This window comes from Candidatus Roizmanbacteria bacterium CG_4_9_14_0_2_um_filter_38_17 (genome assembly GCA_002788855.1).
Taxonomy (GTDB): Bacteria; Patescibacteriota; Microgenomatia.
The window spans coordinates 1-55,195 of record PFSB01000016.1; the positions used below are offsets into that span (position 1 = coordinate 1).

Genomic DNA, 55,195 nt, shown 5'->3' on the forward strand with positions numbered 1-55,195 from the left:
TATCTCAATAAACTTTATGGTGGTTTATGTTCACTTTTGTTTACAGTTAAAGATTTTCACTAAATTGCCTGCTTTCACTGTTTAGTGAAAATGCTTGTTTGAGTGAAACTGGCTAAAGATTTGACAACTAGCGCCAAACGAAGTTAACATCGGCAAACCTTGTAGAACTAGTGGTGGTCAGTTGATCAACTTCTCCAATGAGTTGAATGGACCAGTGAGTAGGGCAACGGTACAATAATCGCTTGCAAATTCTCCAGATTTTGTCTTCAGGCTACAACTAGCCTAACCAGGCAGCAAACGCCTCGTAAACTTGGCCACGCGGGGTCAGGGCTCGTTTGTTTGAGGTGATATCCTTTTTCCGTTGTGCCATTAGAGGCTTTGTAGGATAATACCTCTTATATGGCAAATCTATTTGAATACGGAAAAAGACTACAGGAAGCAGCACTTGAGATAATCTCACTCATTGGTTCCGGTGAACACATTTCAAAACAAAAAAGCAGAAAAATAATCACCCTCTTTGTCAAAATAGATGAAATAAAAAAATCCATAGTTTCAATTTTATTTCATGACAATGGGAGAGAAACCAGTGCAAGAGATAGGATTCTGGCTTATCTTAAATCCAATGTTGGTGAAAAAGTTTCTGGGAGAGAACTTTCTCAAGTAGGTGGGATTTCTGAATATGCACGTAGAATTAGAGAGCTTCGTCATGAGCACGGCGGATGGCAAATCTCTACAGGCATGAATAGATCAGACTTAAGACCCGACGAATATCTATTGGAAAGCTTGAATCAACGGCCTGTATACGAAAGAATGAATGCCCAAGTCTGGGCTGAAGTTTTAGAAAGAGATAGCTTTACTTGTCAAAATTGTGGATGGAAGAAGGGTGATCCTCAAACAAATAATCGTAAATTCTTAGAGGTTCATCACAGGAATCCTGTTAAGGCTCAGGGTGAACCCACTATTGAGAACTTAATTACTTTATGCAATGTGTGCCACGATGCTATTGCTTAAACCTAAGCTAATAGTTTGCTTCTAAGAATTCTTTTACAGTCAGTGCTATGTTGTAGGCCAGGTTGCATGGAACAGCATTTCCTATTTGTCTCCCCACAGAAGTTTGAGACCCTACAAATTCAAAGTTGTCAGGAAATGTTTGCAGTCGAGCTCCTTCTCGGAGAGTAATGGGTCGATCTTCTGTTGGGTGTAAGTACCTTCCTTTTTCGGGTTTATAGAACTCAGTTCTAACAGTTAACGATGGTTTGTCCCACCACAACCTGCCAAACACATCTGTACTGCCAGTTGGTTTGTTACGCCAACAATCTGGTAAAAGCTCATCTGGTAAATCAAATCGATTGCCCCCAGAGGGTACAGCTTTATATCTTTTTTGAGACAACTCTGTTGGCTTTCGTTCGGTGTGCCAATTTTTACCATCAGGCTTGCCAGGTAAACCTGCAAAAGCTTCTTTAACTGTGACCCAAGGTTTTTGGGTATCGGTAAAAAGAGTTTGACCTTTTGAATCAGTGTGTGTTGGGGATGGGTGTTTTAAGCCTGTTTTTTTAGCTGCTATTACAATAGCTCTTTGTCTTCTCTGTGGAACACCGTAGTTTGCCGCGTTCAAAATCTTTGTTTCTATGTGATAACCAAGTTCAGATGTGGCCTTTCTTACCTCTTCAAATTCTTGAGAAGATAATAATTCAGGTACGTTTTCCATAATCCACACTTTAGGAGAGAGGAGGCGTACTATTCGTAAGTACTCTTTCCACAATCTGTTACGAGGATCATTTTTTAGTTGTTTGCCTAATGCGCTGAATCCCTGACAAGGTGGGCCACCAATAATAATGTCAACATCTTTGCCCACAATGCTTAATATTTTTTCGTTATCTACCTTGGTAATATCCTTGCAGATAATTTCGGTGTTTGGAAAATTCTTTTTATAAGTCAAACAACTATCTTTATCGAAGTCAATTGCTAGGGTAGAGTCAAAACCAGCCATATGGAAGCCCTGCGTCATTCCGCCAGCTCCTGCAAATAAATCGATAACTTTATATTTTTTTGCCATACTATTCTGTTCTAATTAATCCTACAAATACTCCGCGAATTTCAAGTTGCTCAGGAATAATTGTGTCATATCTGTGGTTTCTTGGCTCTAGAACTTTCTTTCCATTTTTCTCACCTAAAATTTTTAGAGTAGCTCCGTTTTCAGTAATGCCTACGACAACATCTCCAACATTGGCAGTCATTTGGTGTTTGATGAGGACAATATCATTGTCTAGAACTCCCATATCAATCATACTGTCACCCTTCACTTTGAGAGCGTAGTATGAATCGTTTTTGTTTAACTTGATATTTGTGGGAACCTGAATTGGTGTGGAATCTTCTATTGGTTCTATTGGTGTTCCAGCTGCTATGTATCCCAGCATAGGCACTGTTTGTTTCTGTGCGACAGAAATAATACCACGATTTTTGTAAGGATCACGTTTGAGGTGGCCTTTTTTCATGAGTTCCTGGACAAAGTACTGAGCGGTACTGAGATTCTCAGTTTTGAGAAACTGGGCGAGTTCTTTCAGAGAGGGAGAGTAACCCTTTGTGGAGATGAAGGAGTTTATGAAATCCAGGGCTTCTTTTTGTCTGTTTGTAAGAGGCTTGACGGATAAGGGCATATTATGATAACTTTATGATAAATCTACAGTGATGTCAAGCGGGACATCCAAAGAATAAGTATGACTATGACAATTCTAGACAAAAACTACTTACGTTTTCAATTCAGAGACAGAATCTACAGAAGTAACGGCAGTGAGTTTCAGTCATTTTTTGAAGAGGTAATGCGAAAAGCATTTTCTGATTTCAAGAAAATAAAACCATCTGGTAAGGAAGGTGACGGGGGTAATGATGGTTATGTCCCATCAAAGGGGATTTATTATCAAGTTTACGCTCCGATTAAACCAGAAGAAAGTGATTCCGATGCCGCCTCAAAACTCAAGAAAGACTTCGAAAAGAAGTTGAAAGAAAAATGGGAGTCTATATTAGATATCAAAAAATACTATTTTGCATTTAATGATAAGTATTTGGGCACAACTATAAAAATAAAAAAGGCTCTGAGTGAGCTAAAAGAGAAGAATAAAAATATTAAATTCAATTCGTTTACAGCGCAGGATTTGGAGGATGTCTTTTTTACTTTGAAGGAAGAACAAATTTTATCTTTGGGGTTTGACGTAGACTCCACTAAAGCTCTAAAAGTTGTCCGTGATTATTTGGAGAAACTTGAAATAGATTTGGATCGAGATAATACAACGTTCGTGATTAGAACTTTAGAGAATATTAAAGAAATTGCCGAGGCATTGTCAAACAATGATTTGAGTTTAGAGCTTGATATATTAGAGGCTCGTACTTTGCATAAAACTGAACAAATAGCTCTGGCGAAAGAATACTACAAATCTCTTTGCAAGAGATATCCTAACGATTCCAGGCCATTCTTATATTTGGCCGAAATATATTTAAACGAACGAGATCTCAGTAAAAATAAATCTTTATTAGATCAAGCTGAAAAGATTAGTGTAAGCTATTGGCTTTTGGAACTTGAAAAATTGATCCGCATGTACGCGACTAATGAGAAAGTTGATCTTTCCTCAGTGAAGGAAAGCACCTTCCCAAGCGATCCTCGCGTCAAAGCAAACTTCTATAGGATTTATTCCGGATTTTATGCTGAATCAGGTGATTATACTAATGCTGATAGCTTTATAGAAAAAACCATTAAACTTAACCCTGACAAATTTAGTAGCTACGATGCCAAGCTTTCGATTTTGGAAAGAAGATATTTCGCCGAGGAAGACAAGGATAAGAGGCTTGAGTTGGTTGAAAGCTTTTTGTCTGAGGTTGAGTCAATAGAAACAAAAATACAATCTTGGGGGGAAATTGGGCCAAGAAATAAAGCTATTATTTGCTTCCGTAAATTCAATGCGTTTCGAATGCGAGAAGACTTGCCAGCCGTTGAACAATGTGCCAAGGATTGCTTCGAACTTATCTTAAAATGCCATTTCGATCACACGATTGACAACCTGCTTGTTGGTATCCTTACTTTTATTGAGTTACCAGAAAGCGACCTGAAAAAACTGTTTGACTATTTGGATAAGGCCCAAAAGCAGATATCCGATGATCTGGCTAAACGGCTGATTTTCCAATTTTCTCTTAAGGGAACATTATTTACTGACGGGAAGGAATATTTTGCAAAGCATAAGAATAAAAAGTTTGTAGATTTTATATCTGATTTAGCAGACAAAAAATATGACGCAATATTAAGTTTTCTGGCAGATGATTCCTTATTTGCTGTGGCAATCGCCAATATTGCTAAGCATGATTCTGAGTTGAGGTTAAAAATAATTGAGAGTTTACCTAACGATGGTAGTGTTCAAAAAGATAAGCTCTTGCTACTTCTGAGCTACGATGAGGGCGACATGGATAAAGCCTTTGACCTTCTAAAAGGCTTTGATTTATCAGAAATGGGTTACTTGGAATCTAGGCAAGTCCTGAAGATAGCTCAAAGCAAGAAGGCATGGGATTTCACAATCGTTTTACTAGAAAACCTATTGCAGCATGAAAAAGATCCAAAGTTAGTTTTGCAACTCAGACTTGATTTGTTTACTGCAAACTTCAATTTGGACAAGTTCAGAGAAGCTGCTCAGACTGGTGAGGAGATTTTGGCAGACAAGCTGCAATTAAGTTTCCTAAGTGACAGGAATAAGGAAAGTCTTTTGGGCCAAACAATCTTGTCTAAAATCAACCGTGGAGAATTTGAGCCAGCGAAGCAACTTTTGGAAAGTTATCCTACTTTGATTACTTCACACGATTTTGTCTTGGGTGTTAAGGTTGATGTCTACCTGAAGAACAATGATGCACAAAGGGCTCTAGAGGCAATTGTTGAAGGAGTCAGGCTTATAAAAACACCTAATCCAGAACAGTATGCCCGTCTTTTTCTTTACTTTACTGAAATCGGCAATAGGATGGATTTGCCTCTTACTTCTCTTGAGAGTGTTATAAAAAATAGTTTTGTAAAACTTAAAGATCAAGACCAGTGGTATTTTATTGGAGAAGATGAAGAATTGGATGCCACGAAAATTGTGCCTAAAGACGATCTTTACCAATTGTTTTTAGGTAAGAAAATTGGAGAATCAATCGAATTTGAAGAAAAATACAGGGCCACAAAGAGAAAACACGAGATAGAGCTAATTTTCCCTGTTGAGAGATATATTCTTTGGCAATGTAGGCATTTTGCGGAAAAGTTGACTGTCGAGAAGCGCTGGAAAGGAATGGAAATTATAGATGTTCCGAGTACGGCTGATGGCGGAATAGATCCCAAATATCTTATTGCAAGGTTAGAGGATGATAAAAAATCTAGAGGAGACTTTTTTGATATGTACTCACAAAAACGTCTTCCTTTAGCTTTTCTTGCTGTTAACCAAGGTGGTCTTCCTGGTGCAATCGGAGCAATTCAAATGGAGCAAAAAGGTTATATTCATTTTAGTTCTGGTGATTTGGACGAAATTAATCAGCAAAAAGAAATAGCAAAGCGAATCATTTGTGGAGAAAAGTTTTATATAGACGGGACTTCAGCTTTAGTACTAAGCGAAACAGGGTTATTGGCTGATATTTATCAGCATTTATCTGGTTTAACAGTTCCTCAATCAGTAATTACTCTTTTACTTGAGATTAATGATAAGTTTCGAGTTGTCCCTGGACAGGCAGGCAATATGGCATATTCACAAGGTAGACTAGTGTTTTCATCAGTCGATCCTGAGAAGAGAAGGAAAATTCGAAGTAATTTTTTGGAAGCCATAAAGCTTTTGGAATCCAAGCCAGAAAATGTAGAGGCAATTTCAAAAGCAAATAAAACTGGAGAGTTTTCCGAGAGGGGAATTGAGCCAGCTCTTAGTGATGCTTGCATTTTAGCACAAAGAGATCAGTTTCTTGTGTTAACAGAAGATTTTACATATCTCAAAGTGAACGAATTAGAGACAAAGAAAACTGCTCCAGTTTATTGCTCAGCCTTCTCTTTAGTAAGAGTGCTTTATGAGATGGGTGAAATCGGATTTGACAAATACCTAGCATTCTTTAGTTATTTGGCTAGCTACCGATTTAGATTTCTACCAATTACAGTCGAAGACATCGAAAAGTCAGTATTTGGGGATGGAGATATCAAAGCATTTGCTCCAGAAAATATCCGATTATTTAATTTCCCATTAACGCTGTCTGAGGATTACGGAGTTCCATTTGATAGGGCATTTCCTGTTGTAGGTAGGTTTTTGGTAAAAATCTTGATGGACGACGCTTTGGTCCCAGAGATGGTGGATAAAATTTTTGTTGAAATATTGGAGACTTTCCCAACCAAGAATAAGAAAGAGTTGGGTCAAATGTTTTTAACTGTGAGTGTGAGAGTCATTAACAATATTCAAAAACGAATGGTGGTTAGTACGAAGGTGCAAGAAAAAGTTGATTCTTTGACCAGACTGATCGAAATTTATGATGGAGAAGGAATAATTATTCCCCAATGAGCTATGAAACAAATAACATCGATAATTAAATTCAGATATGGACGAATAAAAGATGTTTCTAGTCCACATAAAGACAAAAACCGAGTTGAGGTGTGTTTGAAAAAGATGGCGGACAATGCCATTGAGGTTGTTTGTTCATTTGAAGACACTGATATATCCAAAGATCAAGCAATAGACTATGCAATTAAAGCAACAGATATGATCGCTTTAATTAATTCGTTGAAAACAGAGGTTAACTCTGAATGTAGCTACAACGTTAAAATGCACTGGCAGGAAAGTGATGGAGCTTCCATTCAAGGGAGAGTTTCTTTGCAGGCTCGTGCAGCTGCTGCATCTGAGGTCAATTGTGAAATCTCAGGGTGTTTAAATATTGATGTTGAAAATATTCAAGATTCAATGAATCATCAACAATCATTTGAGTGTTTTAATAGGGCTCTGCAACACAAGGAGTCAGGTCAGCAGGATACAAGTGCTATAGCAATATGGCTTCGATTGTCTTGGGAAGCATTGCAAATGGAACTTGGTTTGTCAGAACAGCAACTAAAGAAGGAAGTTGTAAGAGACAAAATTCTTTCAGATAAAATTTTGGGTGATTTTAAATACTCTGTCGGTGAGTACTATGTCCATAAAAAAAGAAGATCTGGAGGAAATAAAAAACCTATTTCCATAGAATCCTGTACTAATAATATGCGAAAAATCCTCCTACATTATCTATGACTGCAAGCTAGATATGGAACATAAAGCCAATAATCAATACCGCACGATGCTTAGAGCATATCAGGAGCTCGAAAGGATTAGTACCAATAACGGAAACAAAATCTCTTTTGCTGATCCAGATTACGAAGTAAGAAACTTCTTCATCCATTGCTATCATCTCAAGGATAGTTTGAAAAAAGATTCAACTATTACTCTCAAGGAAGATGTCGAGAAATTTATTACTAGAAGCAATTCACTTAGCCTTGCTGCGGATTATGCCAATTCTTTCAAGCATGGTGGTTTAGATAGAAAAACTAGATCAAACAAAACTCTGGGCAAAACAAACAAACATCTGCGTCTTGATCTGACATCAACTGGTTTTGTCGGTTCTGCCCGGATGGAATTGACAATAAGTGGAGAAAAATATGATGCCTTTACTCTTGCTACTGAATGTATCGATGAATGGAACAACTATCTTAAAAGAAATGAGATCTTATTTAAAGATGAATAGTTAAAAATCTATTTATTTCCTTCACCGTCCACTCCGGATACTCCAATTCGCTCACCCAATCAATTCGTCCGAATTCATACCATCGTTCGAGCCCGATAAGACAAAACTTCGAATTTGTGTAATGCCTCTGTTATAATTCAAGGGTGATAATTACATCGGATAAACCATATACAAAACAGCAAATTGAGAAGCTTAAGGAGCAGTTTGATGTATATATTAAGACAGTAATTGATGTAGATAGAAAAGTTTGCTCTGCTGGATGTGATCGTCATTTTGATAGTGAACAGGTGCTGCTAAAACAAGATAGCAAGCAAGAAAGCATATGGGGTGGAGGAGTAGATTTAGAGACAAAGATGATAGATTTCAATTCATTTATCAACATTAGGCCTGGACAGGATAATCGAAGTAATGAAATTCAAAATTCTAAAGTAAGAGATAAATATGAAAAATTAACTAAATTTTTCTTTCAGAAATTATATGGAGAAAAATAAAATTGCTATTTCATCATTAGCGCTTGATCTAAGACGCGTTGCTCAGGCGTATTACCGATCTTCTGATAGGGTTGCGGAGAGATTCATGAGCGAAGCAATTAGAAGAAAAGCAGAGGTAGATACTAGCTTAACGCCTAACTACATAAGAGAGCTTTTGTATAAAGTACAACAACGTTCAACAGATCCAAAAAAAGATGCCGAAAAGTATCTAATGTACAGTGTTCTTTTTCAGAACTATGCAGTTACATAGGTTCTAACCACGTCTCCTTCTTTCATTCCTTCAACAAGTTCAGGACTATTCAGAATCTAGGATTCCTCAATATTTTCGGAACTTGCAGCATACGGGGGAGCTAGGCCGAGCGATCGGCGTAGGTTATCAACAAGGGGTGCGTCTTGAGAATCGTTCCCAACGACCACTTGACAAACCCAGTTGGATTGTTTATTCTATAAGTAGATAGTGCCTATAAAAGGGTACTTAAGCTATATGAAACAAACTATATTAAATACTAATCAAAGCACACTTCTCGAGAATCTGATCGTCAAACACGGCCAGATTGTGACCTCTGAGCAGATTTATGACCAGGCTGAGGGTTCGTGGGATCAACAGAGGACAAAGAAGGTCATTGCTAAATTAACCCAAAATGGCTGGTTGATTAGAGTGAAAAGGGGTTTATATGCCATCTCTGACTTGAGTAATCGCGGGTTTTTGTCCCTGTCGCCTTCTGTGGTGGCTAGTCTCCTGGTTAAAGATTCCTATGTTTCTTTTGAGTCGGCTTTAGCATATTATAGTATGTTTGATCAGCTTACTAACAAAACTATCTCTATTTCGCGAGCGCAATACAAGTCAGTCCAGTTGCAATCAGTCGAATATAGCTTTGTGAAAGTGCTAGACAAGTGGTTCTTTGGCTGGCAAGAGGTGACTATTGATAATAAGACGGTACATATGGCGACTGCTGAAAAAGCCTTAATTGACATGATTCAGTTCCATAAAAGCAAATATACCGTTGATTTAGTGGTGGAAAAGCTCTCAATGTATAAAAGCTCACTAGATTTGCAAAAAATGATTGAATACTTGGGTAAGATGTCTTTAACTACCATTAAGACATTTGGTTTCCTGTTTGACCTTTTAAGGATTGATTCTAGTGACCTTTATAATCAAGTTAAGTTAAAAAGTACTAACTTGATGTTGTCTCACGATGCTAAATTTAATGCCAAATGGCGACTCTATTACGACGAGTATTTTGATAAATATCAGTCAGTTAAATAATCCCTATGCTTACTCGGCAACAACTTGAAATAATCAATCGGAAAAGCTTACGTTATCCGTTGCACGTCGCCGAAAAGGATTATTTCCTAGCTCTGGTAATGCAAATTATTGCAGCTTCCTCGACTGGCAAAACTCTTATTTTTAAGGGTGGTACAGCTTTACACCATTGTTATTTGGACCAGTATCGTTTTTCCGAAGACTTGGATTTTTCTTCAAATCGGATGCCATTACCCCTTGAAGAGATGCACAATATATTTGATAACATCGATTATTTGAGTATCAAGAAAGAGTATCTCTCTAATGCCACTATTAAACTAGAAAAACTCCAATACTCCGGACCACTGCTTCAACCCAACTCGCTCAAGGTAGAAATTGATTTCCTGCAAAATGTGCTACTACCTTCTCAAACCTTGGCTTACAACAATGTCTGGGGTGTGGATTTTATGGTTGCTATTATGGATATTAAAGAAATATGTGCTGAGAAAATCCGAGCTATGAGTGATAGAGCTCGTTACCGGGACTTTTATGATATCTACTTACTTTTGGAAAAGTACAAGTTGGATCTGGATGAAATTGTCTCGTATGTCAGGCAGAAGGAAATTCGCCGACCTATCACCAAGGCTAGCATTCAAACCAACTGGAAGGTGATTGCGACCGAAAAAGAGCAGGAAATGGGCCAGATCTATTACTCCAAGCAGATAGAGGATAGTCAGATTGAGACACTAATCCAAAGTCTACCTTTTGACAGTATTGTGGCTGTATAAATCTTTATGGAAGGCTGAATGAATAGCTCAGAAGCTCATGTACTTAAGGGAGCAAACGAGCTTAGCTCTTATTTACAGCCCCTTATAAAGTAGGTGGGTGGATTACTCGAACTTGGTATAATTCCTTCATGCAAGTAAAGAAAGATCAAGATTTCATGCTTCTTGCTATAGAACAGGCAAAGAAGGCTAAGGAGACCGGAGATTTACCTTTTGGGGCAGTAGTTGTATACAAAAATAACGTTATTGGGAGTGGTAAAGCAGAAGACAAATCAACAGCAGATGTAACTGCCCATGCAGAGCTTAATGCGTTGCGTGAGGCTTGTAGAAAACTTAAAACAGATAATCTTGAAGATTGCATAATCTACTGTACTAATGAGCCCTGTGTTATGTGTGCAGCTGGAATTTTTCAGGCTGGAATACTCAGAGTTGTGATTGGAGCTTCCAGAGCTGATCTGTCACATATATTAAGACCCAGAAAATTAAGCATAGATGATTTGGTTATAGATTCAGGTCACAAGATAGAGATTACAAGAGGAGTTCTTAAAGATAAGGCGCTTGAGTTATTTGCAGATATAAATAATAAGTCATGAAAATACTAATTATTGGTGCAAGTTCATATGTAGGAGCAAGGATATATTTTGACTTGAAAGATAAATATGACGTTGTGGGAACATATAATAGCAATCCACTTTCGAGTTCTTTTATTAAACTAGATATTACTAGTAAAGGAGATACAGATAGAATACTTAAAGAGCTAAGACCAGAAATTGTAATCCATGTAGCTAACTATCCAAGCCCACGAAGTGCAGTAGGCAATGAAGATAATTTTATCAAGTTAAATGACATGGGAACAGTTAATGTTGTCAATAGTGCAAATGAAATAGGAGCAAAAGTAGTCTTTATTTCCTCTCAAGCAGCGAATAATGCCAATAATATTTATGGCAAACTTAAAGCAAAGTCGGAAGAATTGGTAAAAAAGACAAAAGCAGGATATTTAATTATACGCCCATCGTTGATGATTGGGTTTAGTCCAAATACAACTAACCCAAGACCATTCAATCGCATTCTCAAATGTTTGGATGCTACAACAATAGGTGAATTTGATACTACCTGGAAATTACAACCAACTTACGTGGGACATTTATCACAAATCATTGATAAGGCGATTGGTAATTCTATATGGAATAGATCCATACCGGTATTTATAGATGAACTTGTAACTCAATATCAGATTGCACAAGATTTACTAGGAGAGTTTGGCATCAAGGTAGCTAAAGTAGATCAACACATAAATATTCCTCCTAGCAAGGATGATACAAGCTTGTTTAAGTCATTTAACTTACCTCCTTATACCTATGCAGAAATGATAAACCTTATTGTTAGAGAAATAAAAGAGCGAGGAAAGTTTAAGTTGGATATATAAATTATGAATACCAGTAAAGTAATCAGAGAATTAGAACAAAAATATCCAGGAAAGAAAATTGTTAAGAATCAAGAAGAAAATCCCACCGAGATACTTTGTGAGGTTGAGCCAACAAAAGAGCATCCAGATCATAGCCTAGCTATAGCAGTTATAGATAAAAGCATTCCCCATGTACATAAGAAAACTACTGAAGTTTACAGGATTATAAAAGGTAAATTGAAATTATATGTTGATGAAAAAGTAATAAATCTAAATGAAGAAGATAAATATGAAATTGAGGCAGGACGAGTCCATTGGGCAGAAGGAAAGGAAACTTGGTTGGAATGTTATTCAAAACCTGGCTGGACGTTTGAAGATTATATTTTGATTGATCATAATAAATTTGCAGTATCTACGTATGAAAATGGGGTCAGCCACCTTTTTCTAGTAAATAACTAACTCATTAAAAGTAGTGGGTAGGTGCTCAAATTATCTAGGTTTTCTTTTCTGTATTTCTTCTTGTGCGTTTTTGATTCTTTCTGAATATGGAACTCCTGCGTAAAAAAGCTTTATTCTTTTCTACTGTGTAAGGAGTTTTTTGTCCAAAAACTGAGAGAATATTATTTCTAATTGGTACCCACTGACTTGTAATCAAAATTGTTATGAATAAAATTAAGTATTCCACATTTTGATGGTATCATATTTATACTTCTTTTTATGAAAGTAATCTTATCTATGGCAATGTCTGTAAACGGTATCATCGCCGATGAAGATGGTAGTGAGGACTTTCTCTCTCATGACAACTGGATAGCATTTACTAAGTTAGCCAATAAGATCGGTTCATATATCTGGGGAAGAAAAACCTATGAAGCTGTCATAAAGTGGGAAGGTGATTATCTTGATGACCTTTAGGCAAAGGTGTTCCGCTGTTATCTCCAGTTAATGTCAACCTCCGATTGAAACTAATTAAGGTAGAAAATCTCGCACCTGACCACCTTGCTGTCCATTATGCGGTGGTTAAGTAAGTTCTAACCATGTCTCCTTCTTTCATTCCTTCAACAAGTTCAGGACTATGCAGGATCTGGGACATCCTGGGGAGCCACGCTCAGCGTGGCTCTATCCCGCTTAGCAGGAAGCCAACTGAGTTTAGCCTGTATCTACAACCCCTTTTAAAGTAGGCGGGTAGTGGAAAATGAAAATGGGGTCAGCCACCTTTTTTCTAAGGAATAACTAATACAGAACTCATGGGTTATATTTATAATCCCGATGCCAATTCCTGTTGTGAATAAAATTATACTGGGTTTTAGACTGTTTTTGCAGTCTTCGTAACCCCCGGGGTTGTATGCAATCTTTTTTGCAGTAAGGCTGACACAATCAAAAATACCTGGTTACTTCTTAAAAGTGGCATGGTGTCTTGAGAAAAGAAACCATATTCAGACACCTCTTCACTCGGCGTAAATTCGCCACCCATAAAGACCCCGATATAACATATATCCAATCGGGAGCCTGTTCTGTCGGTACGCGTTTTGAGAGATTCGTCGACACTGACGACAAGCCCAGATTCTTCTTTTATTTCTCGTTCAATTGCCTCTGCGGGGTGTTCGCCAGCCTTCATATATCCGCCCGGAAGACTCCAGGACTGCTGTCTGTATGTATGTTTAAAAAGTAACACTTCGTTCATTTGGTTAAAAATAACTCCCGTAACACCGACTAAAAATTGATTTTGGAAGAGACGCATGAAGAAGAGCTGATTACCCTTAGGTAGATTCAATAATTTCCAAATTTTTGCTAGCAGTGATTTCACAGTGCGTTTGTGTCTCGAGGTTCTTCCAATATTGAGTGGTCTTTGAGTTTCTCGTTTTCAATCTCCAGCTGGTGAACACGTTTCGTGAGGTCTGCTATTTCATTCTTCCCTTCCTTGATTTTCGTATCCTTCCCGCGCATAGAAAAGGTGATAAAAATAGTGTTTACCAGATGAATTAAGTAGGCAACTATAAGTCCGGTCAAGAGTGAACCGATAATCACATAAAAGAGCGGAATATTTGTGACAATGGTTGGTCCAAGATGTAGTGTTACGGGTATTAGATTATTTTGTGCTACATACACAAAGACACCGCTGATAAGTAAAATGAGAATAAGGGTAATTATATTTGTAGTATAACATATAATATAAATATATGAAACTTGACAAATAGTTGTAAGTGGTGCACACTGTAGTTATATGAAAAACGATAAAAAACAAAGACTCACGGCTTTTGTAAATCCGGAGCTTGTTAAAAGGGCAAAAGTCCGGGGAGCTATTGATGGCCTTACTCTATCAGAGGTGGTTGAGCATGCTCTGGATGCCTATGCACCTATTATTGAAGAAGGTAAGGGTAAAAAAATTAACCTTGTTGTGCCCCGATAACGGAGTTATTACAGATTTATGTGCATTGAGGATGTGAAATAACATGACAGAACAAAATACAGATGTACTGGAGGTAGCGAGAGTGATAAAGCCAGCTATTTCAACCGGGTCTTTGCAAAAGACATACAATACAAAGAAGGCTATATTCCGAAGCTATCAGATTATCTGGTATATCGTGGGAGTAGTTGAAGTTGTTCTTGCCTTCAGATTATTGTTTAAGTTATTAGGAGCAAATGCGTCTAGTGGATTTACAAGTTTTATTTATGCGATCAGCGCGCCTCTTGCAGGTCCTTTTGCAGGAATACTTGGTACAACCGCTAGTTCTAGTTCAATTATTGAATGGTCAACGCTTATTACGATGGCTGTGTATGCAGTTATTGCCTATGGAATTATTGCGCTTTTCCAATTAGTAAAGCCAACAAATCCAGCGGAGGTATCACAAGCAGTTGATAATCAATAAACATAATGAGTGTTTATTGAAGAATGTAAAATAGTGAGGAGGTGAATTATATGAATATTTCTACAGATAATTTAAGTCCGTTAACATCACTTGTGTTTGGTGTGCTTATTCTTATGTTTCCGAAATTTCTTAACTATTTCATTGCTGCATACCTGATTATTGTTGGAGTTATCGGACTGGGGTTAATTCGGTAATTAGCTTCACGTTTCTTTAACTGAAATTGATACAATCATATATATGTCTATAATTGGTAGTAATGTGATTTTTTCAAAAGCGAAAGTTAATAAACAGAAAAAGCAAAGTGATAATAGAGAGACACTTCAGGAATTTTCTGGAGTAAACAACCCAACGTTGCTTAAAATTCAGACAGTATTTCCATTCATTATTTTTCCTAATATTTTGAGAATTGATCTTCAAAAAGTAAGCATAACCCATGTATTGTTTTTTTGGACACATAAAGATCAGGTTATAGACATAAATGACATTCTTGGAGTTTCTGTTCAGTCAGGACCACTATTTGCAACACTTCTTATAACTACAAAGTTTTTTTCCCAAAATCCTTTTAAAATAGCTTATTTACTTAGGGGACAAGCAATGTTAGCAAGAAGGATTATTCAAGGATTAATGATCGTTTCGAAAAAAAAGATAAAGATTGAAGAAACAAATAAAAATAAAATTATTGCTATGCTCGAGAAAGTTGGGAAAATTCGATGATCCACTTTTTAAATCATCATTAGGATCTAGGACATCTGAGTAAAATGGGGTCAGCCACCTTTTTTCTGAGGAATAGCTATAGCAACCTTATTGTCTGGTTAGAAAAAAAAAGGAAAGTCACATCTGTATTCTTTTTTGTTTTCCTCTTGGTTTTGACACTTCGTGTCTGGCTACCCGATGGAATTATATATGTGGACGGGCGGCCTATATGTGAGAGGTATGCACAATAATCCCCTCAGGAGAACGGCGATGTTCAAGCGCGTCAATTTCTTCTTTTGATAGCAGTTTCTCTTGAGCTATATTTAAACAATGTGCGGTTTTTTGCAAGATATGCGCCCAGGAAGATCCATTTACAAAAAGCATTGAATCCGCATCAAGTGTTCCTCCGACATTTGAAAAACCCACCCAGTCAATATGCCTTAACTCATTACACTCACGAAGCGCGCCAACAATAGGTTCTGGATGAGTATGAGTAACAAACAAAAGATTTTTTACATGTTTTGGAATAATTTCTCCGATTATTTTAGCACTTACAAGATGTTTCTTTTCATCTGTGCTTCGCGGAATACGAAATCGTCCAGGTTCAATAATATAACTTATGGTATGAGGAATTTTATATTTGCAAAGCTTCTCGCTTGCTTTAAGAATTTCCTTTAATTGGTAAGTACCTATGGCTATAAATCCGATTTGAGCTTTTTCCGGCTCGTGTTCAGCCCAAGTTAACCGAATACCCCCATTATCAGCCAATTGTTCAGCTTCCTGCCCGGTAAAAAAGTCTGGAGTTTTGCGTTTTGCCACAACCATTGTCCATATCTGTCCATGGGTTTTATATACGCGTCTTATCAATGCCGCGCAAGTGTTAAAATCTGCCGGAAATAGTACCCGAGAAATATCGCAAGTTTCTGCAAACAGCGCCTCAGACATTGTTGGATCCTGATGTGATAATTCATTTTTGCCGTTTTCCCAAGTGTGCGATGTTAAAACTAATGGAACTGAAAGCCACCTCGCGGGCCGTCCGCATGCTTTCTGATTTTTAGCAAAAATTATCTCCTGTCTGGCTTCCCCTAAAATTTTTACTCCAAAAGCCTCATACGTAACAATAATATTAATGCCCCCCTTGTTACCAAATGCCGCGCCAGCAATAGCTTCTTCATTTAAAACTGTAATAACCTTTCCAAGAACAGACTCTTCAACACTTCCTTCAGGATCAGTTACACGAAATTCTAACTTTTCCAATGTCTTTTCCATTTTATTTGATCTCATCTCATCAGGATTTCCAACTCTTGGCCTTAAGGTTGGATTGGCAAAAACAGCAGAAATAAACCCTAAATCAACCGCAGACATAGGCGTTGAAACAGATAGGTCAGCTAATTTGTACCGTTTATTTGTATCTATAGGTACGGCATGAGCAATTGGAACAGGTTTTGATTTAATATCCCGATTTGCCAATGGATTATCTTTCTCCTTACATCTGTTACTTTTACTATGGTGTTTAAAGTAAGAAACACATTTTTCAAGCTCGTTAATTGGAACAAATAACTTGGCAGCATGCGCGTTAAAATGGGCGGCGGCGGAGTTATTTGTATAAGGATTTGTTGCAAGAGGAAGGCTGTGCGCATAGTTGGTCCCTTCGTTATAAAAACCCGCGCCTTTTTCTGCAACTGCTATTCCATAGGGTATTGGTAATGGATAATCATTATAACTATTCATCTGGTTGGCTGACAAAGTTAACCTCCGCTCACTTTCAAAGATAAACCAGGCAAATGCGGCAGGATCGCGTCCGTCAATAATAATAGGATCATAGCTATTTATTAAAAGGTGTTGTTTTAGCCAGTCAGCTCCACCTTCTTGAGACATGGTGGATCTTTGGTCTATGCGGCGACCGTTGTAGATCATAATTGGAGAAACTAATCCACAGTCTTCATTCCGCCACCAACGTGGAGTCCAATCGCCCCCGCGTTGTTCCTCAAAAGCCCCATCAGACAAAAAAGCAACTAGCCTCTCATCTAAAAGTGGCATATGAGCGTATTGGAGTTGGGCAAATCCCAAATATCCACCTTCCATAATTGCTCCTCCAGTATGTGGATTAACATGACTACCTAATAAAGACTGCTGTTTTCCATTTTTATCCAGCTTATATGAGTAAAAATCGTTTAAAAAATTATCCAATCCAATTTTTGAAAGGTTATACCGCTTATTTTGAGCATCACTCATGTTATCAAGTAAAAGATTAACACTCTCAATCGCGGCAACCGCGTGTCCTTGTTCCATTACCCAGCCACGTGTAAATCCGGTCAGGGCATTGGCGAGCATATATCCCAAATACCCGGGAGCCATATTTAATGAACCTCCAACATGTCCTTGCGGTTTGCGTTTAAACTCTTTCTGTTCTAATGGAGAATTGTCAAAGTGAACTGTGTTTGCATAAGCTTGATGCACAATAAGCCACATTGCGGCAGAAGTAACTCTATCTGCGCTAATTAGCAGATCTAAAGGATCGATCCTGTCGCCATGGATTTTCTTTTTTTTAATTAGCCTTAACAATTGAGCAATACGTTTTACGGTAATCGGTTGATGTTTAATTACTCCGTAACCATCTTTCCAGATTTTAAATTTTTTCTGTTCCTCAATTGTACTCATGTGTTGCTATTTTATTTCCAAAACTTGTTTTGTATATTTGTGTATTATACAGGATTCATCAACTGGAATTACATACACTTTAACATTTGATCCATGTGCGCTAATCTCTCCCTCTTTGTTTACAACATCACTATTCTTGTCAACGTCAATAGTTATATTAAGTGGCGACAAACCAGATAATATCCTGGTGCGCGTTATGGGTGAATGCTCACCAATTCCACCCCCAAACACAACTGCTTCTGTAGTATTTAATGCGGCCATATACGCTCCAATCTGTTTTTTTACCGTATAAGCGAAAAGGTTAAAAGCGATTTTTGCATTTGGGTCATTTTTCTTATAATCGGATTGGATCTGGCGCATATCGCCATTGGTACCTGTTAAGCCGGCAAGTCCTGAGTCGGTATTTAGCAGTTGAATAACTTTAGATACAGTAATATTTTCCTTTCTGGTTATATATTCTATTATCGCCGGGTCAATGCTTCCTGATCTGGTCCTCATTACAAGACCTTCAAGTGGTGTAAACCCCATTGTTGTGTCCACCGAGCGGCCCTGTTTAATCGCGCATGCCGAACAACCGCTCCCTAGTTGGAGTGTAATAATTGTTGCCAAGCTTTGCCCGGTTAATTTACAATACCGTTGGTGCATATATTCATGCGCTAGCCCATGGAAACCATATCGCTTGATTGGGTACTTTTCCAGCCACTTTTTTGGCAATGCATATTTTGTTACATAATTTGGCAATGTCTGGTGAAACATAGTATCAAATACAGCGACTACCGGAGTTTTTTTGCCAAAAAGTTTTTGCGCAGAGGCAATTGTGGTAATTGCCGGAGGATTGTGCAAAGGCGCAAGTTCGTTAAGTTTTTCAAGCTCGAGTATGGTAGTTTCATTAACTATAGCCGGTTTAGAAAAACTTCCTCCATGAACAACTCTACAACCAACTGCATCTATCTTGAAATCTGCTAATTGTTCACATATCTTTTTTACTCCGACAGAAAAATCTGATACATGATCTAATTTTTTTTGAGCGGTTTTTTTACCATTAACATATAAAGCCATTTTTAATGTGGAGCTACCGGGATTTAAAGTTACAATATGCACCTTTTAATTGTATCACTGAGGGGATAAAACTTCTTCATCGCAATCGCAATCAATCAGTACTTCCATTTATCATTATTTATCATAACTACAAAGTTTTTTTCCCAAAATCCTTTTAAAATAGCTTATTTACTTAGGGGGGAGCCACTAGAGAGTGGTCTATTTCTTTGGGGGAAGGGGTATGAGTAAACTATTTCTTTTTTTGTATGCTTGGTAATTTTGAGAGGAAGAATGAGCCGTTTATTCCTAAGTTGATTAAAAGGGCAAATAAGTATACGTTTATCACAGTGGCTTCTTACTTAAAGTTTAAGTAGGTGATAGAAAGTTGCAAATGTTCCCCATAATAAATATGGAATTTGGACATAAGCGAGAGTTCTTGAATATGGATACAACAGCATAATGCCCCAAATTAAGGTAATATTTACCATTACTACAGCTTATTTGGAGATGAAAGCCGGCTTTAAGATAAGTGAATTAATGGTTCAGACATCTGGTGTTGCTGCAACTTGATTGACATATGAATAAAAAGTATGTAAAATCTAGTTGTTTTGGCCTCTAAATAGTTTTATGAATTTTATATCGATAGTCGCTATTATTGTTTTTATATTAGGTTATATTTTCATAACACTTGAGAACGAGATTAAGGTGAGCAAATCCGCAATAGCCCTTACAATGGGAGGACTACTTTGGTTTCTTATTGGTTTTTTTGACGGATCTTTTCATGAATCTATGGCAGAGGCAGGGACTGATATTTTTTCCATAGTTATATTTCTTCTTACTGCCATGTCCTTGGTTGAAATACTTGTTCACTATCGCTTTTTTGATTTACTTCGCGCGCGCATTTTTTCTTTGGGTCTTTCTGAAAAGCAGCAGTTTCTCGTAATTGCATTAGTGACATTCTTCCTTTCCGGAATTATTGATAATTTAACAACTACTATAGTATCAGTTCAAATTTCAAGAAAATTTTTCAAGGGAGAAAATCTTCTTCGAATGGTGTCTCTTATTGTAATTGCGGCAAATGCTGGAGGTGCTTTTTCACCAATAGGTGATGTTACTACTATTATGCTTTGGCTTGCAGGGAAGATTGAGGCAATAGACATTATCTATAAAGGATTTTTGCCATCTATGTTGTTATTTATAACTTCCACTGTATTAATATTTCGATCGATTAAGGATAGCTCTTTTAATATCAAAAATGAGTTGGTAAATAAACTTTCAAGATCAGAGAAGGTTATAGTTTCTCTTGTCTTTTTTTCATTCGGGATGCCTCTTGTAGTCGGAATGGTTGGTTTGCCTCCTTATGTTGGTTTGCTAACAGGTCTGGGCATAGTCTGGATAGCTGTTGATTTACTAAAAAGATTTCGTCCATCACAGACACATCTTGATGCCTCTATTGAAAGGTTTATTCGAAAAACAGATATTCCATCTCTTAAATTTTTTATTGGTATTCTTCTTACTGTATCGGCGCTTGATCATTTGCATGTTCTTGAAAAATTATCGAACTTTATTTTTGGAAGTGACCCAACAGTTATGCGTGTTGCTATGGGAAATGTTTCCCTTGGTTTTCTTTCAGCTGTCTTGGATAATGTGCCTCTTACCGCAATTGTAATAAATATTCTTCATACATCTGTTGAAAGCTTATGGATTCTTTTGGCGATTACTGTGGGATCTGGGGGTTCTTTATTGTTGATTGGTTCAGCTTCGGGAGTTATAGCTATGGGTATGGTTCCTGAACTTACATTTAATAAGTACTTCTCAATTGCCTTTATTCCTGCAATTGCTGGTTATTTAGTTGCTGTCCTGGTGTGGACAGCTCAATATGTTCTTTTGGGATGGTAAAAAGATCTCAACAAGACCTATAGCTTGTTAAGTTATGCGTTTTGTGCTACAATATTCAGTTAATGTAGTCGTGAACACTTCTCGAGTTTTTATAAACTCCCTGGTTACAGATTTATTGCTACAACTAGTCATATGAAACAAAAACTTGATAGTAAAAAAATACGAAACGTTGCTATTATTGCCCATGTTGATCACGGCAAAACAACATTAGTTGATGGCTTGTTAAAACAAGCAAAGGTTTTTGCGGAATATGAAGCTGAAATGACCCAAGAGACAATTCTAGACAGTAATGACCTCGAGAGAGAGCGTGGACTTACAATTTTATCTAAGAATACGGCAGTTTACTGGAACAATCATAAAATAAACATATTAGATACTCCAGGGCATGCGGATTTTGCAGGAGAGGTTGAGAGAGTTCTCTCCATGGTCGACGGATGCGTTCTTTTGGTGGATGCGGCAGAAGGTGTTCTTTCGCAAACGAAATATGTATTATCTCTGGCATTCAAGCAAGGATTGAAAGTTATTGTTCTTATTAATAAGGTTGATAAAAAAGATCAAAGAGCGTTTGAAGTATTAAGTCAGATAGAAACACTCTTTTTAGAACTAGCAATACGAGATGATCAAATAGATTTTCCTGTTATCTATGCAGTTGGTAGAGAAGGTATTGCTGGGTTGGAAACAAAGGAAAACCCAGATAACTCATTAACTATTGCTGATAGTAAGAATTTAGCCCCACTATTTGAGAAAATTATTGATTTTGTTCCTCACCCCAAGGGAGAGGCGGATGGAGGGTTTCAGATGCAGATAACAACTTTAGACAGTGATTTACATAAAGGTATTTACGCAATTGGAAGGGTACAAAGAGGAGTTCTAAAACAAAATCAACCGATTGTTCTCATGAGGAATGGAAAAGTTGTTGATACAAAAAGGGCTGAATATATATTTACATTTAACGGACTTAAAAAAGAACTAATCGAAGAAACATCAGTTGGTGATATAGTTGCGATTGCGGGGTTCTCGGATGTGAAAATAGGTGATACTGTTGTATCACCAGATGCACTTGATGCTTTACCAGACTTGGACATTGCTGAGCCAACCATACAGATTGACTTTTTAGTATCAAATTCACCTTTTGTGGGACGCGATGGTAAGTTTGTAACATCACAACAGATAAAAACCCGTTTGGAAAAAGAGCTTAGGACCAATGTTGGTTTGAGATTGAATGCTTCGGGAGGAGACAGTTTTACTGTGTCTGGAAGAGGTGAACTGCATTTGACTATACTGATAGAGATTATGCGACGCGAGGGTTATGAGTTTTCAGTTTCCCGTCCACAGGTGATATATAAAACTATAGATGGAGTTTTATGTGAGCCGTGGGAGTTGGCAACAATTGAGGTGCCAGAAGAGTATTCTGGAGTTATTATTACTGAGATGGCAGCAAGAAAGGCTGAGATGGTAGACATGAAGAATTCTAGAAATGGAATAGAGTTTACTTATAAAGTTTCTACGCGTCACTGGATAGGTGCCAGATCAGAGCTATTGCAAAAGACATCTGGTATGAGCGTGGTACATACGCAGTTTATTGGATATGAAAAAAAGAGCGCTGATGCATTAAATAAGCGAAGTGGCGCTGTTATTACAACTCATGGAGGACAAGCAATTGCCTATGGACTTGAGAAGATTCAGAAACGAGCTGACACATTTGTTGGCCCAGGTGAAGAGGTTTATGTTGGAATGATTGTTGGACTAAATTCCCGCTATGAAGATCTTAATATGAATGTAACTAGAGGTAAGAAGCTTACAAATATGCGTGCGTCTTCAAGTGACGATATTACTAAACTTGCTCCACCTGTCAAAATGTCACTTGAGCAATGCTTAATATTTCTGAAACAAGATGAGCTATTGGAAGTTACGCCAAAAAATCTTCGTCTGAGAAAAAGAAGTCTAGTAGTAAAACAGTAAACTATCCCATAGTTTGACTTATGCCATGAGGCATGCTATATTTCTTTTGTTGGTTTGATATTGGTCAGTATATAATACTGATTAGAGTCGGTTAAATTAGTTAGACCCCGTGGTCCTCTTCTTTAAAATCGTCTCCCTTTAAGAGCCAGTTATATATTATGAGAAATTATAGTAGCAGCCGTTCTCGTGGTTTTCACGGGAGTAATAGAAAATCGTTCGGTCAATCCAGACCGAATAGGTTTGGTGGAAAAAATAAATACAGTAATAAGGGTAGTTATATCAATCCATTAATGTTCGTTAAGAGAGCTCTTGACGAAGCTGATGTGCCATATGTACCTGAGAATACTTTTGCAGATTTTCCATTGGATAAGGCTTTATTAAATAATATACAGTCTCATGGCTTTAATAAGCCTACAGCGATTCAAGACCAAGCACTTCTTCCAGTATTGGAAGGAAAAGATCTAGTTGGTATTGCAAATACAGGCACAGGGAAAACTGCAGTTTTCTTACTCCCCTTGCTTACAAAAGTAGCTAAAGACCGTAGCCAAAGAGTTTTAATTGTAACGCCTACTCGTGAACTAGCTGCGCAGATTCAGGATGAGTTTAACCTGTTTAGTAAAAGTATGGAAATTTACTCAACTCTTTGTATTGGAGGAGCTTCATTAAGTACGCAAGCGCGCCAACTATCCCGTCAGCCTAGTTTTGTAATAGGTACTCCTGGAAGAATTATGGATTTACAGAAACGCCGAAAGTTAAACTTAACCCAGTACACTAATGTTGTTCTTGATGAAGTTGATCGAATGCTTGATATGGGATTTATTAACGATATTAAACACATAATTTCCTTTTTACCAAAAGAACGCCAATCGTTATTTTTCTCAGCAACACTACCAGAAGCAACTAAAGTAGTGATGCAGGCTTTTTTGAGAGATCCAGTTATAGTATCGGTAAAAACTGGTTCAACTGCTAAAAATGTTGACCAAGATATTATTAAAACTCGTGGCAAGGATAAACTTGAAATTCTTCATGATCTTCTGAATAAAGAAGAATTCCGCAGAGTTCTAGTTTTTGGTAGAACTAAATGGGGAGTGAATAAGCTTGAAACCAATCTTATTAAGAGAGGTTTTAAGGCTATAGCAATTCATGGTAATAAGAGTCAGTCCCAGAGACTGCGCGCTATCAATAAGCTTAAGAATAATGAAGTGCAGGTCTTGCTAGCAACGGACGTAGCGTCTCGAGGCATAGATATAGATGATATAACTCATGTTATTAATTATGATGTACCAGGAACTTATGATGACTACGTGCATCGTATAGGTCGCACAGGCCGAGCTGGTAAAAAAGGCATAGCCTTAACCTTTATTGATTAATCACAAAGTAACTATAGAAAAGATCCATACGCTTTCCTGATTGCACAGATATAAATGGTGGCTGACCCCATTAATTCTAGTAGTTGTATATAGGAAGAGGAAAAGGTTTTTTGAGGTATTCCAGATAGAGCTGAATATTTTTATAGTGATCAAAAGCAAAATCTTTTTCAGAAAGTAGATTATCTAGAGGAAACCATTTTGCTTCTTGTACTTCTTCATCCGGTTCTCCTATTTTTTTAACAGCATCGGCTAGATAGATAAAATCTACATTTTGTCGATCTTCGGCAGGTCTATTTGGGTTGTCATTAATGCGAAATAATTTGAGATTTTTGATTGTCCAGCCACTTTCTTCCAATACCTCTCGAGTTGCAGCTTGTACGATTGTTTCGTTGCGTTCCAAAAATCCACCAGGAGGCCCCCATTTCCCATACTCATAAATGGGCTTTCCATTATATTTACCTCTTTTTCCTAATAGAATCTGATTATTTTTGATTACTATTGTAGTTAAGACTACATGGCGTAGCGACGTATCTCCTCCGTCTTCAAAAGTGCAGGTTATCACGGAGTAAATATATCATAGTTTGTATTTAGTATATAATTGCAAAATGCAAATGGTTATACAGCATTTTAAAGCCACTGACGCTGTAATCTATTCTATAATTGAGAGGAGTAGAAAATTGGAAAAACTTAAGCCAATAGATAAGAAAGACTATTTCTTGAAATTGGTACGAGAGATTGTATATCAGCAGTTATCTGGTAAGGCTGGAGATACTATTTATTCTAGATTTGAGCTACTTTTCCCAAATGAGAAAATTACTCCAAATAATGTTTTGAAAGTAAGTCCACAAGAAATTCGTAAAGCTGGGGTTTCAAATGCAAAAACACAATATATTCATAATCTAGCGGAGGCAGTAAAAAATAAAAATTTATTGTTTCAAAATTATAAAGATATGAGCAATGAGAATATAGTAAAAAATTTGATCCAAGTAAAAGGAATTGGGTTGTGGACTGCTGAAATGTTTTTGATGTTTAGTATGGGTCGTGAAGATGTGTTTTCATATGATGATGTAGGTTTGCGAAATGGCTTAATGAAGTTATATGGATTTAAAGATAAGCCTAGTAATGAAGAAATTGAGAAAATAGTTAGTAAATGGACACCATACAAAACCTACGGTTCTATGCTTCTTTGGAAGAGTCTGGAATTATAGGTAATCATTCAGGATTTAACAAACTGAGCGAAACAAGGCAAGGCCTTTCATGAAATGAATGGCCTTGCCTTAAGCGAGCGATTATATCCGATTCTAAAGCCAAGCTATCCATTTCATGTAAAGCTCGGTTTTGAATCCTTTGTAAACTCGTGAATGGTTACCATATTAATGCACTTCAAGGAGTTGCAGATATTGCAGTGGTTGGGAGCGCAACTTTGGAAATTATTAGTAAGTATGGAAAACAAGACTATTTGCCACGTGTTGTGAAATTTATCAAAGACTTGAGAGAATAAATCATTGAATGCAGATACCTGTTTTTGTGGCGGAGCCTGGAGCTTTAATTAATTGTTATAATACCTTGTAATGAAGATTAAGAATATACTAGCCGCGGAGATACTGGACTCGAGGGGAAACCCAACCGTTGAGGCTGTGGTAGAACTTGAATCTGGCGCAAAAGGGTGGGCAGCCGTTCCTTCTGGGGCATCTACAGGAACCTACGAAGCATTAGAGTTGCGTGATGGGGATATGACTAGATATGGAGGAAAAGGAGTATTGCGGGCGGTTGAAAATGTGCAAGGATCTATTGCTAAATCTCTACAAGGCAAAGATGTTACAGACCAAAGATATATTGACAAGGTTTTACTTGATCTAGACGGGACAGAGAATAAATCTAACTTAGGTGCTAATGCGATCTTAGCTGCATCTTTAGCTTGCGCAAGAGCTGGAGCAGTGTTTCAAGATAAGCCGTTGTATAGATATTTGCGAGAGACCTATTGGGGAAATAAGCAAGACTGGATATTACCAATCCCGATGCTTAATGTTTTAAATGGGGGAAAACATGCGTTTGGCTCTGTAGATATGCAAGAATTTATGATATTTCCAATAGGTGCAGAGAGTTTTTCGGAGGGTTTACGTTGGGGGGCGGAGGTGTTTCATGTATTAAAGAAAATTCTTCAAGATAAAGGTCTATCTGTAGGTGTAGGAGACGAAGGAGGCTTTATGCCTAAATTAAGATCTAACAAGACAGCTCTGGAATTTTTAATAAACGCAATAGAAGTTGCTGGATATAAGCCAGGAAAACAGGTATCTTTAGCAATAGATCCAGCTGCTTCTGAATTTTATAGAGACAACAAGTATATTTTAAGTGTCGAGGACCAGGTCCTCGATACGAAAGAAATGGTCGAGTTGTATACAAATTGGAGTAGAGAGTATCCCATAATATCGATGGAGGATATATTTGCGGAAGATGATTGGGAAGGATTTTCTGCTATAACAGCAAAGATTGGAGATAAAGTTCAGATTGTAGGAGACGATTTGTTTGTAACTAATGTTAAACGTCTTAAAGAAGGAATTGAGAAAAAAGCAGCTAATTCAATCTTAATTAAGGTTAACCAGATTGGCACATTATCAGAAACTGTTGATGCTATTAATATGGCAGTGGAAAATGGAATGTCAGCAATAATATCTCATCGTTCAGGTGAAACTGAAGACTCATTTATTGCAGATTTAGTTGTAGCAGCTAATACTGGACAGATAAAAACTGGTGCACCCAATCGTAGTGAGCGAGTTGTTAAATATAATAGACTTTTACAAATTGAAAGAGAATTAGCTGGAAAATCTAGGTTGGCCAAATTTCCGTATTAGTAGTTTTAGTTAAATAATTTGTTTTCAACCATTGTCACAATTGAATCGAGGGATGTATCCATTTTTGTTATATAGTCTCGTATTTCATAAAGCTCTGCAGCTTCAGCAAAGTTTGTCATCACGATGGTAGGCGTGTTGCTAAAGTCTGTATTGCTCAGTTTTATTAGAAATTCACCGCCATCCATAATCGGCATTATTATATCTACAATAATTAGATCAATCATTGTAGTTGGTAGTAACTCAAGAGCATCTTTTCCGTTTCCTGCAACAGAAACGAGGTAGCCACTGTGTCTTAGTTTTTCGGCTAATACAATTTGCCCTAGGTTTCCATCGTCTACAATAAGTATGTGTTTTTGCATTATGCAGATTAGTATTACATATCTTATATGTATTAGTCAATAGTGGCTGTTGACATGGATGTAAGAATTATGTATATTTTAGATGTGTATTATTGTGTTTTACAAAAACTCGTGGGAATAGGGTTTGCAGTATATTTTGCAGTAGTTCTTGTAACTTTTGGCTATGCTGCGGAGACGAAGCTTAAAGTTAGCGTAGAGTCTGGATCGCTGTCTTTAACATCACCAGATGAGGCTAGCTTGTCAGGAGTTTCTCTGGAGAGTGAGACTAAAGTTGTACAAGGATTATTGGGGGCAATTAAAATAATAGACAATAGAGGTTCGGGTGTTGGGTGGAGTGTTACAGCGTCAGTTTCAGATTTTTCATGCTGTGATGGGAAGTATACGATTCCTGTATCATATCTTACTATTAAACCAGGAAAATTTACAACGGGAGGCAATAGCGAAGGTGTTAAGTCTGGTGCTACCAAAATTGTAGGAGATTCTAGTGAAGTTATAACACTTATGTCTGCAAATAATGGATCAGGTATGGGGGCTTATGAAATTAATCCAACAATTGAGCTAAAAATTCCCTCGGATGCTTTGGCTGGGAACTATACGGCTGTAATAAGTATTACAGTTATATAATTTTATGAAAAGATATCTATATCTAGCTTTTTCTGTGGTTTTTGTTTTTTTGTCGCTTGGTAATTCTAAAACTGCTTATTCTGCTGAGACGAGTGTTGTTGGTATTTATCCTGCGGCGTTTCGAGATGATGAACCTACAAGTCGTGCATGGTTTCAGCTTGATCTAAAACCAGGAGAAACTTATCGTTCAAGTGTAGTTGTTTGGAATAAAGGTCAAAAGAAGACCTCTTTTGCCCTATACAGTGTTGATGCAACTACGTCTACAGATGGTGCATTTGGAGTCTCAAAGAAGGGCATGATTGATGATTTAGGTGGTTGGATTGATCTGGATAGTTCAAGTATCACACTGCTACCAAGTGAAAAACGTGAAATAGGATTTAGTGTAGGCGTTCCGGAAAATGCAGCCCCTGGAAGTCATGCTGCAGGATTAATGGTTGAATCTGACGAAGATACTTCAAATAACAGTGGTATACATTTTGTTTCACGGGTTGGGGTTAGAGTATATGTGGTGGTTGAAGGAGAAATAATTGAAAAAATCGAGTTAGGAAAACCTGTATTTGACAATATATTTCACTCAAGAGAAATAGTATTTCCAATTATAAATTCTGGAAATATCGAACAATATTTTAATATTGAGGGAAATGTTGTTGGTTTTAATAAAGTTGGTAAGTTAGCATTTTCTCAAGAAAAAGTTGTATTGGCTGGTAAAAATTCAAGTTTAGATTTACCTGTGGACATTGTTCTTCCAATCTTTGCAAACCTTAACATAAGGTATGGTGTTGATGTCAATAATCTTTCTCATGACTCTACAAAGTATGTTTATGGATTTGGTTTGATACCTTTTGTTCTGGTGTTGTCTTTATTTATGATATTTCTAACTCGAATGCTTAATAGGACTTGATGGGACGGAACATCATAACTAAATTACCTTTCTTTGTGGTTGTTGTCATAATCTTAACTTTTGTTACAATTCCATATTTAAAAGATTCAGACGCGTATATTGGCGAGGTTAAAGGTCTGGCTGCAAGTTTAATTAAGGATATTCCTATAAAGCAACTTCAGTCGCTCGATCTTGGTATTGTTTATGATGGTGCTAAAAATGTTACTTCAGATTTACCAACCAATATACAAGACTTAAGAAAAGCTTATAGTCAGGTAAAAAAAATTACTGATGATATTGAGCAAGCTGTTGGTAATTCTAAATCGGAGGAGCTGCGTCTTATATCCCCTCGTCAAATTGAACTTGAAGGATTTATAGTTGGATCAGGCGTGACGAAGTCTAATATAAATACTCAAGAATTTGAGGTTGTTGATACAAGAAGCAACCCGGAAGGATGGAGTCTTGTTTTAACAGTGCTTGAACTGATTGGTAATAAGACTGTGATTTCAACTCAAAGCGCAAAGCTTATTCTAGTAAATTTATCAAAGGAAAACCAGGCCAAACTAGACGTAAAACCAGGCAATCCATTGGTTGTCACGTATCTACAACAAAAAGAAAATTATGATAAAAGATTTACAATATCTCTTGAACTAATACTTGATTTGCCTAGTCAGATGTATTATGGGGAGTATAATGGTATTATTCAATCTGATCTAAAATCTTTGTAAGCTGAAACTTGATGATATCATATGTTGAACGTATAATGTTTTATAGTCTTATAGATTTGGAGAATCTCTCAATTGTTTATGGTGAGTAGGAATTGTGGTTTTAGACGATGATGAGCAAATATATACAAGGTAAGAATGTTAATTATATGATTTCTGAGATTTGTAAAATGGTGTGTAAAAAGGTTGAAGGTAAACTTACGGTTGTTGGAATTAAAACTGGAGGTGAATATATATCAAAGATATTTGCAGACATGGTTCAAGATCAAGGTAGGCTTCAATCGCATTTTAATATTGAACTAGATAAGCAGTCTGAATTGATTATAGAAGGAGCGGATCTTCTTGTGAACGATAAATCTACTTATATCATTTTGGATGATGCTATTTGGTCTGAGAGAACAAAGAGAATAGTGGAAAGTGAACTTAAATTAAGACATATTAAAAAAGTTAAATACGCTGTTATACTAGATCCGTATAAAAAAGCAGACTTTTCTTTATATTCTTGAGGTTAATGTGTTTTTTTATGCTCCCGAAGTAGGTTACGGATAAATGTCGATTTTGTTGTTCCTTGTTCTTTTGATACTTTGTTTAAGTAATTTAGTAGATTAGGGTCAATAAAAAAGTTGAATCTCTTATCTGATTTTCTTTTTACTTCTGATGTGGCTTTTTTGATTACTTCGTTTATATTATTATTCTTGTAATTGAAAACTATCATTTTTTCTACCTGTGTATTGATTAAAAAATGTGGCGTATTCGTTTCAAAGTAGAGGATAACTGTTGGTTTATTCAGGTCGATTGACAGTTGAATCATATACCCTATTGATAAACTAGGCAGTGAACACTCGAATACTGTAAAATCTGCTTTTCTGATTAGTGAAACGTTGCTTGCGTAATAGTCGTTATATCCTTTAATACCCTTTTTTTCTAGTTCTATATAAAAATCTTTGGATTTTATTTTAAGAAATGAGGTTTCCAGGTGCTTATGTCCTTGTTTTTCAATAACATCATATATTTTCTCATACTGCTGCTGAAAATATTTTTTTCCTCTTTGGGAGGCGGTGAAGAAGACTTTCATACTATGATGCTAAGTATATCTAAAAACTATCTATAGGTCAATGAGGGAAAGAACAAAGTTAATTATTCTACTAAAGAGAGATTCAAGATTATGATCGGCTTGCTGAATGAAGTTTATGGCTTGTTTAGGGGCTTCTAATGCTTTGATAATGCCAGTTTGAATTTCTTTTCTAGGTATTAAATCGTGAGTTAGTATCTCTATCTCTAATAGACCTGAATCTGGTGTGGCTAGACAGCGATACTTAGTACTTGAGGTACTACATTTATTTGACTGCTTGTAACTTCCGCCACTAGTTGTTGTGACAGTGGCGACGAGGTGGTATGTGGATTTTGCATCCAGATCTGCAAACAAAAATGGCATAAAGAAGCCAGATACTCTTTCCTGTTGAGCCAAAGGTGTTTTACTACCTGATTTATATATTTCAACCTTAATATTTTCAATCTCTGCATTGTTCTGGTTTACTACGATAACTTGACCGTATGCTTGAAAGGCAGATTGTTGGGGAAAAATGTCAGGTGTTGAGTCTGGTAGTTGAGGAGTATTGGTTGGAGTATTTGTTGGGCGAAAGACAAATTGACGTAATGAGTATTTTTTTGTAGGAACTGGTGGTGCGGGAGTGTTGGTAGGAGCTGGAGATAGTCTGGGAGGTATAGTGGGCCGAATGGAGGGAGGTGGGTTGTCTGCATGGCGAGTCGGTGTTGGTGTTGATCCGGCTGGGGTTGTAGGAGTCGGACCCGTTGGCCTGTTTGTTGGAGTGGCAGTTGGTTGAGGAGCTGTTCCAAGACGAGTTTCTATAGCGACAGGTTGAACATTACCGCAATATTCATTAAAGGCATGACCACATTGGCAACTATCTCCACATTCAGCGTCTGATGCTCCTCGGGATATAGCTGTATTGCATTGACTGGGTGCGCACCAAAGTCTTTCCCAATAACCAATACATTTAGTAAACTGTCCAGTACGGGCAACTTCATAACAACAAGCTGGGACATATCCTGCGCAGCCTTTATCTGCTCGCCCTCCTGGTCCATCTCCCATACATGATTGTGGATTGGGTGCTTTGCTATCTATGTTTAACTCATCGTATCCATAACCACCGCAATAAGGAGCGCGACTGCATATTTGCTCTCCAGGTATTTCATAGTATCCATTTTTACAATAAGGTTCGAGGTTTGTTTCTGCGGATACGAAGGTAGTTATGAAAAGAAAGCTGGTGGATAAGATTATTAGCAATATTTTTCGCATGGTTTAAGTATAGGCATAATACTCGCTTAAGGCAAGGCCATTCATTGCATGAAAGGCCTCGCTTTGTCTTGTTCGCTTCGTGTATAATAAATTTATGTGGTTCTTTATAAAGAAGGGTATAGTTGTTTCTGGGGTGGCGGGGATCTGCCTTGGCTTTGCATATTTGGTTGAAAGTTACTATGTACAAAGTGAAACAAAGTTAGTTGATTTTATATTGATTCCTCTAGATTTTGTTAATAAAATATCTGCTTGATGTTATTTAAATTACAAAAATATGTTTTTGATGAAAAAGATGCTTTTTTGGTTCTTTTTGGTTCATTTTTATTAGGGAGTAATCTATTTACTATTTCAACTGCTCCGTTTAGATTTGACTCATTAGTTACACTGTTTTTGTTTTTATTGGTGAGCAGGATAACAAGTGCACATTTACAGTCATTTACGTTTTATGCAGTGATACTTATAGGACTGTATGCATCAATATTACTATCTCCTGCCACTTTGGCTCTCTTTTATCTAATATTCTTATTAGCACTTCGTAAATTATTTCTAATGTGAATAATACTTCTATTCGCGCAATAGCCATATTAGCGGGAACCACAATTGGAGCGGGTATCTTTGCAGTGCCTTACGCAATAGCTCAAATTGGCTTTATTCCAGGACTCCTGTATTTATTAGTAATTGGAGGCTTGATGATTTTGCTAAATTTGATGTATGGAGAGATTGTTTTGCGGACCAAAGGTGATCATCAACTCACGGGCTATAGTCAGATATATTTTGGTAAAAAAGGCAAGATGATCGCTACATTGGTAATGTTGGTAGGCCTGTATGGAGCACTGCTGGCATACTTAATTCAGATTGGAGTGTTTGCCTACGGGTTGCTTGGAGTTGGTTCACCACTGATCTGGAGCATGGTCTTTTTTAGTATGATAAGTCTCGCGGTGTTAAAGGGAGTGCGTTTTGTAGCTAAGCTCGAAACTCTACTTCTTGGAGGCTTGTTATTGCTGCTTTTAATGTTGCTAGGTGGTTCATTAGTGAGACTTAATCTGGACAATTTTACAGGGTTTAACCCTGTAAACATCTTTTTACCATTTGGTGTTTTATTATTTGCTTTGACAGGTGCAACTGTAATTCCAGAAGTTGAGGAGTTAATGCGTCGACAGCATTCAAGATTAAAACAAGTCATCTTTATTGGAAGTTTTATTCCATTGGTGGTGTATTTTTTGTTTGCATTTGCTGTAGTTGGGGTAAGTGGTTTGGGAACCAGTCAAGATGCAATAACTGGCTTAGCGGGGCTATTGCCACAGGGAATAGTTGCGGGTGGGGCACTATTGGGAATAGTAACTATGGGAGGCTCTTTTTTAACCTTGGCATATATCTTAAGAGAAGTATGGTACAGAGACTATCATTGCAATAGATTCACTTCTTGGAGTTTGGCAGTTTTTCCTCCTCTTTTATTATTTTTTGTTGGCTTTGCTTCTTTTTTTCAGGTTTTACAGATTACCGGAGCCCTTACTGGTGGAATGACGGGAATACTAATTGGCAGTTTATATCTTAAAGCTCTAAAATCTAAAGATTGGACATCTGCATATAGTCTTAAGTTGCCTAAGGTAGTTGTCTTGGTTATTATTTTGGTCTTTGCTTTGGGAGTTTTTACTGGTTTCTAGGTCAGTCTAGGTCAGCAAAGTCATCTTTAATTTCTGTAATTTCATTCTCAATCGATGTTATGCGGTTTTTTAGCTCTTTTGCTAACTTAAGGCCGCGCTTAAATAAAGGAATTCCTTCTTCTAAGTTGATTTCTTCGTTCTCGAATTTTGAAGTTATCTGCTCTAGCTCGGCAAAATCTTCAGATAGTTTAGATGGCTTAGTTATTTTATTCATTCAATTTTTATGACTGTCGAGTGTATTTTACCATCTGCAACTATAGTGTACATATTTTCATTACTTTTTAACTGAGACTTGCTGCGTAATATTTTCTTATCTTTGGTGTATGCAATACTGTAGCCCTTTGCAAGGAGATTTCGGTAGTCAAGATTTTGTAATATGCGAATAAGAGTTTCTAGCTGTTGGCTCTTTAATACTAATTTGTGTTTAAAGTTTGCATACTGATTAGTAAAGTTTACTATGTGCTTTTGCATACGGAATAGATATTGGTCGACGTGATTCTTAAGTTGAGAGATGGACTGGAACACTCGTCTTTTTGATTCACTAATAATGTCATTTAATCCTAATTCAATTAATCGTGCTTGACTTTGAATGTGCGTAAGTAGTTCTGATCGCTGGCGTACGATTAATTCTGCGGCATTGGAAGGAGTTGACGCACGAAGATCCGCAGCAAGATCTGACAAGCTAATATCCTCTTCGTGACCTACTGCACAAACTACGGGGATCTTGGAAGTAAATACAGCTCGCACAACAGCTTCATCATTAAATGACACTAAATCTTCTAAGTTTCCTCCGCCACGAGTAAGCACTAATAAGTCTAAATTAAGATTGTTCTGGTTAAAATATGTAAAAGCACGAATAATACTTTGAGTGGAATCAGCTCCCTGCACGGAAACTGGATAAAAATATATCTTAAGTCCACCCATGCGCTCAAGCAGAATTTTAGCAAAATCTGAGTAAGCACGAGAACCTTTGGCTGTGATAAGTCCAATTCTTTCAGGAAATTCTGGAAGTTGGCGTTTACGATTTGGATCAAATAATCCTTCTTTCTCTAAGCGTTGTTTTAATTTTTCAAAAGCAAGAGCAAGCGCGCCAGTCCCTGAGGGACTAATCTGGTTAGCAAAAATACTAAAACGGCCTGATTTTTGATATAACCTGGGAGTACCGATAATTTGAACAACCATCCCTTCTTCAAGTTCTCGATGATTACTAATGTTATATATGGTCCCAAACACCTCGACAGTTGCTGCGTTGTCTTTAATAGTTAAAAATATCCATTTATTTTGACTAATTCTAAACTGACTAATCTCTCCCTTGACGTTAACCTCGCCCATGGTTGAGAGATAGACATTGATTAGCTCGTTAAATTCTGAGACCGAGAGCACTCCTTTGTTTTCCACCTTCATATTGTAACAAAGTGTTATGATTATGGACATGGTGAAGGATAAATACAGCGCGGTGTGGGTATCGCATTCCTCTATTGGTAATTTTTTACAGTGTCCCCGAGCTTATTATTTGAATAATGTTTATAAAGATCCAGATACGGGTCATAAGATAGTTCTCATGAATCCCAGTCTGGCACTTGGCCAGGCAGTACATACTGTGCTTGAGGAGTTATCTGCTCTACCAGTGAAGGAGCGCTTTCGTGACTCATTGGTCGATAAATATGATATGGCTTGGAATACGGTGACTGGAGAGCTTGGAGGATTTATGGACAAAAAAGAAGAGCAAGAATATAAGAAGAGAGGAATAGAGATGCTGAAAAGAGTTGAAAAAAACCCAGGTCCTCTTGGTAAACTAGCAGTAAAGATTAAGCGTGACTTGCCATATTATTGGTTGTCTGAGGAAGAGAATATTATTCTTTGCGGCAAAGTTGATTGGCTAGAGTATTTGCCAGAGACGAACTCAGTTCACATCATAGATTTTAAAACAGGAAAAAATATGGAAGATGGTAAATCATTGCAGTTGCCTATTTATTTACTATTAGTACATAATTGCCAGAAGCACAAAGTTACTAGGGCAAGTTATTGGTATCTTGCAAAATCTAATGATCTTACTTCTAAAGAGCTACCTAAACTAGAAGTGGCATACATGCAGGTATTAAAAGTGGCAAGGCAAGTAAAAAAAGCTCGGGAAAAGGCCGAATATATTTGTCCCAAAGGTGAAGGAGGGTGTTTTTTTTGTCGTCCGCTTGAGGCGATCTTAAGGAAAGAAGCTAAATTTGTAGGAATAGATAACTATCGTCAAGATGTATATATCTTGCCACGCGAGCCACAAGAATTAGAAGAAGAAATCATCCACTAAGCGAAAAAAGTTCCAACAACATAGGCAATAGTAGCAGAGAGCGCTCCTAAGAGCATGACTTCACCAAATGAGCGAATTGGTGATTCCTTGGTTACCTTTAAGCGTAGTGAAGCTAATATAACTAGCGCTACTCCAGTTGCTAGTATAGAGACAATAAAGAGACCGTTGGTGCTCTTAATTAATACATAAGGAGCAAGAGGTATAAAACCAAAAACTAGAAATGAGCTAGTAGTTATAAGCCCAGTTATTATAGGGTTTTCACCTAATGGATTTGCTATTTCTAGTTCATAGTGCATCATAAATTCAGTCCACCACTCTTTATTCTTTTGGAAAATAGTTGTTAAGGTTTTTGCATCGCTCATGTTAAATCCTTTTTGTTGCAGGAGCTCTGTTGTTTCGGCAGCCTCCATATCTGGATTGGTGTCTACCTCATGGCGCTCTTTGTTGCGTTCTGTTTTGTATACATCTTGAGCAGATCTCACGGAGAGAAAATTGCCAAGACCCATGGAAGTTGCATCGGCAAAAAGGTTAGCAAAGCCAAATAATAATACAGTAACGACTGAGCCAGTAATTAAGTTTTCACCTGTCTGGGCACCAGAAAATCCTGCGACTACGGCGAAGGTGGTAACTATTCCGTCGATTCCTCCATATACAATCTCTTTTAGATATTGGGAGAAGGGAGATATTTTATGTTCCTGAGATAAATGCAACTTGAGTTCTTTGAGTTCTTTGCTGGAATAGGTCATGTTATGATTATACTGTACAATATAGGATGTCGAAAAGCATTAGATTATTTTTAACAGGTTTTGGAATGGGTACTGCAGATATTATTCCAGGAGTGTCTGGGGGAACTATGGCGTTTATTTTTGGTATCTATGAAGAGTTGTTAGATAGTATTAAAAAGGCAACGGGTGAGGCTCCCAAAATGTTATTTAAGGGCAAAGTTAAAGACGCTTATAAAACAGTTCCATGGGCATTTTTATTACCAGTTTCAGGTGGTATTTTTTCGGCTATTTTGTTACTGTCAAATTTACTGTCTTTTCTTTTGGATACACAAGCGACCTTTGTTCGTAGTTTCTTTTTTGGATTAGTTTTGGCGTCAGGATATATTGTTAGTCGAAGAGTCAAGGTGTGGACTATTTCGAATGTGATAAGTATGATTGTTCTTTTTGTGGGAGCCTTTGAGTTGGTGGGGCTTATTCCGGTTAGCACACCCGAAATATATTTAGCTTTTTTCTTAAGTGGGGCTTTGGCAATTTGCGCAATGATCTTGCCTGGTATTTCGGGAGCTTTTATATTGGTTTTGTTGGGCAAATATGATCAAGTTTTAAATGCGGTTGTTCACCTGGATATTGTTATATTACTTTTGGTTATGGGTGGGGCAGTGTTGGGTCTTGCTATGTTTTCGAGGGTTTTGAGCTGGTTGTTTGCAAAACACCATGACTTAACAGTAGCTGGATTAACTGGTCTTATGTTAGGGTCAATTAGAAAATTGTGGCCATGGAAAGAAGTGTTGCAAACTGGAATTGACAGACATGGAGAGATTGTAATATTGCAAGACTCTAATATTTTACCAAAGACTATAGACGTATCAGTAATAGCTGTGCTTCTATTGGTAACACTAGGAATAGTTTTGCTTATTAAATTAAGCAGCTTCAATAGAGATAAATAAATTTTTGTCGCTATTTAGTTTTAGTGCTTTCTTTGGTAGCTTCTTTAATTACCTTCTTAATTTCAGCTCCTGCTTTGGTTGCTTCGACTTTAGCCTTACCAATGACCTCTTGAGCTTTAGCACGGTTTTCTTGCTTAGAGAAGAAAACTGCTGCGGCTCCAGCTGCAGCTCCTAATAACATTGCAAATAATCCTCCTTTTTTTGCCATAATACTCACCCCCTATTAATATTAGTATAACACCGAATTAAAAAAATTGACAAATTTTGACTTTGAGTATAAAATAAGTGAATCGTGACTAGAAATTTACAACTTAGTATTCTCCTTATTAACCTCGCTTAACGCGGGAGATTAAGGTAGTTACTAAAGCTGTAATTATTTATTAATATCCCGCTGACACCAGCGGGTTTTTTATGGAAAAAATAGTATATACCAATGAAATAACTTGTCCATTCGTTTCAGAATTTGTTAACTGTGATGAGTGTGGTTCTCCTAATTTCAGCATAGACAGTCAAGGGGAAAGATCATATAGCAATAAAGTGCCAGGTAGATGTGACGATTGTGGTTATATATGGGGAATTAAAGTTGATCCAACAATGGGAAGAGGTGATATTAATGATTAATTATCAAGAAGAAGCACCCGAACCAAGATGTGAAATTCCACAAACATTAGATCAAGTTCGTGCGCATCAAGGTTCATCTGTTGGATTGGAAAATGTAGTAGGAGCTATTCCAGAAGGTGACGACTTTGAAATTTTATGGGAATGAAGCATGAATATACTATCGGAAATCAACACCCGGTGTTAACACCGGGTGTTAGTGTTAAGGGGTGTCTTCGCCTGATACTTCAGTACCAGTATCTATTACTAAGTCTCTTACCTTAATAACTCTTTTTAGCAGATCGTAATATGTAAGTACCTCTTTTATATTTAATATCCAAGACATAAATGCGTAAGCTAAAAGACCTATGAGGGCAACAGTTATGGTAAATAAGAATAGTTCAAGTGTTCTAGTGGTATCAAATACAAGCTGATCAAGAAGTTTCTTTGGTATTTGGAGAAAAATAATCATGGCAAAAGTTGCAATGGCCATTTTTAATGGAGGGACGAATAGTTGGTATTTATTAAAGCTTTTAACTTTTTTGTTAAGAAGATATATAAGCAGTGTGAAATTTACTACTGCACCAATAGAAGCAGATAGTCCAAGTGACCAAATTGGTAAATGCAAAACCTGAATGAAGTAAATACTAAGACCAGAATTAATAAGCACTGCTATTGTTGAAGTTGTGACTGGTATCTTAGAGTTTTGTAAGGAAAAAAATGCTCGAATAAGAAGATGCACGCTGGCTTGTGCAAAAAGAGAAACCGCGAAGAAAGAAAGAGTCATTCCGGTTAAAACAGTTGCATCCCAGTCGAAAAGATCGGCCCCAAAGACTAGTCTTACGGCGGGGATACGCAAAATTACTAAAATTGCCGATACTGGTAGAACTAAAAACAACACCTGATGCCAGGAGGCAAGAAATATTTCTTTAAATTTACTGGAGTTTCTTGATTGAGAAAGTGTTGGTAGTGTAGCCTGAGCAATTGCCAATCCAAATAATCCAACGGGTACTTGTTGAAGATGCTGGGCAAAAGTAAATACAGTAATACTTGAGGCTCCAATTAATGAAGCTAAGACTAGATCAATTGTTGAATCAATTTGGGCAATGCCTAAGCTTAAGGTGCGAGGTCCGGCTAACTTAAAAATTTTACGAACACCGAGGTTATGAAAATCGAAAGAAAAAATGTGCTTATATCCCAGTGAAGTAATCTGGGGAATCTGGATTGCTAGGAAAAATACTGCTCCTAAAACTACTCCAAGTACGACGCCAAATAATCCCAGATATGGACTAAAGAAGATTATTCCTAAAATAGTTCCTAGGTTGTAGACAATAGGAGCAAATGCTGGGAGAAGAAAATGCTTGTACGATTGTAATATAGCGGTCATGAAGTTTCCAAACAGCAGGGGTAAGACTTGAGCGACGAGTAGTACCCTGGTGAAAAACATCATTTGTTCAACCTCTGGTTCAGAAAAACCTGGAGCTAAAGCTTGAGTTATGGGTTTTGTAAAAATTAGAAGAGGGATTAGTAAAATAAGGAGCATTAAGGAGGCAAGATTAATAACTGAGGAGGCAATATGAAAAGCTTCTTTTTTCCTGTGTGTTGTAAGGTATTTAGAAAAAACAGGTATAAATGCTGTGGATACTGTGCCTATCACAAGTACCTCAAAGATTAGACTTGGAACACGGAAACTAGCGAAATATACTCCTAGCTCATCTGCTGTAAAACGTCCAGATAATAGTCTGTCACGAACCAATCCTAGTGTTCGAGAGGCAAACACAGTTGCCATAATGATCGCCGCAGCAGAAAGAATATTAGTCTGTTTTCGCGAAACTAAGCTCCGGACCGTAGATACAACTTTTTGTAGCATTATTAATTTAGTATATCACCTTGACCACCAGCCTACAATTGAGGTAAAATGCAGTTATTAATTAGTCATGCCAATAACGAAATCAGCTAAAAAAAAGGTGCGTGTTGATCTAACTAGAACAGAGGTCAACTATCGCGTGAGGCGTTCATATAAAACGGCAGTAAAAGAAGCTCTAGAAAAAAAAGATGCTGAAAGCTTAACCAAAGCATACTCAAAGTTAGATATGGCAGCAAAGAGAAATGTAATACATCGAAACAAGGCGGATAGATTGAAATCAAGACTAGCTAAGAAATTAGTTGTTAAAAGTTAGTTATTAAAAGGTGTTGTTAGAGTGTCTGCCCAGATTAATCTTTTACCAAAAAAGGGATTTGCAAACTCCGCGTTAGGAAGCATTCTTGAATTTTTCTCAACATATGGAAGGTATATTATTGTTGGAACCCAGCTAATTGTTCTAATTGCGTTCTTTTCTAGGTTTAAACTAGATCGAGAGTTAACTGATCTTCGAGATGCAGTGGACCAAAAGAAGGCGATTATTACTGATTTGCAAATTTTTGAGTCAGAGGTTAGATTATTGCAGCAACGTCTCAAAAATATTCGCGATCTAAAACAAGGACATGATTTTGTACGAGACACGCTATCGGTTGTTAAAACTGTGTTACCTCCAGGCACCGTCTTAGAAGATTTAAATATACAAGCTTATAGCTTTGGTGTTGATGGAATAAGTCAAGACCAACAAGCTTTTGCAGATTTAATAATAACGTTACGCAAATCTGAGGAGTTAGATAATATTTTATTTAGTAACATATCTAAATCTGCAGATTCAGAAATAATAGAATTTAGTTTTTCTGCTGACATGAAAGATTATTCCCAGCAGAATCCTGAAGGTTCCGGAGTTTCAGCAGAAGGTGGAGTGGTACCTGTATTAGAAGGAGTAAATGAAGAATTATGAGCACTCTTGTTAATAAAATAGAGTTAAAAATGCCACGCATTCCTTATTATAAGTTGCGTAAGTCATTTCAATCTAAGCATAAGCATGCATATATGATGCTTATTCTGTCTTTATTTACAATGTCTTTTTTTGGTCTATTTGCACTACGTCCAACATTGGTGACGATAGCTACATTAAATCGTCAGATTAAAGATAGTAGAGAGATAGATCGACGTTTAACAGAAAAACTTAATGTTCTAGTACAAGCACAGGCAGAGTATGAAGTAATTGCCCCTTTTTTGTCTAAGATAAATCAGGCAATACCAGAGTATCCAGAGTACACAGAGCTGTTGGCAGATCTTGAGGAGATTCGCGAGGCTAGTGGAAGTGCTGTGTCTAAATTGGGAATAGGAACGGTTGAAATAAAATCTAGTATTCCAGGTCAAGTGGATTTGGCCGTAGCTTCAGAAGGGGGATATCTTTCGCTAGAAGACTTTATAAATTTGTTGTTGACTAATGAACGCTTGTTGACAATTAATTCTCTTGGTTTTAATTCTAAAGAAGAAAATGTGCTAGATTTATCAATGGATGTCAACGCGCCGTATACGCTTCTTAAAGACCAAAAGCCTCAACAACCCACCAATGAAGATGAGACATTACCCATAGAAGGGGATATAATTAAATAACTATGTCACAACGCGAATGGTTATTATTGGCAGTGTTTACTTTCATAAGTATATCTGGTTGGATAACTTATGAGGTTTATCATTCGCTATCTACATCATCTATAGATAGTGTTGACGAATCTATTATGCAACCACTGAATCCTGAGCTGGACAAAGATACGGTCATTAAATTATTAGATGAAAACTAGATGCTAGAGCATAAACGGAAAGTACCAACTCTACTTGGTTTAGTTGTTTTGTTACTAGGTATAGGTGGCGGAATCTTCTTTGCTGAATATAGTCTAGATTTTTTTTCAACAGGCAAGATAAATAGTGAACCTGTAAACATTAGAGTATCAAATACTACTGATTCTTTAGCTTCCATATCTTGGTTAACGGAGGCAGCTACGGAAGGGAATGTTAAGTATGGGTTGTTTGATAAAACTATTGGTAATACCGCACATGATGATCGAGTTTCAAATACTAACTTAGATAAATACACTTTACATCACGTTACTATTCGTGGTTTAGATCCAGAATCTAGGTATCAGTTTGTAATTACTGCCGATGGTAAAGAATATAATGACGATGGGAAACCATATGAATTTGAAACTTTTGCTGTTGCTACTTTAAGTAAGTTAGGACCAGCTACTGGAGAGGTTAAACTTGTAAATGGCCAACCAGCTACTGGTTCAATAGTTTTTTCACAAATTAGTGGAGCAACTTTGCTTTCAACCTTGGTAGGACTAGATGGTAGTTGGGTTCAGCCTTTAAATATTGCATATGATGTAGGAAGTAAACAACCCGTATTAGATAACGAAGCTAAAACTTTGAACTTGTATGTTTTATCGCAAGACGGTAAGGAATCGCAGGTTTTAACAGATACAGATCATGATTTTCCTGCCCCGGCTATTGTTATTGGTCAGCGATATAATTTTCTTACTCAAAAGACTAGTGCTGTTGAGACTGCAGTTTTGGGAGATTCTACAACTGATCAGGCTTCAGGTTTTGCGATTTTGCAACCAACGGATAATCAGGCTGTTGTCTCCGTGCGCCCATTAATTAGAGGTAAGGGAAAACCTGGTCAAAAAGTAACTGTTATTGTGGAATCAAAACCACAAGCGGCAGTGGTATCAGTGGATGAGCGAGGTGATTGGCAGTGGACACCATTTCGTGAGCTTGTAGCCGGTTTGCATACAGTTACGGTAAAAACAGTGGGCGCTGATGGTGAAAATATATCTGAGGCTAGACGTTTTATTGTATTAAAAAGTGGGTCACAGGTATTAGCTGAATCTACCCCCTCAGCCTCGCTTACCCCCTCCCCCTCCGTTGTTCCTACGGTGATATCTACTCCAACACCAATCTTTTCAAGTCCCACCCCTGCTACAACCGAAGGTACACCTATATCTGGAAATGCCACTTATACCTTAGTTCTTGTTGGCTTAGGTTTTGGATTGTTGTTAGTTGGATTTTTTCCCAAACTGTTGTTAAGAAAGTAATCTTAATTTCCAATACTCATCCTTTCTGGAATACGCAAAATACATTCCTGGAATGTACTAGGTTGACATACCTGGTACACATTCATTTTTTATCCTGGATAAGGTGCTTTATTTTGTGAAGCTCACGTTGGTAGTCAACTTGGTTGAGAGTGAAATCAATAAATTCCTGTGTGGAATTAAAGTAATTTAGAAGTTTGTTTTTTTTAATAAATTTTCTGCTATCAACTCCTATGTAGTCTCTATATGAGTTCCATGTATAGTTTTTAAGTTTGTCTTTTTTATCAAGTAGGTATGATGTAAGAGGATTTATATGTATGTATCGTGCAACATGTATAAATTGCTCATCATATTCAATCAAAGAACCTTTAAATGGAGATTGGTAAACTGAACCAGCACGTTTGGTTTTTATGTTCAGGTAATGTGCATAGCTACCTTGCAACTTTCGAATAAAATCGCTAATTCCATTGTTAACATTCTGCTTCGCAAGTATATGATAGTGATTGGGCATGACACAAAATGCATATACATTTACTAGTCTTTTACTGCTTTTGTACAATTCATCTAGGGTTTGTATTCTAACATTTTTTTCTAGCCTAGTATAATGTGAAAATCTAAGTCTTACATCTGAAAATGAATAGTATTCCACTAATTCAATAAATAACTTGTATTCTCTTGAATTACGAAAAATTATCTGTCCAGCGACGCTGCGATTAAAAACATGATAAATCTGGTCTGTAATCAGTGGAGTTTTTCTTATTGGCATGTCTCTTATGCAGAGTATAAGCAAATCTTACCAAATATGTCAACCTAGTACATTCCAGGAATGTACAGGAGTTATTTGTAATCCTCTGGATTGAGGTTGCAGGCGGGGTCGTTGAGATGACAGTCAATTAACTCATGGATTATTTCAAAAGAGTCGGTAACGGGAGATAATACCCAGCGATCGTATCGAGAAGTAGGAGGGTTATATAGCCAACCTGTTTGTTTCTCATCTCCTTGGTTTAACTCTATTTTTCTAGCAATATCTAGATCTAGCTCTGCAGCAAGTCTAAGTAATGTGACTGTTTCTGCTAAATCTGTATCGGACCTAAATGTGGCGCGTAGCTGTTTATATAACTCTTTAGTTTTAAAAGGGTTAATTAGTATAGATGCGTCAGATAATTTTGCACGAAAAGATTGAAGTATTATTTGTTGTCTCTGACTTCGGGCATAATCTGATCCTTCAAGTCCCTGTGCGTTGCGAGAGCGAACATAAGTTAGAGCAGTTTCTCCATTCATTTGTTGAAGGTTTTTGGTGAAAGTTACAGATTTGTAGCGGCAGTCATATTCTGGATCACCTTCACAGTTGTCGTTCTCTTTTCCTGGGATAGGAAAGCGCTTGTCAGTAAAACCTGCGGGAACATTTACTTCAATACCACCAACTATGTCTATTGCTTTTTCAAATCCAGCAAAATCTATTATAAATGCGTAGTGGATTGGCTGTCCAAGAACTTCTTCCGCGATAGATTTTGCAAGTGTATATCCACCACCAACTTTCTTTTCTTCTCCGTAATGGTAGGCGCTGTTAATTTTGTCTTGTAGGGTTGGAGACCAGATGTCTCGAGGAAGTGAGACTACAAAAGTGTCATTTGTTATTAAATCGATGCTGATAAAAATTAATGTGTCAGTTAAATCAGAGCCAGCATGTTCACCGCCTGCTGTTCCCATTAATAATAAGTTAGTGCGATTTTGGTATGACTCTAGATTTTTTCCATAATCTTTTACCATAATTGCTCGCACTGCATTTGGGGTTAAGTTTTTACTCTCTAGCCAAGCAGTCCAGCTATTAATGGAATAAATAGCTAACATTAAAATAGCTGTGCCAATCAAGTAGGCTTTATATGGCGAAACCACACTCTTTATAGAGCTAAATTTTCGACTAAATCTTGGAGACATTCTTAATTATTTCTGCAAACAAATCTGGCTTTAAACTTGCCCCACCAACACCTACTCCATCAATGTCTGGTTGACTAATTATCTCCATAACGTTATCTGGTTTAACACTTCCACCATAAATGCCAATCTGTACATTGCTGTGTTGTTTTTTAATTTGACTTAAAGTCTCATTGGCATGAATGGGGCTATCTGCGCGACCTGACCCAATAGCTTCGATAGGTTCATAGAGAATCATTGCTACTCCTGATGGAATAGGAGTCTTTGGTGATTGCACGCAGAAAATAGGTTCAATGTTATTAGCTTTGGCTTGTTTAACTTTTAGACTAAGCATATCGTCTGTTTCTTCAAGATTTATTCTTCGCTCTGAGTGACCTATGAAGGAAAACTTAACATATTCTGCAAGTTGAGAAGCACATACTTCGCCAGTATATGCACCATCTCCAAATGAGCTAAGATCTTGACCTGCTAATTCTAACTGCATGCTTAACTTATGTATAACCTCGAACATTGGAGCGATTTGCAAAAAACTAGGCGCTAGTATTGCTTTAACAGTGCTTGTAGGATTATATAGAGCTGAAAAATCAGCTAGCCACAAAAGTGCATCTTTTGTTGTCTTATTAGATTTCCAGTTTCCAATTACGTATTTCATGAGCTGGTGTATACTAGATTACCTAGTGTTAATCATTATAGCTTATGAATAAGATATTAGAAAATCTAAACTCCGCGCAACAAGCAGCTGTCCGTCATGGAAAAGGACCCATGTTGGTGTTAGCTGGAGCTGGATCTGGCAAGACAAGAGTCTTGATACAGCGCATTGCATATTTGGTAGATAAACATGGTGTTGACCCTGGCCAAATATTAGCAGTTACATTTACAAATAAAGCGGCGGCTGAATTAAAAGAAAGAATAATAAAGTTGTTGGACTCAAAAACATCTAGTCGACCAACGGCTTCTACTTTTCATAGTTTTTGTGCGTCGCTGCTTCGTAAAGAAGGTCGCCACGTTGATGTATCACAAGATTTTGTAATTTACGATGATGGTGATCAACAAGGGTTGATTCGTAATATCTTAAAAGAACTCGATCTGTCTCCTAAGAAGTTTCGTCCAGGCTCAATTTTAGCGAATATTTCATCATCGAAAAATGAGTTAATAACGCCTGATAAGTATAGCCAGATGGCTCATGGAGCTTGGCAAGAAGTGGTGGCGAATGTATATCCAAAATATCAAAAAATGCTTATGGAAGCGGGAGCATTAGACTTTGATGATTTATTACTAAGGGCAGTTGAACTATTTAGAGAAAATCCAGAGATTTTGGATAAGTATCAAGAAAAATTTCTTTATATCTTAGTCGATGAGTATCAAGATACAAATACAGCCCAATACGTGTTGACAAAACTTTTGGCGAAAAAATATCAAAATATCTGCGTAGTGGGAGATTGTTCTCAGAGTATATATAGCTGGAGAGGGGCAGATTACCGTAATATCTTAAACTTCCAAAAGGCATTTTCCGAAGTTGCAGTTTATGAATTAGAGCAAAATTATCGTTCTACTCAGAACATATTAGATGCTGCACATGCAGTTATTGGTCAGAATACAACCCATCCAGTCTTAAAGCTTTGGACTGATAGCGTCGATGGAGAGCATATAAAATTATATGAGGCAATTAGTGAAAAAGATGAAGCAGAATATGTTATCCGGACCATGCTAAAGCTTCATCAGTTGGATCCAGATTTGAAAGCAAAGGATATGGTGGTGTTGTATCGTACTAATGCTCAATCTAGAGCTTTAGAGGAGATGTTTTTACATTACGGGATTCCTTATAGCTTAGTTGGAGGAGTACGTTTTTATGAACGAAAAGAGATTAAAGATGTCTTAGCAATGTTGCGGCTAGCTGTAAATACTAATGATATTATGGCGCGATTTAGAGTGGAAAAAATTGGCAAAAGGATGGCAAAGAAACTCTTGGAGTTTCTTGGGACCTCTGGCGAGTTAAAAGAGGAACTTACAACTTTGGAAATAATGGAGGAGATTTTTCAAATAACAAGATATCTTGAGAGATATACAGAGCATGACGAAGAAGACCAGGCGAGACTGGATAATATTCGTGAGTTAAAATCTGTGGCAGCAGAGTATCCTAATTTGGTTAACTTCTTAGAAAATGTGGCGCTGGTTGAGAGAGAGATCTCTTCTACGACCAAGAATGAAACACTAGTACGGGAAGGTCGCAAAGATGCTATAACTTTAATGACCTTGCATCAGGCAAAAGGACTTGAGTACAGAGTAGTTTTTATTGTAGGGATGGAGGAAGGGATATTTCCTCACTCTCGGAGCATAGACGATCTTCATGAGCTAGAAGAAGAAAGAAGATTAGCTTATGTTGGAATTACAAGGGCCAAAGAGAGACTGTACATGACATATGCGAGGCGCAGGATGTATTTTGGTCGTTATAACTCTAATCCAGTTTCGCGCTTTATTGCTGAGATCCCTGAAGAGCTTTTGGACTATGATGTTATTTTGTAGACTGGCAGAGAACTATGTTAGTAGAGCTAGCGTGGTAGGTGTATATCTCATCGTCAACTTTCAGAATAATTTTGTATCCAGGGGTAATTACTTGGGCGTAAGCTGTTTTTGGCGTGGGACATCCCAAACTTGAGTCTGACCAGTTTACAGCCTCAACTGATACTGTAGAAATATCCAGGTCTTTGATACCTGATTGAAGAGCAAGGTCGCCTCGAGCTTCAGCGACTAGATCTCCTTGAGTTTTATTAGCCGAAGGGTTAGTGAAGTCCACTTCTGGTTCAGGAGTATTATTGAGTGATGTATAAATGCTTTTTGTTTTAAATATTCTGTAACCGAATAATCCTAATGAGATAGCTATTATAACCACTAATAAGATTGGAACAATACTGTAAATGTATTTTAATTTAAACATACTGTATAGTATACAGTATATTTAATAATAGTTATGTTAAAAGTACTAGAGATAGGAAATAAGTATCAGCAGGAATACAATCGATTGGTCAAGCATCCTTTACAGACCTGGGAGTGGGGGGAGTTTCGAAAATCTACAGGAGTGAAAGTGGTGCGCAGAGGCATCTTTGAAAATGAAAATCTTATATCTGGTTTTCAGCTTACTATTCACAAGATTCCATATACTCATTTTACAATTGGATATCTACCCAAAGGAGAGCTGCCAACTAAAGAAATTCTTGAAGAATTAAGAGAGATTGGCCAAGATAATAATTGTTTATTTATTAAACTAGAGCCAAATATTCTTGCTAAAAATGTAAAAATAGATTCTTCACTTACAAAATCTCCTCACCCATTATTTACTAAGTATAGCTTTTGGCTTGATCTAACAAGATCTGAAGAAGAGTTATTGTTTAAGATGAAGAGTAAAACTCGCTATAATGTGCGCTTGGCAAGGCGCAAAGGGGTGGCGATAGTGGAAGATAATTCAGAAGCGGCATTTGAAGAATACCTAAAGCTAACAATGGAGACAACCAAAAGACAGCGCTTTTTTGCTCATACCAACGATTATCACCGTAAAATGTGGTCAGCTCTGCATCCAATTGGCATGGCCCATTTGTTAAAAGCTTTTTATAAGGGAGAAACGGTTGCCTCATGGGTCTTATTTTTACACAATGATATTTTATATTATCCATATGGTGCATCTAGTATTAAGCATAAGGATACAATGGCGTCTAATTTGTTAATGTGGGAAGTTATTCGTTGGGGTAAAGAGCATTACGCAAAACTTTTTGATATGTGGGGAGCACTGGGTCCAGATCCGGATCCCAAAGATTCTTGGTATGGATTTCATCGGTTCAAGGAAGGTTATGGAGCTACTCATGTTGAATTTGTGGGGACCTATGATCTAGTCTTAAAACCAGTCTTATATAGACTATATAATCTTGTTTTCATCCTCCGCCAGCTATATTTAAAGCTTAAAAGCTCTCTCTAGATTAGCTTGATTTAACAACCCCTTAGTAAGGTTAAGCCTTACATGTAGTTATTGAAGAAGTCTTTAGGAGTTAAGACTTTCTGAGGAGCTAAGAATTTTTCTACTGCAGGTGTTAGAAAATGCTTTTTATCGAGCGTGATTAAGTAGCTTGATTTTACTAGTTTTGCTTCAGCTAAGATTACAGAATCTTTCTTGACAATTACTTTCTGAGCTTTATTTATAAGCTTTGTATCTGGATATTGTTTGACTATTTTGATTTTACTTAGTAACTTATGGAACCTTGCTAAATGGTATGAGTGTAATTTACTATTAATATTACGTTCAACCTCTGTCAAAACAACAAGTGATGTTACTAACTTTACTTTTCTTAGTGTAAAGAGTTTAGCTGAACCACCAGTGAGAGAATTTACTGCAGTGAATATTACACTTGAGTCAAGGAAAAGAGATTTCATTTAGAGCTGGTCTTCTTTTAACCATTTTTCGATCTCTGTTTGGCTAAACTTACGCGTAAATGGTAGTAAATTAGGGTCAATATAGGTTTTTTGGTAGATCTTGTCAACTGTTTCTTGTAATTTAGTGAGATAATCTATATCTACTAAGGCAATCCACGGACGACCACTTTTGGTTAAGACAAATGTATTTTCTCCATTTACTTTCTCGGCTAGCTTACCAAGTTGGTTTCGCGCCTCTGTTATTGGCATGACATTCATGTTCATAGTTAGATAATTGTAACAAGTTTACTAAATAATGTCAAGTATTATGTACTGAGTTATGTACATTTATATTGGGTTGCAGTAGTTTTATTTACTCTAACCCTTGGGGTTGGATTATTTCATAGGACTTCCCACAAACATAAGTTCAAACTTATTATGTCAGAGTATTAACGTGAAAGCGTATAACCGAAGATTAAATTATTTCTTATTTATGAAAATCAAGAATACGAACGAGACAATCGGAAGAACATAAGATAGAAGAAGAATATTACCTCCAATAGCAATTAGTATAGCGGCAATTATAAATAGGATAAGTCCAGATATTGATGCAGGAAATGCCCAGGACTTTTCTTTTAATAGACCAATTACACCAGGAACCAATAGCGCACTACCTAAAATTGTTATTAGGGCAGAGATTGAATTATAAGGATTTGGAATAAAAGTCTCAGTTGGTTGCTGATTGGAGCCTAGTGTTCCAAATCCACTCAAAAATCCGTACAAAGCAGTTAATGACAGCAAGAAAGATGTTGTTTTCCTCATTATTTACATTAAATCAAACTCATAAATATTTGTCAAATAAAATAACTGTACCCATTCATGATTTAACAAAAGAGCTTAGTATTCAACCTCTTTTGTCATTCCCATGAAAATGGGAATCCAGAAAGATGGATCCCCAATTAAGTTGGGGATGACAGATAAAGTATAGAGCTTGGCTTTAGAATTGGGTATAATCGCTCACTTAAGGTAAGATTCCTCCTGTCGGCGGATAAACTTCCATTTCGTGAAGGGCCTCGCCTTTTTCGCTCATAAGAGAGGACCACTTGATAGGGTTGATTTTGACAGGCATTATGCAGGGTTGCAGTAGAGCTTGTATTCACAGTGTTTGCAGAAGAAGTGTTTTGAACAGGCATAGTTTGAATTTTCCATTTCATCCACCAATTTAATAATATTCTCTTTGCTGGTTTTAAGCTCTTCAGTGGAGCGAATGGTGGTTAATTTCTGCTGGTTTGCAAAATAGTAGAGTGACAGTTTTATATTTTGGGGCTTTTGGAGGAAAAGAGGATGATGGACTTGAGTTGCGGCTAATGCATAAATAGTTAACTGCTCGTCTTTGTCTACTTGTCTTTGTGTGGGGACTTTGTTTGATGTTTTATAGTCAATTATTTCGATTTCTCCACTTGGTAGAACATCGATCCGATCAATTATCCCACCAATTTTTATAGTTGGAGTTAAAGGAAGAGTGAATTTTTCCTCTAGGGCTTTTGTATAAATTGGTTGAGAATGTGCTTGATCATAAAAGCCCGATAGATATTCTTTGGCAGAGCTAAGATTTACTTGCTCTTCCTTTTTGTTTTTAAAACCAATTGTCTGCCAGTTTGATTCTAGAAACTGCAGCAACTTATCTTTACTGTGTGGATTGTTGTTGATTAGATATGTATAGTAGTCTCGCAAAGTAGTATGAATATTGGTGCCAAAGATTAGCGCAGGAGAAATGAGTGTAGGGACCTTCAGAATATACCGTAATTTGTAATGCAATGGGCATAAGCGAAATGCAGAAATTTGTGAATAAGATAAATAGCTTACTTGATGATGGAGTTTGGCTGGCTCAACACTCTCAGGCGTTGCCTTCCATGATTCAAAAAAATCCAGTTGGTCTATAGCTGGATTCGTGGTTCTATAGCTTTCACCCAAAGCCTCTTGTACAAAACCAGATAATTTCTTCTCACGTTTATTATCTGCGTAGGATTTGCTGGCAGTAAAAAAAAGCTGGTCTTTAGCTCTGGTCATTCCAACATAAAATAAGCGGCGTTCTTCTTGAACATGAAAGTCTCCAGAAGGGAGTTTTTCTCGAATGAGCTCATCGGGAATAGGTATTTGCTCTCGCCGACTTGTAGTGGGAAATCTTAAGTTAACAAGATTGACTAAAAATACAACTTTAAACTCGAGTCCCTTAGCAGAGTGAACTGTTAATATATTAACCCGATCTTCAATAATCCAGTCGAGATCAGAAGCAGATGGAGACTCTCCCACCTCTAGAGAGAGTTCAATCCAGTTATTTATAGCATCTACTGATGCGTCTTCGTGAGAGGCTTCATATGATTTGAGTTTGTCAAAAAATTTGGAGATGTTTGTTAACTGAAGTTCATCTTGTAATGACTCAGGGTTTTTTGCGAGTTTGGCTAGTTGACCAGAGTCTGCGAGGAAATAGTATAAAATTTGTCCGCCCGTTTCACGTGGAACAAAGTTTAAGTGACGATGAATCATCGATATTATTATTGCCAATTGATCTTTGGTTTTAGTGCTTAAATTTGGTAGTTGCTGCGATGTGAGAGTTCGGTCATAGTCTATTGACTGGTATTGTTTGGTAACTTCTTCGCAGAGCTCAAAAAGCGAATGATTAGTTCGCTTTGCCCAAGTATTTAAAGCTGCCAAATCACGTCCAGGAATATTCCAAATTGGCATAGCTAATACTCGATAAAAAGAGGCAGAATCGTCAAAGTGTGCAAGGGTTTTAATATATGCAATTAGATCCCGAATTTCCTCTGTGCGAAAAAGTTGATTGGGTCCTAAGAACTGATAGGGGATGCCGTTTCGCTTTAAAGATTTAATAAATGGCTCACCATGACTATTTGCTCGAAGGAGGATGGCAAAATCGCTCCAGCTGTATTTCTGTTCTTTTCTTAATTTAGTTATTGTAGATATGACGCTATCTGCCTCTTGCTCTTCGCGGTCTGTAAAGAATAATTGAATGGGTTTTTGTGTTGCTTCTTTTCTGGTGGTTGTTAGGTTTTTATCGATGCCCAAACTTGCCTCAAGAGTGTCTGGGTCGTTGTGTTTGATGAGATTATATGCGTGGTCTAGAATTGTTTGAGTTGAGCGGTAGTTTTTTGTTAAGACAATCTGTTTAGAATTGGGATAATCTTTCATAAACGAGAGAATGTTTGAAATCGCGGCCCCACGAAATTTATACACTGACTGTGAGTCGTCCCCGACAACTGTCAGCAGAGGCTTAGTACCTTTAGCAGTTAACAGCTTAATTAGTTCATATTGAGCTATGTTTGTGTCTTGAAACTCATCGACTAAGATATGTTTAAAAGTTTGTTGGTATTGTTTAAGGATATCTGGCCTTGTACGTAGTAGTTCTAAGGTATTTGAGATAAGGTCTGAAAAATCCATTACACCATTTTGAATTTTAAGTTCTTCGTAAAAACTATATGCAGATGCAAGTTCTTTCCATTTGGAATTATCTTCACTTTTGCTGTTATTATTTACCCACTTACTGTACTGAGCCGTTGTAATGTCTTCATCTTTTAGTCTACTGATGTGACTAAGTATCCCAGAGATGAACTTGGTAGGATTGCCGCGAGGTCTGAAATATTTTAAAGACATATCCCATAGATGGTTCTGGATTAATCCAATTGCTTCAGCCTCAGCAATGAGTTTATAGCCAGGATTAAGGCCAATGTTTATAGCTTCATTTCTCAGTAGTCTATCGCAAAAAGAGTGAAAAGTCATAATCCAGGTCTGGGTATAACCATATGGAAGCGCTTGGTCAACTCGTTCTTCCATTTCTTTAGCGGCTTTTTCTGTGAATGTAACTGCAAGTATTTCTTGGGGTTGAGCTTTCTTCTCTATGATAAGACGCTTAATGCGCTCTGATATAACTGTTGTTTTACCTGTTCCAGCTCCAGCAATTATTAGTAGAGGTGTTTTATTATGATTTACAGCTTTTTGCTGTTCAATGTTTAGGTTTGTTTCTTGCACAAGAAGATTATATCAGCTAAGTTATATAATCAGCTGTATGAAAATTATAAACCTTGCATTATTCTTATATATTGTTTCAATCTTAGTTTGTCCCAGTGTATATGCACAACCACTGGATCCCTCGATTGAGGGCTATGACCAGGTTAAGACTCCGTTAAGACCAAGTTTAAAAATAGTTTCTCCTCAGACGGGAAGTACTGTACTGGGAAATAGGATAACAATGGAGTATATAGTTAGTGGAGTAAAGCTAATATCTCCAGAAGATGCAACATTAAATGTTCGTGGAGAAGGACACTTGCTTATTTCTTTTGCTAAAGCAGACATTTATGGACCTGAGGGAACGTTCCAGACATTTATACATAAATCCCCTATTATTTTTGAGAATATTCCAGAAGGTGACTACATATTAATTGTTGAAGTTGTAAAAAATAGAGGTGATAGTTATGAGCCAGCGGTTAAAGAAGAAGTTCAGTTTGCAGTCAGACACGTTGTTAAATTGTCGCCAACTCCACCAGCTACACCAACTCCTACTCCAGAAACAGCAACAAGTATAGTCATTAACAATAAACAAAATATATTGTTTGGTGTAGGTATTGTTTTAGTTCTGTTGCCGGCTACGTTTTTAATGTCTCGGGGGATTAGAAAAATAGGTTCGGATATGGTATAGTAGGCTCTCTATGAAGAGACAAATAGTCACGTTGTTAGTTCTCGCGATAATTGTTGTGGGAGTTGCATTTGGTATTACAAAATTCATAATGGGTCTTAGAGATAATCGTCAAGCTGGTATTAAAATTGTCTCTACACCTGTTGCTTCTGTTTTTTTTGATGATGATTTAAAAGGAAAAACCCCATTTGATCAAAAAATGTCGGCTGGAACTTATCTTATTAAGCTCACGCCTGATGGAACAGATATGACATCTTGGCAAAAGGAAATTAATTTACAAGCTGGGCTGATTACCTATATTAACCGCGAATTAGGCAAGAGTGAGCTATCTTCATCTGGAGAAGTATTAATATTAGAGAATACTGGAGAAGATAAATCTAGTATTTCAGTAATATCTACACCAGATGGTGCAACGGTAGCTTTAGATGGGCAGGAAAAAGGAACGACTCCTCTATTGTTATCAGATATTGAAGTTGGTGAACACACATTATTTGTGTTTGCTCCTGGTTTTCGGGACAGACAGGTAAAGGTAAATACAACTTCAGGACATAAATTAATTGTAGAAATTCAGTTGGCTCTCGTGAATGATGAGAAAGAAGCTACGGATTCAGCAACTACAGATTCAGAATCAAAAGATACTTCAGAAACATCGAGTTCTGGAGCAACTTTGAAAATCTTAGATACGCCAACTGGTTGGCTTCGCGTACGATTTGAGCCAACGCTATCTGCTTCAGAAGCAGCCAAAGTTGATCCGGGAGATGAGTTTGAACTTCTAGATGAAAAAGAAGGTTGGTATAAGATAGAATATGAAAAAGGTAAGGAAGGTTGGATCTCCTCACGCTACGCTGATAAGGCGGAATAATCTAGTATAGAATTTACATTAATATAGAGCTAGTCATGTAGGGTTAGTAGGTATTGCTGTAAAGAAAGGATTTAGAGAGGAAGGAATAGGTACCATTATGCTTAACAAGCTAAATTTATTACAAAGGGGAATATATTGATCAAATAATGATGCACAAGGAATTGTGATTTAG

At 37.2% G+C, this 55,195-nt stretch carries 63 protein-coding genes; 39 read left to right on the forward strand and 24 right to left on the reverse strand.

The features are described from left to right. The first annotated feature begins 399 nt into the window (after positions 1-399). Positions 400-1,011, forward strand: coding sequence for a hypothetical protein (locus tag CO050_03425; GenBank protein PJC31289.1), 612 nt, complete (start codon positions 400-402; stop codon positions 1,009-1,011). A gap of 7 nt (positions 1,012-1,018) precedes the next feature. On the opposite strand, the gene CO050_03430 is transcribed toward CO050_03425, so the two are convergent. Next, positions 1,019-2,056: a DNA (cytosine-5-)-methyltransferase gene (locus CO050_03430; protein ID PJC31290.1), complete on the reverse strand. Its 1,038-nt coding sequence runs from the start codon at positions 2,054-2,056 to the stop codon at positions 1,019-1,021. 1 nt (position 2,057) lies between these two features. Beyond that, complete coding sequence (gene lexA / locus CO050_03435) at positions 2,058-2,657, reverse strand: repressor LexA (protein PJC31291.1); 600 nt, start codon at positions 2,655-2,657, stop codon at positions 2,058-2,060. Between the two features lie 66 nt (positions 2,658-2,723). On the opposite strand from lexA, the gene CO050_03440 reads away from it, so the two are divergent. From CO050_03440 to CO050_03485, 10 genes are all read left to right on the forward strand, one after another. Then, positions 2,724-6,542: a hypothetical protein gene (locus CO050_03440; GenBank protein PJC31292.1), complete on the forward strand. Its 3,819-nt coding sequence runs from the start codon at positions 2,724-2,726 to the stop codon at positions 6,540-6,542. Positions 6,543-6,545: 3 nt separating this feature from the next. After that, the gene (locus CO050_03445) at positions 6,546-7,259 is read left to right on the forward strand and encodes a hypothetical protein (protein ID PJC31293.1); all 714 of its coding nucleotides are present in this window, start codon (positions 6,546-6,548) and stop codon (positions 7,257-7,259) included. 46 nt (positions 7,260-7,305) lie between these two features. Continuing rightward, positions 7,306-7,749: a hypothetical protein gene (locus CO050_03450; GenBank protein PJC31294.1), complete on the forward strand. Its 444-nt coding sequence runs from the start codon at positions 7,306-7,308 to the stop codon at positions 7,747-7,749. 143 nt (positions 7,750-7,892) lie between these two features. Continuing rightward, positions 7,893-8,240 carry a hypothetical protein gene (locus CO050_03455; GenBank protein PJC31295.1) on the forward strand — a complete coding sequence of 116 codons (348 nt, stop codon included), beginning with the start codon at positions 7,893-7,895 and terminating at the stop codon, positions 8,238-8,240. Further along, positions 8,227-8,490 (forward strand): hypothetical protein, encoded by a 264-nt coding sequence (locus tag CO050_03460; protein PJC31296.1) that lies wholly within the window; start codon positions 8,227-8,229, stop codon positions 8,488-8,490. Before CO050_03455 ends, CO050_03460 begins: the two co-directional genes overlap by 14 nt. Before the next feature lie 234 nt (positions 8,491-8,724). Next, on the forward strand, positions 8,725-9,507 hold the full coding sequence (locus tag CO050_03465; GenBank protein ID PJC31297.1) for a hypothetical protein: 783 nt from the start codon (positions 8,725-8,727) through the stop codon (positions 9,505-9,507). Between the two features lie 5 nt (positions 9,508-9,512). Beyond that, positions 9,513-10,271 carry a hypothetical protein gene (locus CO050_03470; protein PJC31298.1) on the forward strand — a complete coding sequence of 253 codons (759 nt, stop codon included), beginning with the start codon at positions 9,513-9,515 and terminating at the stop codon, positions 10,269-10,271. Positions 10,272-10,399: 128 nt separating this feature from the next. Then, on the forward strand, positions 10,400-10,861 hold the full coding sequence (locus CO050_03475) for a tRNA-specific adenosine deaminase (GenBank protein PJC31299.1): 462 nt from the start codon (positions 10,400-10,402) through the stop codon (positions 10,859-10,861). Next, positions 10,858-11,694: a hypothetical protein gene (locus tag CO050_03480; GenBank protein ID PJC31300.1), complete on the forward strand. Its 837-nt coding sequence runs from the start codon at positions 10,858-10,860 to the stop codon at positions 11,692-11,694. Before CO050_03475 ends, CO050_03480 begins: the two co-directional genes overlap by 4 nt. 3 nt (positions 11,695-11,697) lie before the next feature. Further along, the gene (locus CO050_03485; protein ID PJC31301.1) at positions 11,698-12,132 is read left to right on the forward strand and encodes a hypothetical protein; all 435 of its coding nucleotides are present in this window, start codon (positions 11,698-11,700) and stop codon (positions 12,130-12,132) included. 34 nt (positions 12,133-12,166) lie between these two features. On the opposite strand, the gene CO050_03490 is transcribed toward CO050_03485, so the two are convergent. After that, entirely contained in the window at positions 12,167-12,358 is a 192-nt protein-coding gene (locus CO050_03490; GenBank protein ID PJC31302.1) for a hypothetical protein, read from the reverse strand. A gap of 32 nt (positions 12,359-12,390) precedes the next feature. Here CO050_03490 and CO050_03495 point away from each other — a divergent pair, with 32 nt between their 5' ends. Then, entirely contained in the window at positions 12,391-12,585 is a 195-nt protein-coding gene (locus CO050_03495) for a hypothetical protein (protein PJC31303.1), read from the forward strand. 391 nt (positions 12,586-12,976) lie between these two features. Here the strand turns inward: CO050_03495 and CO050_03500 are convergent, their stop codons facing one another. Then, a complete protein-coding gene (locus CO050_03500; GenBank protein PJC31304.1) occupies positions 12,977-13,477 on the reverse strand; it encodes a hypothetical protein in 501 nt (166 codons plus the stop codon). Continuing rightward, positions 13,474-13,779 (reverse strand): hypothetical protein, encoded by a 306-nt coding sequence (locus CO050_03505; protein PJC31305.1) that lies wholly within the window; start codon positions 13,777-13,779, stop codon positions 13,474-13,476. The genes CO050_03500 and CO050_03505 overlap by 4 nt, the downstream gene beginning before the upstream one ends. Before the next feature lie 115 nt (positions 13,780-13,894). On the opposite strand from CO050_03505, the gene CO050_03510 reads away from it, so the two are divergent. The 4 genes from CO050_03510 (at position 13,895) to CO050_03525 (ending at position 15,254) form a co-directional block, all read left to right on the forward strand. Then, positions 13,895-14,080: a hypothetical protein gene (locus CO050_03510; protein PJC31306.1), complete on the forward strand. Its 186-nt coding sequence runs from the start codon at positions 13,895-13,897 to the stop codon at positions 14,078-14,080. A 142-nt stretch (positions 14,081-14,222) separates the two neighbouring features. Beyond that, the gene (locus CO050_03515) at positions 14,223-14,540 is read left to right on the forward strand and encodes a YggT family protein (GenBank protein PJC31351.1); all 318 of its coding nucleotides are present in this window, start codon (positions 14,223-14,225) and stop codon (positions 14,538-14,540) included. A 50-nt stretch (positions 14,541-14,590) separates the two neighbouring features. Then, positions 14,591-14,734 carry a DUF3096 domain-containing protein gene (locus CO050_03520; GenBank protein ID PJC31307.1) on the forward strand — a complete coding sequence of 48 codons (144 nt, stop codon included), beginning with the start codon at positions 14,591-14,593 and terminating at the stop codon, positions 14,732-14,734. 43 nt (positions 14,735-14,777) lie between these two features. After that, positions 14,778-15,254 carry a hypothetical protein gene (locus tag CO050_03525; GenBank protein PJC31308.1) on the forward strand — a complete coding sequence of 159 codons (477 nt, stop codon included), beginning with the start codon at positions 14,778-14,780 and terminating at the stop codon, positions 15,252-15,254. Between the two features lie 204 nt (positions 15,255-15,458). Here the strand turns inward: CO050_03525 and CO050_03530 are convergent, their stop codons facing one another. Both CO050_03530 and CO050_03535 read right to left on the reverse strand, forming a co-directional pair. Further along, positions 15,459-17,894 carry a xylulose 5-phosphate 3-epimerase gene (locus tag CO050_03530; protein ID PJC31309.1) on the reverse strand — a complete coding sequence of 812 codons (2,436 nt, stop codon included), beginning with the start codon at positions 17,892-17,894 and terminating at the stop codon, positions 15,459-15,461. A 6-nt stretch (positions 17,895-17,900) separates the two neighbouring features. Beyond that, on the reverse strand, positions 17,901-18,995 hold the full coding sequence (locus tag CO050_03535; protein ID PJC31310.1) for an acetate kinase: 1,095 nt from the start codon (positions 18,993-18,995) through the stop codon (positions 17,901-17,903). A 564-nt stretch (positions 18,996-19,559) separates the two neighbouring features. On the opposite strand from CO050_03535, the gene CO050_03540 reads away from it, so the two are divergent. The 3 genes from CO050_03540 (at position 19,560) to CO050_03550 (ending at position 24,163) form a co-directional block, all read left to right on the forward strand. Next, positions 19,560-20,831, forward strand: coding sequence for a hypothetical protein (locus tag CO050_03540; protein ID PJC31311.1), 1,272 nt, complete (start codon positions 19,560-19,562; stop codon positions 20,829-20,831). A 132-nt stretch (positions 20,832-20,963) separates the two neighbouring features. After that, on the forward strand, positions 20,964-22,793 hold the full coding sequence (typA, locus tag CO050_03545) for a translational GTPase TypA (protein PJC31312.1): 1,830 nt from the start codon (positions 20,964-20,966) through the stop codon (positions 22,791-22,793). Between the two features lie 158 nt (positions 22,794-22,951). After that, a complete protein-coding gene (locus CO050_03550; GenBank protein PJC31313.1) occupies positions 22,952-24,163 on the forward strand; it encodes an ATP-dependent helicase in 1,212 nt (403 codons plus the stop codon). 76 nt (positions 24,164-24,239) lie between these two features. Here the strand turns inward: CO050_03550 and CO050_03555 are convergent, their stop codons facing one another. After that, complete coding sequence (locus CO050_03555; GenBank protein PJC31314.1) at positions 24,240-24,734, reverse strand: hypothetical protein; 495 nt, start codon at positions 24,732-24,734, stop codon at positions 24,240-24,242. A 34-nt stretch (positions 24,735-24,768) separates the two neighbouring features. Between CO050_03555 and CO050_03560 the strand changes: the two genes are divergently transcribed. Both CO050_03560 and CO050_03565 read left to right on the forward strand, forming a co-directional pair. Continuing rightward, positions 24,769-25,371 carry a DNA-3-methyladenine glycosylase 2 family protein gene (locus tag CO050_03560; protein PJC31315.1) on the forward strand — a complete coding sequence of 201 codons (603 nt, stop codon included), beginning with the start codon at positions 24,769-24,771 and terminating at the stop codon, positions 25,369-25,371. Positions 25,372-25,734: 363 nt separating this feature from the next. Beyond that, the gene (locus CO050_03565; GenBank protein ID PJC31316.1) at positions 25,735-27,015 is read left to right on the forward strand and encodes a phosphopyruvate hydratase; all 1,281 of its coding nucleotides are present in this window, start codon (positions 25,735-25,737) and stop codon (positions 27,013-27,015) included. A gap of 5 nt (positions 27,016-27,020) precedes the next feature. Here the strand turns inward: CO050_03565 and CO050_03570 are convergent, their stop codons facing one another. Then, a complete protein-coding gene (locus CO050_03570; GenBank protein ID PJC31317.1) occupies positions 27,021-27,374 on the reverse strand; it encodes a response regulator in 354 nt (117 codons plus the stop codon). A 42-nt stretch (positions 27,375-27,416) separates the two neighbouring features. Here CO050_03570 and CO050_03575 point away from each other — a divergent pair, with 42 nt between their 5' ends. The 4 genes from CO050_03575 (at position 27,417) to CO050_03590 (ending at position 30,109) form a co-directional block, all read left to right on the forward strand. Next, a complete protein-coding gene (locus CO050_03575) occupies positions 27,417-27,998 on the forward strand; it encodes a hypothetical protein (protein ID PJC31318.1) in 582 nt (193 codons plus the stop codon). A 4-nt stretch (positions 27,999-28,002) separates the two neighbouring features. Next, positions 28,003-28,899: a hypothetical protein gene (locus CO050_03580; GenBank protein PJC31319.1), complete on the forward strand. Its 897-nt coding sequence runs from the start codon at positions 28,003-28,005 to the stop codon at positions 28,897-28,899. Further along, positions 28,899-29,606, forward strand: coding sequence for a hypothetical protein (locus CO050_03585; GenBank protein PJC31320.1), 708 nt, complete (start codon positions 28,899-28,901; stop codon positions 29,604-29,606). Before CO050_03580 ends, CO050_03585 begins: the two co-directional genes overlap by 1 nt. A 167-nt stretch (positions 29,607-29,773) precedes the next feature. After that, positions 29,774-30,109 carry a hypothetical protein gene (locus CO050_03590; protein PJC31321.1) on the forward strand — a complete coding sequence of 112 codons (336 nt, stop codon included), beginning with the start codon at positions 29,774-29,776 and terminating at the stop codon, positions 30,107-30,109. Between the two features lie 2 nt (positions 30,110-30,111). Here CO050_03590 and CO050_03595 read toward each other — a convergent pair whose 3' ends face one another. Together CO050_03595 and CO050_03600 are read right to left on the reverse strand one after the other, a co-directional pair. Next, complete coding sequence (locus tag CO050_03595) at positions 30,112-30,678, reverse strand: hypothetical protein (protein PJC31322.1); 567 nt, start codon at positions 30,676-30,678, stop codon at positions 30,112-30,114. A gap of 30 nt (positions 30,679-30,708) precedes the next feature. Then, entirely contained in the window at positions 30,709-31,923 is a 1,215-nt protein-coding gene (locus CO050_03600) for a hypothetical protein (GenBank protein ID PJC31323.1), read from the reverse strand. Between the two features lie 252 nt (positions 31,924-32,175). Here CO050_03600 and CO050_03605 point away from each other — a divergent pair, with 252 nt between their 5' ends. After that, positions 32,176-32,478, forward strand: a complete 303-nt coding sequence (locus CO050_03605; GenBank protein PJC31324.1) for a hypothetical protein — start codon at positions 32,176-32,178, stop codon at positions 32,476-32,478. Further along, the gene (locus CO050_03610) at positions 32,463-33,587 is read left to right on the forward strand and encodes a hypothetical protein (protein PJC31325.1); all 1,125 of its coding nucleotides are present in this window, start codon (positions 32,463-32,465) and stop codon (positions 33,585-33,587) included. The genes CO050_03605 and CO050_03610 overlap by 16 nt, the downstream gene beginning before the upstream one ends. A gap of 1 nt (position 33,588) precedes the next feature. Here the strand turns inward: CO050_03610 and xseB are convergent, their stop codons facing one another. Beyond that, a complete protein-coding gene (gene xseB, locus CO050_03615; protein PJC31326.1) occupies positions 33,589-33,801 on the reverse strand; it encodes an exodeoxyribonuclease VII small subunit in 213 nt (70 codons plus the stop codon). Then, entirely contained in the window at positions 33,798-35,021 is a 1,224-nt protein-coding gene (xseA, locus tag CO050_03620) for an exodeoxyribonuclease VII large subunit (GenBank protein PJC31327.1), read from the reverse strand. The genes xseB and xseA overlap by 4 nt, the downstream gene beginning before the upstream one ends. Between xseA and CO050_03625 the strand changes: the two genes are divergently transcribed. Further along, positions 35,008-35,889: a hypothetical protein gene (locus CO050_03625; GenBank protein ID PJC31328.1), complete on the forward strand. Its 882-nt coding sequence runs from the start codon at positions 35,008-35,010 to the stop codon at positions 35,887-35,889. The genes xseA and CO050_03625 overlap by 14 nt on opposite strands. On the opposite strand, the gene CO050_03630 is transcribed toward CO050_03625, so the two are convergent. After that, on the reverse strand, positions 35,886-36,635 hold the full coding sequence (locus tag CO050_03630; protein PJC31329.1) for a GMP synthase: 750 nt from the start codon (positions 36,633-36,635) through the stop codon (positions 35,886-35,888). The genes CO050_03625 and CO050_03630 overlap by 4 nt on opposite strands. Positions 36,636-36,661: 26 nt before the next feature. Here CO050_03630 and CO050_03635 point away from each other — a divergent pair, with 26 nt between their 5' ends. Continuing rightward, positions 36,662-37,561 (forward strand): DUF368 domain-containing protein, encoded by a 900-nt coding sequence (locus CO050_03635; protein PJC31330.1) that lies wholly within the window; start codon positions 36,662-36,664, stop codon positions 37,559-37,561. A gap of 10 nt (positions 37,562-37,571) precedes the next feature. Here the strand turns inward: CO050_03635 and CO050_03640 are convergent, their stop codons facing one another. Beyond that, positions 37,572-37,769 (reverse strand): hypothetical protein, encoded by a 198-nt coding sequence (locus CO050_03640; GenBank protein PJC31331.1) that lies wholly within the window; start codon positions 37,767-37,769, stop codon positions 37,572-37,574. Positions 37,770-37,972: 203 nt separating this feature from the next. Between CO050_03640 and CO050_03645 the strand changes: the two genes are divergently transcribed. Beyond that, the gene (locus tag CO050_03645) at positions 37,973-38,182 is read left to right on the forward strand and encodes a hypothetical protein (protein ID PJC31332.1); all 210 of its coding nucleotides are present in this window, start codon (positions 37,973-37,975) and stop codon (positions 38,180-38,182) included. A gap of 199 nt (positions 38,183-38,381) precedes the next feature. Here CO050_03645 and mviN read toward each other — a convergent pair whose 3' ends face one another. Beyond that, positions 38,382-40,028 carry a murein biosynthesis integral membrane protein MurJ gene (gene mviN, locus CO050_03650; GenBank protein ID PJC31333.1) on the reverse strand — a complete coding sequence of 549 codons (1,647 nt, stop codon included), beginning with the start codon at positions 40,026-40,028 and terminating at the stop codon, positions 38,382-38,384. Between the two features lie 67 nt (positions 40,029-40,095). Between mviN and CO050_03655 the strand changes: the two genes are divergently transcribed. The 5 genes from CO050_03655 to CO050_03675 are packed head-to-tail and all read left to right on the forward strand — an operon-like array spanning position 40,096 to position 43,120. After that, a complete protein-coding gene (locus CO050_03655; GenBank protein ID PJC31334.1) occupies positions 40,096-40,338 on the forward strand; it encodes a 30S ribosomal protein S20 in 243 nt (80 codons plus the stop codon). A 21-nt stretch (positions 40,339-40,359) separates the two neighbouring features. Continuing rightward, complete coding sequence (locus tag CO050_03660) at positions 40,360-40,977, forward strand: hypothetical protein (GenBank protein PJC31335.1); 618 nt, start codon at positions 40,360-40,362, stop codon at positions 40,975-40,977. Beyond that, positions 40,974-41,642, forward strand: a complete 669-nt coding sequence (locus tag CO050_03665) for a hypothetical protein (GenBank protein ID PJC31336.1) — start codon at positions 40,974-40,976, stop codon at positions 41,640-41,642. Before CO050_03660 ends, CO050_03665 begins: the two co-directional genes overlap by 4 nt. A gap of 2 nt (positions 41,643-41,644) precedes the next feature. Further along, positions 41,645-41,830, forward strand: a complete 186-nt coding sequence (locus CO050_03670; GenBank protein ID PJC31337.1) for a hypothetical protein — start codon at positions 41,645-41,647, stop codon at positions 41,828-41,830. Continuing rightward, the gene (locus CO050_03675; GenBank protein PJC31338.1) at positions 41,831-43,120 is read left to right on the forward strand and encodes a hypothetical protein; all 1,290 of its coding nucleotides are present in this window, start codon (positions 41,831-41,833) and stop codon (positions 43,118-43,120) included. 82 nt (positions 43,121-43,202) lie between these two features. Here CO050_03675 and CO050_03680 read toward each other — a convergent pair whose 3' ends face one another. The 3 genes from CO050_03680 to CO050_03690 all read right to left on the reverse strand — a co-directional run bounded on the left by CO050_03680 (position 43,203) and on the right by CO050_03690 (position 45,704). Continuing rightward, positions 43,203-43,883, reverse strand: coding sequence for a hypothetical protein (locus CO050_03680; GenBank protein PJC31339.1), 681 nt, complete (start codon positions 43,881-43,883; stop codon positions 43,203-43,205). Between the two features lie 71 nt (positions 43,884-43,954). After that, complete coding sequence (locus tag CO050_03685) at positions 43,955-45,055, reverse strand: hypothetical protein (protein PJC31340.1); 1,101 nt, start codon at positions 45,053-45,055, stop codon at positions 43,955-43,957. Continuing rightward, the gene (locus CO050_03690) at positions 45,039-45,704 is read right to left on the reverse strand and encodes a hypothetical protein (protein ID PJC31341.1); all 666 of its coding nucleotides are present in this window, start codon (positions 45,702-45,704) and stop codon (positions 45,039-45,041) included. Before CO050_03690 ends, CO050_03685 begins: the two co-directional genes overlap by 17 nt. 44 nt (positions 45,705-45,748) lie before the next feature. Between CO050_03690 and CO050_03695 the strand changes: the two genes are divergently transcribed. Next, entirely contained in the window at positions 45,749-47,575 is a 1,827-nt protein-coding gene (locus tag CO050_03695) for an ATP-dependent DNA helicase PcrA (GenBank protein ID PJC31342.1), read from the forward strand. On the opposite strand, the gene CO050_03700 is transcribed toward CO050_03695, so the two are convergent. Then, a complete protein-coding gene (locus CO050_03700) occupies positions 47,565-47,987 on the reverse strand; it encodes a hypothetical protein (protein PJC31343.1) in 423 nt (140 codons plus the stop codon). The genes CO050_03695 and CO050_03700 overlap by 11 nt on opposite strands. A gap of 33 nt (positions 47,988-48,020) precedes the next feature. Between CO050_03700 and CO050_03705 the strand changes: the two genes are divergently transcribed. After that, positions 48,021-49,019, forward strand: a complete 999-nt coding sequence (locus CO050_03705; GenBank protein PJC31344.1) for a peptidoglycan bridge formation protein FemAB — start codon at positions 48,021-48,023, stop codon at positions 49,017-49,019. A gap of 38 nt (positions 49,020-49,057) precedes the next feature. Here CO050_03705 and CO050_03710 read toward each other — a convergent pair whose 3' ends face one another. The 4 genes from CO050_03710 to CO050_03725 form a co-directional block, all read right to left on the reverse strand. Then, complete coding sequence (locus tag CO050_03710) at positions 49,058-49,471, reverse strand: hypothetical protein (protein ID PJC31345.1); 414 nt, start codon at positions 49,469-49,471, stop codon at positions 49,058-49,060. Beyond that, on the reverse strand, positions 49,472-49,735 hold the full coding sequence (locus CO050_03715; GenBank protein ID PJC31346.1) for a hypothetical protein: 264 nt from the start codon (positions 49,733-49,735) through the stop codon (positions 49,472-49,474). 195 nt (positions 49,736-49,930) lie between these two features. Then, positions 49,931-50,272: a hypothetical protein gene (locus CO050_03720; GenBank protein ID PJC31347.1), complete on the reverse strand. Its 342-nt coding sequence runs from the start codon at positions 50,270-50,272 to the stop codon at positions 49,931-49,933. Positions 50,273-50,578: 306 nt separating this feature from the next. Beyond that, complete coding sequence (locus CO050_03725) at positions 50,579-53,497, reverse strand: hypothetical protein (GenBank protein PJC31348.1); 2,919 nt, start codon at positions 53,495-53,497, stop codon at positions 50,579-50,581. A 37-nt stretch (positions 53,498-53,534) separates the two neighbouring features. On the opposite strand from CO050_03725, the gene CO050_03730 reads away from it, so the two are divergent. After that, complete coding sequence (locus CO050_03730) at positions 53,535-54,164, forward strand: hypothetical protein (GenBank protein PJC31349.1); 630 nt, start codon at positions 53,535-53,537, stop codon at positions 54,162-54,164. 10 nt (positions 54,165-54,174) lie between these two features. After that, entirely contained in the window at positions 54,175-55,023 is an 849-nt protein-coding gene (locus CO050_03735) for a hypothetical protein (protein PJC31350.1), read from the forward strand. Positions 55,024-55,195: the final 172 nt, after the last annotated feature.

Bases quoted from the DNA above. Each gene is read 5' to 3' on its own strand.
- CO050_03425 (PJC31289.1), top strand. From the start codon at position 400: ATGGCAAATCTATTTGAATACGGAAAAAGACTACAGGAAGCAGCACTT.
- CO050_03430 (PJC31290.1), bottom strand. From the start codon at position 2,056: ATGGCAAAAAAATATAAAGTTATCGATTTATTTGCAGGAGCTGGCGGA.
- lexA (PJC31291.1), bottom strand. From the start codon at position 2,657: ATGCCCTTATCCGTCAAGCCTCTTACAAACAGACAAAAAGAAGCCCTG.
- CO050_03440 (PJC31292.1), top strand. From the start codon at position 2,724: ATGACAATTCTAGACAAAAACTACTTACGTTTTCAATTCAGAGACAGA.
- CO050_03445 (PJC31293.1), top strand. From the start codon at position 6,546: ATGAAACAAATAACATCGATAATTAAATTCAGATATGGACGAATAAAA.
- CO050_03450 (PJC31294.1), top strand. From the start codon at position 7,306: ATGCTTAGAGCATATCAGGAGCTCGAAAGGATTAGTACCAATAACGGA.
- CO050_03460 (PJC31296.1), top strand. From the start codon at position 8,227: ATGGAGAAAAATAAAATTGCTATTTCATCATTAGCGCTTGATCTAAGA.
- CO050_03465 (PJC31297.1), top strand. From the start codon at position 8,725: ATGAAACAAACTATATTAAATACTAATCAAAGCACACTTCTCGAGAAT.
- CO050_03470 (PJC31298.1), top strand. From the start codon at position 9,513: ATGCTTACTCGGCAACAACTTGAAATAATCAATCGGAAAAGCTTACGT.
- CO050_03475 (PJC31299.1), top strand. From the start codon at position 10,400: ATGCAAGTAAAGAAAGATCAAGATTTCATGCTTCTTGCTATAGAACAG.
- CO050_03480 (PJC31300.1), top strand. From the start codon at position 10,858: ATGAAAATACTAATTATTGGTGCAAGTTCATATGTAGGAGCAAGGATA.
- CO050_03485 (PJC31301.1), top strand. From the start codon at position 11,698: ATGAATACCAGTAAAGTAATCAGAGAATTAGAACAAAAATATCCAGGA.
- CO050_03495 (PJC31303.1), top strand. From the start codon at position 12,391: ATGAAAGTAATCTTATCTATGGCAATGTCTGTAAACGGTATCATCGCC.
- CO050_03510 (PJC31306.1), top strand. From the start codon at position 13,895: ATGAAAAACGATAAAAAACAAAGACTCACGGCTTTTGTAAATCCGGAG.
- CO050_03520 (PJC31307.1), top strand. From the start codon at position 14,591: ATGAATATTTCTACAGATAATTTAAGTCCGTTAACATCACTTGTGTTT.
- CO050_03525 (PJC31308.1), top strand. From the start codon at position 14,778: ATGTCTATAATTGGTAGTAATGTGATTTTTTCAAAAGCGAAAGTTAAT.
- CO050_03530 (PJC31309.1), bottom strand. From the start codon at position 17,894: ATGAGTACAATTGAGGAACAGAAAAAATTTAAAATCTGGAAAGATGGT.
- CO050_03540 (PJC31311.1), top strand. From the start codon at position 19,560: ATGAATTTTATATCGATAGTCGCTATTATTGTTTTTATATTAGGTTAT.
- typA (PJC31312.1), top strand. From the start codon at position 20,964: ATGAAACAAAAACTTGATAGTAAAAAAATACGAAACGTTGCTATTATT.
- CO050_03550 (PJC31313.1), top strand. From the start codon at position 22,952: ATGAGAAATTATAGTAGCAGCCGTTCTCGTGGTTTTCACGGGAGTAAT.
- CO050_03560 (PJC31315.1), top strand. From the start codon at position 24,769: ATGCAAATGGTTATACAGCATTTTAAAGCCACTGACGCTGTAATCTAT.
- CO050_03565 (PJC31316.1), top strand. From the start codon at position 25,735: ATGAAGATTAAGAATATACTAGCCGCGGAGATACTGGACTCGAGGGGA.
- CO050_03570 (PJC31317.1), bottom strand. From the start codon at position 27,374: ATGCAAAAACACATACTTATTGTAGACGATGGAAACCTAGGGCAAATT.
- CO050_03580 (PJC31319.1), top strand. From the start codon at position 28,003: ATGAAAAGATATCTATATCTAGCTTTTTCTGTGGTTTTTGTTTTTTTG.
- CO050_03585 (PJC31320.1), top strand. From the start codon at position 28,899: ATGGGACGGAACATCATAACTAAATTACCTTTCTTTGTGGTTGTTGTC.
- CO050_03590 (PJC31321.1), top strand. From the start codon at position 29,774: ATGGTGTGTAAAAAGGTTGAAGGTAAACTTACGGTTGTTGGAATTAAA.
- CO050_03595 (PJC31322.1), bottom strand. From the start codon at position 30,678: ATGAAAGTCTTCTTCACCGCCTCCCAAAGAGGAAAAAAATATTTTCAG.
- CO050_03600 (PJC31323.1), bottom strand. From the start codon at position 31,923: ATGCGAAAAATATTGCTAATAATCTTATCCACCAGCTTTCTTTTCATA.
- CO050_03605 (PJC31324.1), top strand. From the start codon at position 32,176: ATGTTATTTAAATTACAAAAATATGTTTTTGATGAAAAAGATGCTTTT.
- xseB (PJC31326.1), bottom strand. From the start codon at position 33,801: ATGAATAAAATAACTAAGCCATCTAAACTATCTGAAGATTTTGCCGAG.
- CO050_03625 (PJC31328.1), top strand. From the start codon at position 35,008: ATGATTATGGACATGGTGAAGGATAAATACAGCGCGGTGTGGGTATCG.
- xseA (PJC31327.1), bottom strand. From the start codon at position 35,021: ATGTCCATAATCATAACACTTTGTTACAATATGAAGGTGGAAAACAAA.
- CO050_03630 (PJC31329.1), bottom strand. From the start codon at position 36,635: ATGACCTATTCCAGCAAAGAACTCAAAGAACTCAAGTTGCATTTATCT.
- CO050_03635 (PJC31330.1), top strand. From the start codon at position 36,662: ATGTCGAAAAGCATTAGATTATTTTTAACAGGTTTTGGAATGGGTACT.
- CO050_03640 (PJC31331.1), bottom strand. From the start codon at position 37,769: ATGGCAAAAAAAGGAGGATTATTTGCAATGTTATTAGGAGCTGCAGCT.
- CO050_03645 (PJC31332.1), top strand. From the start codon at position 37,973: ATGGAAAAAATAGTATATACCAATGAAATAACTTGTCCATTCGTTTCA.
- mviN (PJC31333.1), bottom strand. From the start codon at position 40,028: ATGCTACAAAAAGTTGTATCTACGGTCCGGAGCTTAGTTTCGCGAAAA.
- CO050_03655 (PJC31334.1), top strand. From the start codon at position 40,096: ATGCCAATAACGAAATCAGCTAAAAAAAAGGTGCGTGTTGATCTAACT.
- CO050_03665 (PJC31336.1), top strand. From the start codon at position 40,974: ATGAGCACTCTTGTTAATAAAATAGAGTTAAAAATGCCACGCATTCCT.
- CO050_03670 (PJC31337.1), top strand. From the start codon at position 41,645: ATGTCACAACGCGAATGGTTATTATTGGCAGTGTTTACTTTCATAAGT.
- CO050_03675 (PJC31338.1), top strand. From the start codon at position 41,831: ATGCTAGAGCATAAACGGAAAGTACCAACTCTACTTGGTTTAGTTGTT.
- CO050_03680 (PJC31339.1), bottom strand. From the start codon at position 43,883: ATGCCAATAAGAAAAACTCCACTGATTACAGACCAGATTTATCATGTT.
- CO050_03685 (PJC31340.1), bottom strand. From the start codon at position 45,055: ATGTCTCCAAGATTTAGTCGAAAATTTAGCTCTATAAAGAGTGTGGTT.
- CO050_03690 (PJC31341.1), bottom strand. From the start codon at position 45,704: ATGAAATACGTAATTGGAAACTGGAAATCTAATAAGACAACAAAAGAT.
- CO050_03695 (PJC31342.1), top strand. From the start codon at position 45,749: ATGAATAAGATATTAGAAAATCTAAACTCCGCGCAACAAGCAGCTGTC.
- CO050_03700 (PJC31343.1), bottom strand. From the start codon at position 47,987: ATGTTTAAATTAAAATACATTTACAGTATTGTTCCAATCTTATTAGTG.
- CO050_03705 (PJC31344.1), top strand. From the start codon at position 48,021: ATGTTAAAAGTACTAGAGATAGGAAATAAGTATCAGCAGGAATACAAT.
- CO050_03710 (PJC31345.1), bottom strand. From the start codon at position 49,471: ATGAAATCTCTTTTCCTTGACTCAAGTGTAATATTCACTGCAGTAAAT.
- CO050_03715 (PJC31346.1), bottom strand. From the start codon at position 49,735: ATGAACATGAATGTCATGCCAATAACAGAGGCGCGAAACCAACTTGGT.
- CO050_03720 (PJC31347.1), bottom strand. From the start codon at position 50,272: ATGAGGAAAACAACATCTTTCTTGCTGTCATTAACTGCTTTGTACGGA.
- CO050_03730 (PJC31349.1), top strand. From the start codon at position 53,535: ATGAAAATTATAAACCTTGCATTATTCTTATATATTGTTTCAATCTTA.
- CO050_03735 (PJC31350.1), top strand. From the start codon at position 54,175: ATGAAGAGACAAATAGTCACGTTGTTAGTTCTCGCGATAATTGTTGTG.